40 protein-coding genes (2 of these 40 cut by a window edge) are annotated in these 57,671 nt (G+C 42.2%); 29 read left to right on the top strand and 11 right to left on the bottom strand.

The features are described 5' to 3' along the window. Positions 1-960 carry the 3' portion of an endonuclease/exonuclease/phosphatase family protein gene (locus H0262_RS06420; RefSeq protein WP_181210126.1) on the top strand. 162 nt of this gene lie to the left of the window's left edge, so only the last 960 of its 1,122 coding nucleotides appear in the window; its start codon lies off the left edge, out of view; its stop codon occupies positions 958-960. 490 nt (positions 961-1,450) lie between these two features. On the opposite strand, the gene H0262_RS06415 is transcribed toward H0262_RS06420, so the two are convergent. Continuing rightward, positions 1,451-2,848, bottom strand: coding sequence for a peptidylprolyl isomerase (locus H0262_RS06415; protein WP_020443797.1), 1,398 nt, complete (start codon positions 2,846-2,848; stop codon positions 1,451-1,453). 177 nt (positions 2,849-3,025) lie between these two features. Then, positions 3,026-6,022, bottom strand: coding sequence for an LPS assembly protein LptD (locus H0262_RS06410; protein ID WP_181210125.1), 2,997 nt, complete (start codon positions 6,020-6,022; stop codon positions 3,026-3,028). A 317-nt stretch (positions 6,023-6,339) separates the two neighbouring features. Here H0262_RS06410 and H0262_RS06405 point away from each other — a divergent pair, with 317 nt between their 5' ends. Both H0262_RS06405 and murU read left to right on the top strand, forming a co-directional pair. Next, on the top strand, positions 6,340-7,479 hold the full coding sequence (locus H0262_RS06405) for a phosphotransferase (protein ID WP_181210124.1): 1,140 nt from the start codon (positions 6,340-6,342) through the stop codon (positions 7,477-7,479). Positions 7,480-7,563: 84 nt separating this feature from the next. Next, on the top strand, positions 7,564-8,292 hold the full coding sequence (gene murU, locus H0262_RS06400; protein ID WP_181210123.1) for an N-acetylmuramate alpha-1-phosphate uridylyltransferase MurU: 729 nt from the start codon (positions 7,564-7,566) through the stop codon (positions 8,290-8,292). Between the two features lie 107 nt (positions 8,293-8,399). Here murU and H0262_RS13285 read toward each other — a convergent pair whose 3' ends face one another. The 7 genes from H0262_RS13285 to H0262_RS06370 all read right to left on the bottom strand — a co-directional run bounded on the left by H0262_RS13285 (position 8,400) and on the right by H0262_RS06370 (position 18,155). Next, positions 8,400-8,516, bottom strand: a complete 117-nt coding sequence (locus H0262_RS13285; protein ID WP_020443792.1) for a hypothetical protein — start codon at positions 8,514-8,516, stop codon at positions 8,400-8,402. Between the two features lie 62 nt (positions 8,517-8,578). After that, the gene (gene cydB / locus H0262_RS06395) at positions 8,579-9,595 is read right to left on the bottom strand and encodes a cytochrome d ubiquinol oxidase subunit II (protein WP_181210122.1); all 1,017 of its coding nucleotides are present in this window, start codon (positions 9,593-9,595) and stop codon (positions 8,579-8,581) included. Continuing rightward, positions 9,595-11,088 carry a cytochrome ubiquinol oxidase subunit I gene (locus H0262_RS06390; RefSeq protein ID WP_181210121.1) on the bottom strand — a complete coding sequence of 498 codons (1,494 nt, stop codon included), beginning with the start codon at positions 11,086-11,088 and terminating at the stop codon, positions 9,595-9,597. The genes cydB and H0262_RS06390 overlap by 1 nt, the downstream gene beginning before the upstream one ends. Before the next feature lie 502 nt (positions 11,089-11,590). Further along, the gene (locus tag H0262_RS06385) at positions 11,591-14,200 is read right to left on the bottom strand and encodes a triacylglycerol lipase (RefSeq protein WP_181210120.1); all 2,610 of its coding nucleotides are present in this window, start codon (positions 14,198-14,200) and stop codon (positions 11,591-11,593) included. Positions 14,201-14,583: 383 nt separating this feature from the next. Then, complete coding sequence (locus H0262_RS06380) at positions 14,584-15,735, bottom strand: hypothetical protein (RefSeq protein ID WP_181210119.1); 1,152 nt, start codon at positions 15,733-15,735, stop codon at positions 14,584-14,586. Positions 15,736-15,970: 235 nt separating this feature from the next. Continuing rightward, positions 15,971-16,609 carry a 2-polyprenyl-3-methyl-6-methoxy-1,4-benzoquinone monooxygenase gene (coq7, locus tag H0262_RS06375; RefSeq protein ID WP_041753559.1) on the bottom strand — a complete coding sequence of 213 codons (639 nt, stop codon included), beginning with the start codon at positions 16,607-16,609 and terminating at the stop codon, positions 15,971-15,973. A gap of 205 nt (positions 16,610-16,814) precedes the next feature. Next, entirely contained in the window at positions 16,815-18,155 is a 1,341-nt protein-coding gene (locus H0262_RS06370) for an MFS transporter (RefSeq protein ID WP_181210118.1), read from the bottom strand. A 487-nt stretch (positions 18,156-18,642) separates the two neighbouring features. Between H0262_RS06370 and H0262_RS06365 the strand changes: the two genes are divergently transcribed. Both H0262_RS06365 and H0262_RS06360 read left to right on the top strand, forming a co-directional pair. Next, entirely contained in the window at positions 18,643-21,999 is a 3,357-nt protein-coding gene (locus tag H0262_RS06365) for an autotransporter assembly complex family protein (RefSeq protein ID WP_259275418.1), read from the top strand. A gap of 77 nt (positions 22,000-22,076) precedes the next feature. Beyond that, positions 22,077-27,071 carry a translocation/assembly module TamB domain-containing protein gene (locus H0262_RS06360; protein WP_181210117.1) on the top strand — a complete coding sequence of 1,665 codons (4,995 nt, stop codon included), beginning with the start codon at positions 22,077-22,079 and terminating at the stop codon, positions 27,069-27,071. 169 nt (positions 27,072-27,240) lie between these two features. Here the strand turns inward: H0262_RS06360 and hemP are convergent, their stop codons facing one another. Beyond that, complete coding sequence (hemP, locus tag H0262_RS06355) at positions 27,241-27,405, bottom strand: hemin uptake protein HemP (protein WP_020443783.1); 165 nt, start codon at positions 27,403-27,405, stop codon at positions 27,241-27,243. A gap of 213 nt (positions 27,406-27,618) precedes the next feature. On the opposite strand from hemP, the gene H0262_RS06350 reads away from it, so the two are divergent. From H0262_RS06350 to H0262_RS06260, 19 genes are all read left to right on the top strand, one after another. Next, complete coding sequence (locus tag H0262_RS06350) at positions 27,619-28,701, top strand: NUDIX domain-containing protein (RefSeq protein ID WP_181210116.1); 1,083 nt, start codon at positions 27,619-27,621, stop codon at positions 28,699-28,701. A gap of 498 nt (positions 28,702-29,199) precedes the next feature. Next, positions 29,200-30,306 carry a lipocalin family protein gene (locus tag H0262_RS06345; protein WP_181210115.1) on the top strand — a complete coding sequence of 369 codons (1,107 nt, stop codon included), beginning with the start codon at positions 29,200-29,202 and terminating at the stop codon, positions 30,304-30,306. Positions 30,307-30,651: 345 nt separating this feature from the next. Continuing rightward, the gene (locus H0262_RS06340; protein ID WP_181210114.1) at positions 30,652-32,097 is read left to right on the top strand and encodes a glyceraldehyde-3-phosphate dehydrogenase; all 1,446 of its coding nucleotides are present in this window, start codon (positions 30,652-30,654) and stop codon (positions 32,095-32,097) included. Between the two features lie 280 nt (positions 32,098-32,377). Then, complete coding sequence (gene cgtA / locus H0262_RS06335; protein WP_181210113.1) at positions 32,378-33,589, top strand: Obg family GTPase CgtA; 1,212 nt, start codon at positions 32,378-32,380, stop codon at positions 33,587-33,589. A 71-nt stretch (positions 33,590-33,660) separates the two neighbouring features. Further along, positions 33,661-34,833 (top strand): glutamate 5-kinase, encoded by a 1,173-nt coding sequence (gene proB / locus H0262_RS06330; protein ID WP_181210112.1) that lies wholly within the window; start codon positions 33,661-33,663, stop codon positions 34,831-34,833. Between the two features lie 127 nt (positions 34,834-34,960). After that, positions 34,961-36,097 (top strand): uroporphyrinogen decarboxylase, encoded by a 1,137-nt coding sequence (gene hemE, locus H0262_RS06325; protein WP_181210111.1) that lies wholly within the window; start codon positions 34,961-34,963, stop codon positions 36,095-36,097. 92 nt (positions 36,098-36,189) lie between these two features. Further along, positions 36,190-37,257, top strand: a complete 1,068-nt coding sequence (gene argC / locus H0262_RS06320) for an N-acetyl-gamma-glutamyl-phosphate reductase (protein WP_181210110.1) — start codon at positions 36,190-36,192, stop codon at positions 37,255-37,257. A gap of 103 nt (positions 37,258-37,360) precedes the next feature. Then, entirely contained in the window at positions 37,361-38,245 is an 885-nt protein-coding gene (locus H0262_RS06315; protein WP_181210109.1) for a hypothetical protein, read from the top strand. 127 nt (positions 38,246-38,372) lie between these two features. Further along, positions 38,373-38,780: an ATP-dependent Clp protease adaptor ClpS gene (locus H0262_RS06310; protein ID WP_181210108.1), complete on the top strand. Its 408-nt coding sequence runs from the start codon at positions 38,373-38,375 to the stop codon at positions 38,778-38,780. Positions 38,781-39,312: 532 nt separating this feature from the next. Then, positions 39,313-41,850 (top strand): ATP-dependent Clp protease ATP-binding subunit ClpA, encoded by a 2,538-nt coding sequence (gene clpA, locus H0262_RS06305; protein ID WP_181210107.1) that lies wholly within the window; start codon positions 39,313-39,315, stop codon positions 41,848-41,850. 137 nt (positions 41,851-41,987) lie between these two features. Then, on the top strand, positions 41,988-42,725 hold the full coding sequence (locus H0262_RS06300) for a uracil-DNA glycosylase (RefSeq protein ID WP_181210106.1): 738 nt from the start codon (positions 41,988-41,990) through the stop codon (positions 42,723-42,725). Beyond that, positions 42,726-43,319: a tRNA adenosine(34) deaminase TadA gene (gene tadA, locus H0262_RS06295; protein WP_181210105.1), complete on the top strand. Its 594-nt coding sequence runs from the start codon at positions 42,726-42,728 to the stop codon at positions 43,317-43,319. Positions 43,320-43,496: 177 nt separating this feature from the next. Beyond that, positions 43,497-44,252, top strand: a complete 756-nt coding sequence (gene cmk / locus H0262_RS06290; RefSeq protein ID WP_181210104.1) for a (d)CMP kinase — start codon at positions 43,497-43,499, stop codon at positions 44,250-44,252. A 309-nt stretch (positions 44,253-44,561) separates the two neighbouring features. Continuing rightward, positions 44,562-46,253 carry a 30S ribosomal protein S1 gene (gene rpsA / locus H0262_RS06285; protein ID WP_011513998.1) on the top strand — a complete coding sequence of 564 codons (1,692 nt, stop codon included), beginning with the start codon at positions 44,562-44,564 and terminating at the stop codon, positions 46,251-46,253. Positions 46,254-46,570: 317 nt separating this feature from the next. After that, a complete protein-coding gene (locus H0262_RS06280; RefSeq protein WP_041753160.1) occupies positions 46,571-46,879 on the top strand; it encodes an integration host factor subunit beta in 309 nt (102 codons plus the stop codon). Between the two features lie 168 nt (positions 46,880-47,047). Beyond that, positions 47,048-47,476 (top strand): LapA family protein, encoded by a 429-nt coding sequence (locus tag H0262_RS06275; RefSeq protein WP_181210103.1) that lies wholly within the window; start codon positions 47,048-47,050, stop codon positions 47,474-47,476. Positions 47,477-47,551: 75 nt separating this feature from the next. Further along, a complete protein-coding gene (pyrF, locus tag H0262_RS06270) occupies positions 47,552-48,250 on the top strand; it encodes an orotidine-5'-phosphate decarboxylase (RefSeq protein ID WP_181210102.1) in 699 nt (232 codons plus the stop codon). Between the two features lie 122 nt (positions 48,251-48,372). Next, positions 48,373-49,170 (top strand): metallophosphoesterase, encoded by a 798-nt coding sequence (locus H0262_RS06265; RefSeq protein ID WP_259275416.1) that lies wholly within the window; start codon positions 48,373-48,375, stop codon positions 49,168-49,170. Between the two features lie 165 nt (positions 49,171-49,335). Then, entirely contained in the window at positions 49,336-50,172 is an 837-nt protein-coding gene (locus tag H0262_RS06260) for a histidine phosphatase family protein (RefSeq protein ID WP_181210100.1), read from the top strand. 128 nt (positions 50,173-50,300) lie between these two features. On the opposite strand, the gene rpsT is transcribed toward H0262_RS06260, so the two are convergent. Beyond that, a complete protein-coding gene (gene rpsT / locus H0262_RS06255) occupies positions 50,301-50,567 on the bottom strand; it encodes a 30S ribosomal protein S20 (RefSeq protein ID WP_011513993.1) in 267 nt (88 codons plus the stop codon). A gap of 528 nt (positions 50,568-51,095) precedes the next feature. Between rpsT and H0262_RS06250 the strand changes: the two genes are divergently transcribed. The 5 genes from H0262_RS06250 to H0262_RS06230 all read left to right on the top strand — a co-directional run. Continuing rightward, entirely contained in the window at positions 51,096-51,797 is a 702-nt protein-coding gene (locus H0262_RS06250) for an NAD-dependent epimerase/dehydratase family protein (protein WP_181210099.1), read from the top strand. 272 nt (positions 51,798-52,069) lie between these two features. Next, complete coding sequence (gene rraA / locus H0262_RS06245; RefSeq protein ID WP_041772578.1) at positions 52,070-52,585, top strand: ribonuclease E activity regulator RraA; 516 nt, start codon at positions 52,070-52,072, stop codon at positions 52,583-52,585. A gap of 229 nt (positions 52,586-52,814) precedes the next feature. Next, positions 52,815-56,546, top strand: a complete 3,732-nt coding sequence (gene mfd / locus H0262_RS06240) for a transcription-repair coupling factor (protein ID WP_181210098.1) — start codon at positions 52,815-52,817, stop codon at positions 56,544-56,546. Positions 56,547-56,780: 234 nt separating this feature from the next. Next, complete coding sequence (locus tag H0262_RS06235; RefSeq protein WP_011513989.1) at positions 56,781-57,212, top strand: HIT domain-containing protein; 432 nt, start codon at positions 56,781-56,783, stop codon at positions 57,210-57,212. A 353-nt stretch (positions 57,213-57,565) separates the two neighbouring features. Then, positions 57,566-57,671 carry the start of an adenylate/guanylate cyclase domain-containing protein gene (locus H0262_RS06230; protein WP_181210097.1) on the top strand. It continues 1,313 nt past the right edge of the window, so only the first 106 of its 1,419 coding nucleotides appear in the window; it begins with the start codon at positions 57,566-57,568; the stop codon falls past the right edge of the window.

The following is a 57,671-nucleotide window of genomic DNA, read 5'->3' as shown; positions in this document are numbered from 1 at the left end:
ATGGTCATATTTGGACCTCAGTGGCAGCTAGAACAATGGCTGTTGTTTGCGGCTTTGAGTATTACGTTAGCCTTTCAGCTCAGAATGGTATTGCCCTATACTCTGCTATGGAAGAAAGAAGTACAAAATGCCAAAGATAAACCGAATGTTGAGGAATATCAGTTAAAAATCATGGTTTCAAATGTGTTGACCACCAATGATGATACTTATAAATTGGTTGAGTTGGTACAACAGAAACAACCTGATATCTTAATTACTTTAGAAAGTGATGAAAAATGGGAAAAAGCGCTTAATCAAGTTGAGTCTGATTACCCTTATACAGTAAAAGTGCCTTTAGATAATTTATATGGTATGCATCTTTATTCTAAGCTTGAGCTGATAGACCCTGAGATTAAATATTTAATCATTGATGATATACCTTCTATTCACACTCAGATACAGTTGCAAGGTGGGCGCGTCATTTGGCTTTATTGCTTGCATCCTATGCCCCCCAGTCCAACAGAAGCTGATAAATCTACGACCCGTGATGCTGAGCTATTGATGGTTGGTAAGCATATTAAAGACAATAAGCAAACGGCCATATTGGCAGGTGATCTTAATGACGTTGCTTGGTCACAGACCACACGTCGTTTTCAACGTATTTCAGGGCTACTAGATCCCCGTATTGGGCGACATTTTATCAATACTTTTCATGTTAACTATCCGTTTTTACGTTGGGCATTGGATCATCTTTTCCATAGTGCTTGCTTCACAGTGATTGATATTGAACGTTTACCTTCGATTGGCTCTGACCATTTTCCTGTGATGACAACGTTGCAATATGAGCCAGAAGAGGAGAGTAATCAAAAAGGAAATGCTCCTACAGCACAAGCAGCCGACTTTAAAGAGGCGGAAAATAAGATCGAAGCAGGCAAAAAAGAAGGTTGCAAGGTGTCTAAAGAGCATGAAGAATCGGAATAGAAGTGAGATTCAGAAGAATCCTAGTAAGCAAAGGATACCTACTAGCTAAACAATTCAGACGTAAGCAAATGCTTACGTTAAATAAGGTCTTTAGCCTCTAGTCGCTGCACATCAATTGTCTTAGAATACATCCATCAACACAAGGATACGCAAGGATGTAGTGTTGAGACAGTATCAATAATAGGACAGGACAGCCCACTGTCTCATGGATTACTGTTTATGACTTAGGATGAGTCAACACGGAAGAGATAACAATAATAATATGAAAAACCATAGCCCCGAACCAATCGCCCTAGGTTCGGGGCTTTTCTTTGTGTATAAGATATTGATTTATATATTTTTACTCGTCTTTTTTATGCTTGAGCATTTATGTATCTGCTATTATTTTCAATTAAATAACAAATCAAAAGGCATATAAAAAAGGATATACGCACTGGCATATATCCTTTTTTATAAAATACTTTGACTGGTTATTTAGTTCACTTGATCATTAACCAAGCACTTGGATATAAGCGCCAGCACGTAGCTCTTGTAGCCAGTCTTCTTTGGCTTGTGGTGCTAGGCGTTGATATAGAGCTTGACGTGCCATAGTACGACGATACTCATCGCTGACATCTTGTTGACGCTTACCTTCAACTTTGAGTATGTGCCAACCAAATTGCGTTTTAAACGGGGCAGAATAGTCACCGACAGCTGTGTTTTTCATCATTGCTTCAAACGGAGCAATCATCTGATCTTCACCAACCCAATCTAAATCGCCACCACGCCCTGCTGAACCAGGATCGTCTGAATACGTTGACGCTAGACTATCAAAAGCAGCACCATTACGTAGCTGACTATATAGGTCGTTAATTTTTTGCTCAGCAAGAGCATCTGTTTGTAGCTCATCAACTTTAACCAAGATATGACGAGTATTCCACTGAGGAACAAGCATGGTATCACTGGCTTTTTTATTAGCAAGCTTAATGATATCGATACCTTCAGGGGTGACTAAAGGCGCACTCACAGCGCCAACCTCAAGTTTGGTAATCTCGCTCGATAGCTCAGTTGGGAGGGCAGCGGCTTTATGAAAGCCCATATCACCACCTTGTAATGGGATAGGGTAGCTGCCTTGACTGGCTGCAATCGCTTCAGCGACATTGACATTTGGCACAAGAAGGCGTGTACGTAACTTTTGCGCCACTTTTAAGGCGTCATTACGCTGTGCTTCTGATAGGCGACTATAGTCATCCATATATGGAACACGGACATGGACTGTCTGATACTCACTTTGGTTCAAGCGTTTGGCTTCAGGTGATGCCAAAAATGCATCAATATCCTGCTCGCTAATACGCACACGATTGGTGATTTGACGCTGTTGTAAGGCTTGAATAGCGGCATCTTCAATCAACTGCGCGCGCAAAGTCGCATAGCTGCCCGATTGCGCTGAGTCTAAACGCTGTTGTAAAGCGGCGATGCTATTTAAACCTTCTGCTTTTGCTATTTGTTCTAAGCGCTTATTGATAGACGCTTCATCGGGATTTAAACCAACACGTTTGATCAAGGACAGCTGTAGTTCGCGCAAAATAAGCGCGTTTAATACTTCTGACTGTAACTGTGCTGAATTGGCAATAGGTTCACCCGCAGCTTTTGCACGTGCCTGTGTCTGAGCAATGGCAGCAATGAGATCACTTTTTAAAATCGCATTTTCATTCACCAATGCAATGATGCCATCTGTACTATTGGCAGGCGTTAAACGAGCCACGTTGTTTTTTTGAGTCGTCGTCGCTTGCGCTTTTGCAGAGTTCACCGTTGCTGCTTGGGCACTAACGCTCATACCAAGAGCAGTCATTAAGCCCATCGATAGGAATACTGCTTGGCTTGTCTGGCGTAAAGAAAAAAATCTCATGATGCTCCTCATCAATGTCATTGCATCGGATGGTAATCGGTTAAATCCACTCGCCACTATTTTAGCATCAAATAATGTTAATACTAAAATAGTGGCTAGGGTTGTTTGTAATAGAATGCAAACCAGTTTATACCATACATACTAGGCTATAAATTAGGCTTGTTTCTTATCATGTTATTAGTCTTTCCATGCATTTTGAACAGGTTCAAAACCTAATACTTTATCAGCAAGTAAGCGTGTCAGACGGCTACTACCACTGCCAAGACCACTTAATCTTACTTCTGCCATAATCGCTTGTGTGGGTTTTTCAGCAATATTCAAGTCATTATAATAACGACGACCATAAACCGCAAAGCCAAAACAGCAATCTTCATAATCGATCCCAATCAATGAATCGAGCATTTGGTTGCGATTATAGTCGTATTGACCTTGAGCCAGTACACGCCAGTTATTATTGATTGGGAAAACTGCTGACGCTGTCAATGCAGACAGTGGTAACTGGTTGGTATTTTCATCACGTTGACGTTTGATAAAGCCTACATTAAATAAGCTTCTATCAGATGGCTGGTAACGTAACTCAGTAGTAATATAATTTAAATCGTAGCTATTGGTCAGCGCGCCACTCACATCGACCCAGACATTATTATAAGGCTGTGTGCTGGTATCCCAAACTAGCCCTGAAGAGGATGAGGTAAAGACAGGTTTTGTATTATCAAGCGTAACGCGTCCATCATCGAGATAAAATTGTTCACCAATGCTACCATCAAAACGTGTCACGCCCGTTGCATCGATGTAACGATAGTTAATACCTGGGGTAAAAGCATGTAAATCTTGTAAGCGATCATGCCCTAAAAACCAGCTGTCTGAGAATAACTGCTCATAGTTAATAGAGGCAATACGAGTATTAAAGTTTGGAATATCGTTTTGGTCTTTATAAGGCGAGTAAGTATATTTCAGGCGCGGGCTAAGTAAACGATAACCACCTAACGTGTCATCAAATGCGCCAAACGGTGAGCCGGCTTGATAAAAATGTAAACCTGCATCAATACTGGCTTGCGGGACAAACACTGACTGGCTGCCATCATCTTTATCCAGTGAATTGTCAACTAAGCTATCTTCATCATAAGTGGTAAACAGATGTTGTAAGCTTAGCTTTGGCTTGATATAACCCCATGAGTTCTCCATAGGATAAGATGCACTGAGTTTATTATAAAAACGTGTGCCACTTTTTTCATTCTCAGAGCTATCATCGATAGATTTTTTAAAATAAGCGGAGTCACTGACGCCAGTGATATCAAAATGCTTTGCCCAAGGTAGACGGTAATCAAGTTTGAGCTGCGGTAGGCGCGAGTAAGGCTTGTCTTTATCTTGCAACATCTGCCCATTGTTATTCAACGCATCAAGTGTTTGGAAGGTTTCTACTTTTAGCTCGCCGTCGACATAGTCGTTATAATAATTCAGTTGCGCTCGTCGCGGCAAGTTTAAGGTGTTATCTGATAAACCTAGCGTATCAAAATCATTAAGGTAGTCGGCATCAGATACGTAGCTGTATTTGGCTTCACCGCTCAGGCGTGGGATGCTGGTAGATGACCAATAATGATCATAGAACAAACTGCGGCGGTCTTCGCCATCGTATTCTTTGTCATTAGGCAAGTAGGAACCATTAAAGATACCCTCGCCATAATTTTCTGTTAAATAACGAAACTCTCCAGATAGCATAGGATTACGAGTGGTATAAATATGCGTGCTTAGCGTGGCATCATAGTTAGGGGCTAGGTTGAAATAGTAAGGCACATCAATTTCAAGTCCGTTTTCGCTACTGATACTTGCATTAGGCAATAAAAACCCACTACCGCGTCGACTGTCTATCGGAAAGTTAAAATAGGGCAGATAAAATACGGGCACATCAGCAATACGGAAGGTGGTATTGTAAGCTTCACCGCGTCCTGTCTCAGTGTCTAAATCTATGCTTTTGGCATCAAATTGCCACTTACGATTGGTCGGAGGGCAGGTGCTATACATGACCTCATCCAATTCATATTGGCTCTCATTCGGTCGGTTTAAGCGCTTGGCATAACCATGTGCTTGTAGCTCAACACTGGCAAAGGCAACATTTGTAGCAGTAGATTGCCCTGTTTCAGTATTATAATTCAAATTGTCAGCGACACCAATGAGACCACCTTGTGTTGCTTTATCAGTAAGGCTAGTTTTACCATTTTGCTGAGTGCGGTCTTGTGCACCATTTACAGAGACATTGCCAGTAGCTTGGTCAGTAAACATCACTTTACCTTGCGCCGCTGCCACCCCGTTGCTTAAGTCCAATACGATTTTTTCAGCCTCAATATGCTGAGTCCCTTGGTCAATGATGACATTACCTGATAGTTCGGCATAATCGACATTATCATAGTAGCCATAATCTGACTCTGCAAATAGTGGCGCTTGATTGTTAGGCAGACCATTTAAATTGGGTGCTGGTTGACCATTACTGGCGCCTGCTTCATTAATAGCCCGTTGATAGTTAGGGTTTTTCTTAGGATAAACCCATTGTCCTTCACAGCGCGCCGCACTATCGACTGTATGTGACAGCAAGCGCAGATTGCTACCTACGGTTGGGATATTAGTCGTTACAGGCGTCAAACTGTTTTGAATATTATTTTGTTCGTCGGTTACGCTAGTGCCTGTAGTATTGTTTGATGTTGCAACATTCGTATCTGGCGTCAGCTCATAAAATTCTGCTAAACGTTTAAGGCTTTCTTGAATACTCTCATCATTGGTATCAATTCGACGATTACCAGCTTTTGCTGCGTTGCTTGTATTTACTGGGGCAACGCGGCTATCTTGGCTCGTCTTGGTACGATCGTTAATCGCAGTGATATTATTGTTATTTACAGCCGCGTCATTACCTAGAGTAGCATCACTACTCAAACTGGCTTTTTTATAGGCTGCTGATTGCTGACTGTCGCTTTGGTAGCTGATGTCTTGATTGTTGATTTCATTATTAAAACCAGCATCAGTTGCTACGTCATCGGCATACTGGTTTGAGCTATCAGTCACCAATGGCTCAGGCATCATCGAGTCAGTCTGATTGATAGCGGCGCTAACGGTCAAGCTCGATAAGCCCAGCGCGCCAAATAAAATCAAACGGATGCTTTGGTAAAGCGGAGAATATAACAAGGGCACACCTATGATTTGTAGAGCCTATTGGATTGCAATATATCGTCCATCAAGTCTGTTTTAGACAGCTACAGGGCTTTATAAACGAATAATAAATAATATAATCTTAAAAGTTGGGACGTTTTACATATAATGACGACTAATCATAGTCAAAAAAAACCAAATCAGCTACACTATTTATCAAATTATCAAAGTTTATTAGATAGCCATGCTATTTTTAAGACAACAGCGACTGTGCAATAAGCGCTCACTATTTTAGCAAGTATTTGTCCTACTTATCACTCATTTAGTCATTTACGACTTATATTTAACCTGCGATGCTTTTTATGACCGAAAAAACTATTACCGACGAACGAATATTGGAACTTGCGATACCTGCCATTAATACGCGCCAAGAGTCATTAGAGTGCTGGTTAAAGCAAGTGTTCGAGAATCAAACCTTTACCCTTGAGAGCTTACCTGGTGATGCCAGTGCTCGCCGTTATCACCGTATTCAGCTAGTAGCTGGTGGTACAGATGATACGACAAAAATAGCGCGTTATATTGTCATGGATTCGGCTGATGAGCAAGACGCGATGCAGCAGTTTATTAATGTGGCAAAGCTCATGTCGCAAGCCATCAATGTGCCGACGCTGATCGCGCAAGATGTGACAAAAGGCTTTTTGGTCTTGCAAGATTTTGGCGCGGTAGAGTTCGCTCATTTATTGGTTGGTGCTACGCCTGCGCAAGTAAATGACTACTATAAATTAGCGATGCAGACACTAGTTGCGTTGCAACAGATACCGGTAGAGACAGCAAAATCTCAGCATCAATTGCCTGATTATGATGCTGCAATGCTAACCCGTGAAATGGACTTATTTAGCGACTGGTTTATTCCGCATATTGGCGTGACACTTGATACGTCATTATGGGAAAACCTAAAATCAGCCTTGATAGAAGAGATTCTATTACAACCGCAAGTCATCGTCCATCGTGATTATCATAGCCGCAATTTGATGCAGGATCAGGCAGATAACACGCGATTAGGGGTGATTGACTTCCAAGATGCGGTGATTGGCGCGCATAGCTATGACTTGGTATCATTGCTACGTGATGCCTATGTCGAATGGTCGGAAGCACAAGTAACGCAATGGATTTATGATTTTTGGCAATTGCAAAAACAAGCAGGACTGGCAACAGCAGACAGTGCTCAGCAACTTGAAAGTCAGGTCAATATCATGGGCGTACAGCGGCACCTAAAAGTGCTTGGTATTTTTATCCGGCTTTATGAGCGCGATGGTAAAAGTCGTTATTTAGCGGATATTCCTAAAGTCATGCGTGATTTTCTTTTTGAATTAGAATGGCTAAGTACAAAAGGCAGTGCGCGTCTGCAACAAGTCGTTTTGCCATTTAATCAATGGATAATGGATACAGTATTGCCTGCTTATCAAACCAAATTTGTGCAGCAATATATTTAACGCTCATATATTTAATGTCAATGTATTCAAAGCTATTGATCATCAGTCGCCTCGTATAAATTTCGCCAAGAATAAGGATTATCTATGTCGGTAATAACGCAAGCCATGATTTTGGCAGCCGGTAAGGGTACGCGCCTGCGTCCATTAACCTTAGAGACACCAAAGCCGTTAGTGGAAGTAGGTGGGCAGCCACTTATTATTTGGCATATTAAAGCGCTACAAGCTGCTGGTATTACTGATATTACGATTAATGCCTCTTGGCTGGCTGATAAGTTGATGGACACGCTTGGCGATGGCACGCAGTTTGGTGTACAGTTGCATTGGTCACTTGAAGCTGACGCGCCATTAGAGACAGCAGGTGGTATTTTTAAAGCGCTACAAACTGGAAAGTTAAAAAATGAACCATTTATCTTAGTCAACTCTGACGTATGGACGACGTTTGATTTTAGTCAGTTGGTCACGTATGAGCTAAGCGCAGATCAGCGCGCCCATTTATTGTTGATTGATAATCCTGAGCATAATGAGGGTGGCGACTTTGCTATTAATAATGGTTTGGCAAGCGAACAGGCCATTGGTGAAGCCGATAAATATACTTTTGCTGGCATCAGTGTTGTGTCGCCACGACTGGTTGATGGCTTGGTATCAGGTCAATCTGCCGCCCTTGGACCATTACTTAGACAAGCAATGATAAAATTCCAAGTAACGGCTGAGATCATGCCTGATAATTGGATAGATGTTGGTACGCCTGAACGCCTAGAGCAGGTAAATACCTTTATAGAGAATAAAGGTGTAAGCGAACATTGCGGTGCTTAATTTATAATATCCAGTAGTAATAGGCTATAAAAAACCGCAGCGCTAATCATTGATTAGGGCTGCGGTTTTTTATGAATAGCGAATGAGATAACTATTTATATTATACGTTATACGCCCATTGCCAATTTAATCAGCTGGGCAATGGTAAAAATCGTCAGAAAACCTGCGATATATAAACCAATAAACCATGCCCACTGAGATTGTTTTTTACTAAGATTTTTCATGATATTCTCCTAAACAGTGTTCTCCTGAAAACTATAGGATATAGAATACTGCTCAATAGCTATTAATACATGTGCTCGTGATCCGTTTTACCTTTAAAAGTATAGTAGGCAAACGCGGTATAGCTCAAAATAATGGGTAGCATAATGCCAGCACCAATAAGCATAAATGATAATGAAGTATCTGCTGCTGCTGCCTCATAAATGGTCATTTGATACGGCACGATGTAAGGGAAAATCGCAAAACAAACACCGATATAACCCATCAAAAATAGCACGACAGTCAATAAGAACGGACGATATTCACGCTCTGAGGTCAAGTCTTTACGCATAAAGAAAAATAACGCCAAGACGATAATCGGCATCGGTGCAAGGTACAATAACCCTGGGAAACTAAACCAACCTTCAAGCGCATCAATGTCTGAGAAATACATAAAGGCAGTCACGACAATCATTGCGATTACCAATGCTGATAGCATCCAACCAGAAACTTTACGCGCCCAAACTTGCAGCTTATGCTCAGTCTTAATAATCAACCACGTCGAGCCAAGCAGCGCGTAACCGATAATCAGAGCGATACCGCAGACCACAGAGAATGGCGTGAGCCAATCAAAAGGGCCGCCGGTATATAAACGATTACTTGCCTCTAATCCTTGTACCAACGCGCCAAGCATAATCCCTTGGAAGAAGGTAGCAACCACAGAGCCGATAAAGAAAAAAGTATCCCATACATAGCGATGTGAAGTTGCTTTAAAACGGAACTCAAATGCTACGCCGCGCATAATCAAACCGAACAGCATAAAGGTCACCGGCAGATAAAGCCCTGTCATAATAATGCCATAGGCGACTGGGAAGGCGGCAAATAAACCACCACCGCCCAATACTAGCCATGTCTCATTACCATCCCAAAAAGGGGCAATAGAGTTCATCATGCGGCTACGGTTTTTGTCCGAGCCTGCAAACGGGAATAAAATACCGCAGCCCAAATCAAAACCATCAAGTAGCACATAAACGAAGACGGATAGGGCGATCAAGCCACCCCAAATGAGAGGTAAATCTAATACGTCACCAAAGTTAAACATTAGCGTAATCCTCCATCTTCGACATCATCAGCAGGCTGATCCAAATCTTCTACTTTCTCACTGGCATTGCTATCGCCGCTTAACGTGCGGCCTTGACCTTCAGTGATAGAGTGCTCATAGAAGTTATCATCAGCAGGGTCTTCATACGGCTGTGGACCCTTTGCGATCAAGCGTAAAATATAAAAGCTGCCTGCGCCAAACACAAAGACATATAGCACGATAAAGCCAATCAGCGTCGTTGCCACTTGTTGTGCCGCAACCGGAGACATGCTTTCTGCCGTTCGAATGACGCCGTAAACTGTCCACGGCTGACGTCCGGTTTCAGTGACGAACCAACCAGCAAGTAGGGCGATAAAACCCATCGGCGTCATCATCATCCATAAGCGGTGGAACCAGATACTATCAGAATTAAATTGCTGCTTTTTAAAGTACTTATACAGACTAAATAGTCCCACCAATACCATGAGCATACCGATGGCAACCATGATACGAAACGCCCAAAAGACAACGGGAACGAATGGACGATCTTCTGGTGCCCAGTTTTTGAGCCCTTTCACTTCTTTATCAAATGAGTGGGTTAAAATTAAACCGGACACATAAGGTATTTTAACTTCATAGTGATTCTTTTCCGCTTTTTGGTCTGGAATACCAAATAATACCAGCGGCGCACCGCGCTCATTTTCCCAGAGCCCTTCCATTGCTGCGACTTTCACAGGCTGGTGCTCTAGCGTATTAAGCCCATGCATATCGCCAATCAGTACTTGTGCTGGGGCAACAAAAATCGCCATCACCATCGCCATACCGAGCATGACACGACCATGTTTGCGATGTTCGACATGTTTTTTGGATTGTAGATAATATGCACCGATGCCGCCGATAACAAAGGCCGTCGTCAAGAAAGCTGCGGTCATCATATGGGCATAGCGATAGGGGAAGGAGGGGTTAAAAATGATTTCTAACCAGTTGGTGGGATATAGTAGACCATCTGCGCCAACTATAAAGCCTTGTGGCGTCTGCATAAAGCTGTTAGCAGCCAAAATCCAGAACCCTGATATCAGCGTACCGATAGCGACAATTGCCGTTGAGGCAAGGTGCATACGTTTACTGACACGACCCCAGCCAAAGAGCATAATCCCTAAGAATGATGCTTCTAAGAAAAAGGCGGTCAATACTTCATAAGCAAGCAAGGGACCCAGCACGTTACCCGCTTTATCGGAAAAAACTGCCCAGTTGGTGCCGAATTGGTAGGACATTACCACGCCTGACACGACACCCATGCCGAATACCACGGCAAATATTTTTACCCAGTGTTTGTAGACTTCGGCATAGATAGGCTCACCAGTTTTTAACCAGCGAAACTCTAAAACGGTCAAGAAGCTGGCAAGTCCGATTGAAAAAGCTGGAAAAACAATGTGCCATGAAATAACAAAAGCGAACTGGATACGCGCAAGCATCAGCGCATCAAGCTGGTCAATCATAAATGTAGCGAACATAAGCGGTTACCCTTATATTGTAGCTGAATAGCGCTTGCTTCCATGTTACGCTGAAATCATTGTTCGTAGCTGTCCGTCGATACGGATGTCAGTAGGATAAGAAGTGTTACGAACAATAGTCAATGTAAACTGGCTATCGTTGTCATTTAGACAACACCTTATCTATGATAATTTAAGCACTACTATTTAGTTAAAGTAAATAATTTATGTCCTTATAAACTATAAGATATGTCTCTTATGGCATTATTAAAATATTTTCTATTTCAGCATTATGCGCCTGAGTCTGCTTACGCGCAAGTTGCTATCCAGCCATATCACGCACCTATTGGTCATAAATGATTAACAATGTAATATAGTGTTTTTCAAGCTATGGCTATTGTTTAAGTAAGGTTATCAATAGATACAGAACAGTAATATAAAACAATACCTTTTAATAATATTTTTTGGCTATCTATTGTAAAAAATCTACTGTGAAAATAACCAACCTGTCATTCAATTTGAGCTATTGCTGTAATTGTTTATGCAATATACGTCGCAAAGTCAGAATGGTTTGTGGATTTTCTTGGATACTATGACCGCCATTGATCACAGTCTCAGACGCTGCACCATCAAGATGCGCACTGGTATAGGGTACGATACCATCTGACAGACGCTCAGTTAATGCTTGGCTAATCTCTTCATTGACGATAACAGCAGCAACCAGTGCTTCAGGTGGCAAGGTATCTGTCTTAGTAGTCGCATCTTTTGCAGTCTCTCCATCAACTACAGCAGCTGAAACGTTTAAATTATCTGAGTTTTCTACATTGCTGGTACTACTGGTATCGACAGTCTCAATTACGCTATCGTCATCTTCTATGACTGCTTGTGACAAATCAAGTTTGACGCCTTCCGGTTGCATTGCAGCCAGACCTCTTGTGATATCAGAATCGTTATTGGCAATAATCGAATGATAAGTAACACGTTTGTTGATGCTAATGTCTTTGGTTAATTGAATAAAGGAGGATTTGTCACTCAATTGACTGGCACCATTTTGCAGGTATAACGCCCCTAAAGGGTTATTCGCCAAGTCGCCTTTTATAGCAATGGTTGCCAAATTGTCCGTAACGGTTTTTACTAAGCCCACCGGCAAATAAATAATGCGGCGTAACGCACGGGTAAACCAGCGATCGGCATAGTCAGTACCTTGGAATGGTGAAGATAAAAAGACTGCCGTATCAACTTGCGGTAGCGCCTTTAATTCAAAACGGTTGCGTAGCTCTTTATTGGTAAGTGCTTGCTTGAGCATGGCGTCAACCTGACGCTGGCTGCTGTTGGCTAATAAACTGTTATCGTCTAATGCATCCAGATTATTCGCCAAATTATCATCAGATAACATCATGCGAGCAATGATGCCGCCCATGCTATGGCTAATAATGACGCTGTTCTTACTGGCAAGATTTTCCCCTGCAGGGTCTGTTTGCTGATAAGTGGCAGTGATTAATTTTTGGATTTGATAGCGATTTTCTAAAATAGGCAGATTGGTCGGATAAAAGATTTGCCATACCTGATAGTTATTACGTAATTTATCATCATTAAAAATATCGTTGGTCAAATTGACCCACGTTGCCGGACTTGATGCCAGACCATGCAGCATGATAATCACACGTTTATTAGGGTCGTAGGGCTCAAGCATAAAAAGTTTGGGTAAACTGGCTTCTTTTTGACGGGTAATAAGGTTTAGATAGCCGACACCATCGAGCTGATTTTCTGCTAACCAGAGTCCATAACCGGCAGAGAAGTTGGCGGCCAGTGGATAGTCATCGCCTAAGATAGAGGCGCTCTCGCTGCGGTAAGGGTTATATAAATGGATATCTAGCTGCTCACTACTTAGGGTGTCGAGTACGCTAGTGCCCGTAGGTTTAATCAGTCCTGTCATCAATAGATGCCCAGTAGGATAAATGCGTGAGCTGGCATCTTCTTCTTGAGCAATTTTTGCAGCGTTGCTTGCGCTATTGTTGCCAAGTCTGCCATTAGCAGCTTCTTGACCGATTTGACCTGAGAGCGAAGAGAGTAATAATTGACGAATAGTGGTGGTATAGCGATCGTCCAATGACGCCACCAAACTGATACCTAAACCTGGTCGCTTGCTAATAGAGTTTAGCCCCGACAAGCGCAGCTCATAAGTTGACACTAAGTCTGCTAGCGCAGAATTTTTCTCATTGGCATTTTTAAGATAGTTGTTTTCATTTGGCAAATACACGTTTAAATGATAGTTGTCTACTTGCACCTTCATTACTTTGACTTGATCGGTTGGCTGTCCTTTGACGAGTGAACTATTGGCAATGGCTGCATTGACGGCAAGCTCACTACTATCAAGCCTGCTGGTATTAGCGCTCGTGGCAAGATGCTCTACTTTTACATTGCGCATCAATTGGTTCATGTCGCCTGTTGATTGATAAAGCTGAGTAATAACATCGTTGCTCGCGGCATTATAGATATCTTGAGTTTGGATATCGATATCGCTTGGGATACGATTTTTTGCCCGCCCGCCACTTACTTTTTCATCGGCTCCTTCAAAATCATGCTCTAGACTGTCATAGAATAAGTAGGTATAGCTGGATTTGATGGCATCAAAGAGACGCTCTTGATAGTCAATTAAACATATCTCGGTTTTGCTCTGCTGCGCTTTAGCTTCAGCATCATCCAAAGGTGCATTGGCATAATAGGGATCAAGTGGCGGACGGGCAAGCGCATTGCTACAGCTTTTTGAGGTAGCGAGTTGGCGCGCTTTTGCATAGTGTAACTCTGAAAAGGCGGCCAGTGCTGGGCGATAGTGCCTATTAAGCATGCTATCAGCAAGCTGTGTTAAGCAAAGCTCAAACTGCTGCATACAGGCTTGCTCATTGAGCCCTGCTGATAATAATAATGATGCGGTATCACTACTGAGCTTGTTATCAGTGACAATATTACCTCGCTGCGCCGAAATCGTCTTGGCAGAGGCCTGTCTATTGACAGAGACCGTGCTACAGGCAGGTAATATTGCCATAGCTGATAGCAGTGCCAATACAGCTAAAGGCATCTTATTTTTATGAGTGGCTTTTGGCGCATTATTGACAGGGTCGGCGAAAATCATAGGTAATTCCAGTGAATAATGGACAGGCATGTATTATCAAATAGCAATTATATTAGGATGAGTGTAGCGGAAGTTTGGTGCTTCGACTATCGTATTTATCGCCTTATATTCAAATTTTGCTAAATTTATTGGCTACGAAGCTGGAGAAAACAGCACTACTGAAAAGATAGAATAATAAAGAAGGATAGCGCTTCAAATAAAAGTGAATGTAAGAGCGTGATGACACTTTATTTGACATTTATAATGTGCGTTTATATTGGGTGCAAAAAAGCGCCTTAGTTCTATATTGTTAATTTCTCAATATAAAAAAAGGCGCTAGATTGCTGTTTTTTAACTAGTATTGATAACGTATTTGTCATACATCATCTTTATAAGGTTTTGATTTACATATTTGGTTTTATATTTGATGCTGGTATATCCCAAATATAAAACTTACCGTCTTCGATTAGCTTGATTTGCTGACGGATAACCGTATTGTCTGGGACTTTCTGCTCTAAACGACGCAAACGCTCTAACGCTTTTTCACGGCGATCACTCAAGACATCCGATTGTGCCAAGCTTTGCTCTGCTTCGGTATAACCTAAGCTAACCGCTTGATCAAGATACTTTTGACCTTCTTTAAAACCACCGCCTTCTGAAAGCATCATGCCATATATAAAGTTGGCTTCGCCGCTATCCGGTTTGATTTTGATGGCACGGTCAATATACTGCCCACCACGTACCGTATATTCTGACCCTAAGTCTAAGTTACGTCCCATACCATTTAGCTTAGCAGCACGCAGTAACACATCGTAAGAAGCCTTAGGCGATTTGGCATAAGGCTCAATCCAGTCAGTTAGTACTTTGATTTTTTCACGAGCGTAATGACGCTGGGTGCGGTTAGGGAAGTTTGGTGGATAATGGCGTGCATAGGGTGATGTGTCTTTAATAAAATCATCGAGTAGACTGACATCCAATTTGTCTGTACCAAGACCGGTTTGCTGCGCTATCAAGATAGTAGGTACAAAACTGATATCTGATAGCTGTACTTGTGGTGTTGGGATGTTTGACAGCTGACCGCCACGCAAATCGATACCCGTTGCAACCATCGGTCCACGCTCATAAACCCGTGTCGTCCCTGTAAGCTCAGTATTCTGATTGGTTTGGATGGCTTGATTTTGGATAGTATTTTGAGGCGCACGAGTGGGAGTGGGCTGTGTATTGTTTATTTGAGTATTAGTAACTTGGGCACTGCTTTGTTGATTAGCGTTGATATTTGCTTGAGCACTCACTTGTGCTGCAGTACTTGTTGCCACTTCTGGTTGAACAGTGATTGCTGCCTGAGCACTGACAGCTGCATTAGGTCTAGCAAGACGAATCACTCGTTTGCTTGAGTCAATAGCGCTCGGTACAGAAGTAGTTGCAGTCGCTGAAGCATCAACTTCGGCAGCATTCACAGGCGCAGATAGCATCATGGCACAAGCGGCGGCCAATGCGGTTAAAGTCGCAAACTTAGGCGATTTTTGAGAGTGGGTCGGTTGACTGATGGCGTTCATAAAGATAGTTACCTTATTTAATCGTTGTTTTGTCTATTTGGTCGTTATTGATAAATCCATTGCTTAATAGCTGCTTGATATCTGCTAGACATTGACGTTGTACTCATATAGCTACGGCAAAATCGTACAATTTTTTATACCCTAGCAAATTAATCTCAATACGAACAGTAGTAGGAGTGTTAAAAGTCATTACTGAGGCATTTTTTGCTGCCCTGTGTTTGTCAAAGTAAATCAATTAAAAATGATAAGCCGTGGCTTTCATGCGGTTTGCCATCCAGCGCATGGTATGACGCATGAGTGGCGACAATGCAGCGCCACCATTGGCAAGTGCCAACTCACGATGGTGTAATTCCTCGCTATCCATTTGTGCCAATATCTCTTTTGAGCGCTGATCTTGCGGTGGTAATTGTCCAATATGATCTTGCAGATGTTCGCTAACTTGTGCTTCTGTTTCAGCGACAAACCCCAAACTAAACTCGTTAGAGATGGCACCTGCTACTGCGCCGAGACCAAAAGACATGCCATACCATAAAGGTGTAAACACACTTGGATGACTACCAAGCTCGCTTAGACGCGTCTCACACCACACCAGATGGTCGACTTCTTCTTCGGCAGATTGCTGCATGGCTCGTTTGACACTATTATCTTTTGCCGTAAATGCTTGCCCATGATACAGCCCTTGCGCGCATACTTCTCCGGTATGATTGATACGCATCAGCCCTGCAACGTGCCGCGATTCTGTAATACTCAGCTCAGGAATCTCATCACTACTCACAGGCAGAGGGCGAGTACTCGGATTGGAATGCGGTACGACCGCTCGCAATGCCTTGTCTACCCCAAGCAGTAATTGATCGATTTTAGATAAGGAACGCAAAGCCATGATTCACTCCTGATGGCATTATTTATTATGAATAACGTGTTGCTATGGAATTTTTAAAGCGTTGCAGCGACTACCACTCAATCTTAGAGCTTACTATAGCAAACAACATCAATGGTCGGCATCATAATAATGAGGCGTTCAGCAATCGATTTATAACGGCAGTTGTCATTAATGCTGTTGATTCAAATTATCAAACCCTTTAATCATGTCTGTTTAGCTGATCATCATGAGTTTGGATGCTGGCATGTTTAATATGTTTATTTAGCTTGGTATATAAAAATACCCCAAAGGCAATATTGAGCAAGCCCGTGACTAAGAACAACTGCGGTAGTGACATACCCAAGCTATTTAAGACAACGATAGAGAAGATAGCTGAGCCAACCATAAATATGGCATTAAATATGTTATTGGCACCAACGATGCGTGCACGATGGCTTTTGGGTGCATACGCCTGCATAGACGCATATAAAGGGACGATATATAAGCCGCCACTAAAGCCCAAAAAGAATAAATCGACAAAAACGCGCCAGCTGCCAGAGATAGCAAATAATCCGCTCACTCCGATTAACGTCTCAGTATTCCCATCAATCGACAATCCTGATAGAGAAAAATATAAGTCGATAGCAAAGATACTCAAACCAGCGATACCAAAGGGTAATAAACGTAAGCTGACCTGATTCTTGGTAAGCCTTTTGCATAATAATGAGCCGATAGAGACACCGACTGAGAATAAAGTCAGCAGGAAAATTACCACTGACTCATCGCCATGAAGAATGACTTTGCTGAATTCAGGTGTTTGGGTCAAAAAAGTCGCGCCATAAAACCAAAACCAGCTGTTGCCCAAGATAACGAAGAACAAAAACCGTAAGGAATATAAATAACGTACCGTTGAGACACTGGTGGTAAAGATATTCCAATTAATCTTCAAATCAGGCTGCATCGCTGGCATGGTGGGTATAGATCGGGCGGCGAAATAACCTAATATCGCAACGACTATTACGGTTAGACTAATCCAATATAGCGGCTGTGGCACTTGGGTTAAGACGCCAGCGATAATCATACCAAGTAATATCGCTAATGACGTACCCATTTGAAACAGACCATTGGCACCGACCAATTCATTTTCTTGCATCGCTTGTGGCAAGTAGGCATATTTGATAGGCCCAAAAAAGGTAGATTGTGTGCCCATTAAAAACAACGCGACAAATAAGAGTGCATACCACTCAAATACAAAACCCACTGCCGCAATCACCATAATGGATAGCTCAAGCAGCTTGGTTAAGCGGGTCAATTTAGACTTTTCAAACTTGTCAGCGATTTGCCCTGCCAGCGCCGAAAATAGAAAATACGGCAAAATAAATAACATGGCCGCCAAGTTATTTAAAATACTGACCTCAACGCCAAGCTGGCTCGCCGCCGTGTAGGTCAAGACTAATATCAGCGCTTGCTTAAAAATATTGTCATTAAACGCTCCCAAAAATTGGGTAAAAAACATGGCGCTAAAACGGCGACGCTTAAATAACTGAAACTGATTGGCCATGGAAATTCCTGCAAATGGGTCAAGACAAGTAAAAGTGAAGCAAGACGGAGAAGATAGTCATTAATACTAGGGTAATTATCAACGCTATCAAAAACTTAACTAAATATGGCATAGGTTTTATCAATGTTAAGCCGTATAATAGCAAGGCTTTGGCAAAAATACATACGTCCAATGCTATGATTTCATAATTAACTAAGTTATGATTTGTAAATTTTAGCCGACTAAATCCTAATAAAGTGGCCAATAGCAAAGGTTTGCCGATGCTTAAATGGTCTGATGCCGATGCTTAAATGGTCTGATGTAAGTAATTTTTTATATACTAATTACATATTAATGCTTCAATCGTAGGCTAAATCGTCAGACAAAAAGTAAAGCTGCAAGTTAAAAAATTGTTTTAGCTCATTATAATTGTTGTCATCACTGTATTTACCGCTAAGACTTAGCAGTCGTCAGCGTCAGCAACCTTGCACTGCGTGAGGGAATAGGAATGAATATGAAACATCAGCCTTCAACACCAGTGCATAACGTACCTGTTAAGTTGCCTGACCTCTTAGGTTGCCAAAATAGTTCAATCAAATCTAGCGCTGCTATTAGTGCTAACTACACTCCGCGTATTTATTTTACCCGCACAGCGCTTTTTAGTGCATTGACCACCAGCTTGGTCGGTTTTGGCTGTAGTCTTGCCCCTGCAGCTTTTGCCGCTACTACTGATTCAAATAATAGCGCTATAAGCAGCCAGATAACAGCAAAAAATGCTACAGCAGCGTCACCGAAAACCGCCAAAGCGGCGATTTCTGATGATGACCGTCAGCTGGATATGGCGTTAGATGCGCTGCGCCTAAAAAAAGCGGTCGAGCAAGGTATTATCGAGCAATCGGTATTGGATGACTATAGTAAGCAAACGCTAGGTATTAAGAATCCAAACGCGAAAAATTCAGCTGGCAAGACTAACAGTAATGTTATTCCAGAAAATGCCAATAGCTTTAATAATGATTTCGATGATGCGCAAAATTTTGATACAAATCAAGATCTAGAGCAGCAAGCAGCAGCGATACAGCAGCAGGGCTATCAGATGATGACGCCTGAAGAGATTGATCGTGAGCTTGCGGCGATGGACAGACAAAACGCGCAAGATATCGATAGGATCGGCACTAGTAATAATAGTGGTTTTGATGCACCTGTCGCCACTTTAGACGATCGTACGCCGCCGATTGGGTTGGATGTGGAATTAGACGCGACCAATCTGCCGATACCCAGTAATTTAGATACATTAGGCATCAATGAAAGCATTGCTGAGCGAGCAGAGATCATGGCGCGTCCTATTACGGTTAGCGATGCTGTCAGCAGTGGTAATGCCAGTGAAGTGATGGATAACGATATTTTAGCCAACGTCAATCAATCAAAGAATACAGAAAACTCGATCAATCCTGATGACTATTTGCCAGATTATCAAAACGATACCGAAGCCGTTAGCGAAAGTATCGAGCAAGCCAAAACGCCGAGTCCAATGGCGCGCAACAAAGGCAATATTGTCAAGCGTCTCTATAATCGATTGTTTAATTCAGGCTCACTGGCGCTACCACATGTAGATACTACGATTTACTTACAACAAGTCGCAGCTAACAATAGCAATGCTGTCAATACCAAGCCGATACTAGTCAAAGCTGATGACGATGTGCAGCCTATTAAGAATATTAAGGCGGCGCTTGATGATACCACTGTGCAGTCTGTCGTTGACTTTACAGCAGCTTTACCGCGTTTACGCCAAACCGCATTAGATGCCGCAAAAGCAGTTGGTTACTATGATGTGACTTTGCGTCTAAGCCAGCCTTATACAGACACGATCGACGTCGTCATTGAAAAGCTGGGTGAGCCCGTACGTGTCGATAGCCGGATTGTCGACATTCGCGGTGCAGGCAGTGAGCAAAAAGAATTTGTTGAGCTTGAAAAAGATCTGCCACCAAAAGAAGGCGATATCTTTAACCACCGCGTCTATAAAGACAGTAAATCTGCCCTTGAGTCGCTCAGTAATACTTACGGTTACTTTGATCAATATTGGTTAAATAAATCCGTCGATATTATCTTGCCTGATAACACAGCAGATGTTTCACTGGTTTACAATACTGGCGATCGCTATGAGTTTGATGAAGTGGTATTTTTTACTTATGATAGAGAATCAGGGACACTGACCCGTGATCCTGCAAAACTGCCCGTTGAATTGTCACTGTTAAGGCAGTTATTCGACTTTAAAGAAGGCGATCCTTTTTATCGTCCCGCTGTCACCAAATTTAGTAACGATTTATCGGCGACCCGTTATTTTAATACCATCAACGTTGAGTCGATTTTGCCGCCAGATGAGCGCACACAAAGTGCTACTTTGGCCTTTGATAACTCACCAAATGTAGACAATTTTATTGAAACAATGGATGACGAAGTAAACAATGCTTCTGATGTTAATGCGCGCCAAATAGAAGGTGTTAGTAATGACGGCGAGCTTTATGCCAATAGCGGAGAGAAAGTAAATGCGGCTGACATTGCTGCTATCGAATTTGAAGCCGATGAAGAGACGCTTGAGAAGCTGCAGGCCATTAAGCAAAAAGCAGAACGCTTAAGCCGTCTGCCAAATGATCGGGTATTGGATGAAAAAGACCAAGATTCAAACAGTATTTTAGGTAAAATCAGTGATGCTATCAGTGACATTGCACAAAAGATATTCCCGGATGAGAAAAGTATATTGGCGGATGAGAACTTCGTACCACCAACATTGGCAGGGCGTAAAACACCTCAAGAAGTGTTAGAGAGTAAGAAAGTACCCCTATACGTGTTTGTGGCAGCGAATAAACCGCGTGATGCTCAGGTGGGTATTGGTTATGGTACCGATACTGGTGTCCGCGCAACCGCGAAAATAGATTATAATCTGCTCAATCGTAAAGGCTATCAGGCAGGACTTGAGACAGAAGTTTCGAGAATCACTAAAAATGTCGGTGTCTATGCTAGCAGGCCTTGGAAGCACCCTTTGAATGACAAGCTTGAAGCAAGTTTAACTTATGAAGAAGAGGCGATTAATCAAGGTGAAGGCAATTTTGATTTGTCTACCAAAACCCTAAAAGGGTCGCTAGCGCGTAATATCCGCCGTGAAACGGGTTGGAATCGCAGCTACTCTCTGCGCTACCGTTTAGATGAGTTAGAAACGGGTATTGATGATGAAGCGCAGTTAAACGATCTTCCTATTCGCTTTACGTCTTCAGAGCCTAGACAGCAAGCATTATTACTTGGTTATGGCATCAGTAAGACAGATGTAGATAGTGTCACCAATCCCACTAGCGGTATCCGCCAATACTATTCGATTGAAGCGGGTGCTGATAAAGCGCTTAGCGATACCAATCTAGCAATTGCTCGCGCTGGCGTCAGCGGTATTTATAGCTTTGGTGCTGATGACAAGCATCAAGTGCTTGGCAGTATCAATACTGGTTATATTTGGGCAGATGACTTTGATGAGGTGCCTTATAAGCTGCGCTTCTTTGCTGGTGGTGACCAAAGTATCCGTGGTTATGACTATGAAAGCTTATCGCCACTAGATAAAGGCTATCTGACTGGTGGACAAATCCTCGCGGTTGGTAGTGCAGAATATAACTATGAGTTTAAACCCGGCTTTCGCGGTGCTGTTTTTACTGACATTGGTAATGCTTATGACAAAGATTTTGAGACAGATACCAAAGTTGGTGTCGGCGTTGGTATCCGCTGGGCGTCACCTGTTGGCGTGGTGCGCGTCGATGTTGCAGCTGGTGTGACAGAAGAGAGTATTCCAGTGAGATTGCATCTGTTTATTGGCTCTCCTTTATAAAAGTATATAAACAAAACCGTTGTCTTTTTATTATTCTAGCGATTGCTGGTAATCGTTCTTTAACGTAGTTGAGTGTCATGTCGACCAAAAATACCCTGCCTAATAAGCCATTAGATGAAGATCCAGCACAACGAGATGCCCGCGCCGTAAGACGTTGGTATCCGTTGTCTTTTGTGCTCAAATTGCTGGTACTGATTCTTATCGTGCTAGCGATTATGTTTGCTATCTTCTTATATGCGGCGGGTACTGAGTCAGGCACTAAGTTTATCTTAGAGAAAATCAGTGCAGAAACAGGTATTGAGTTCAAATACGGTAGCGGCAATCTGCGCGATGGTCTATGGCTCACTGATATCGATATTGTTGCCAATGAAGATCTTGAGATATTGGTAGATAAAGCTTACGTTAAAATAGGCTGGCGCGCCGTCTTTGCCAAAGAAGTACATTTGCGTGATGCGGATATACAAACCATTGAAATTATCAATAAAAAACCGCCAACAGGTGAGGCATTCGATTATAGAACCTTAAGCTTACCGGTTAATCTACGTTTTGATTATGCAAAAGTAAAAACCATCATTTATAAGCAAGTAACTCGTGACCCCATTGTTGTGCATGAGATTGAAGCCCGCGATTTGACGTGGGTTGGCAGTATGGTGACGGTGGGTCGCGGTAGTTTGCAATATGGCGATATTGTTAAAGTCAGTGCATTAGAGGGTCATGCCGATTTGCAAGGCGACTATCCTTTAGATTTGAGTGCCATTGTAGAGGTCAGTGCTTTAGAAAAAGCCTATATTGATCCCTTGAATATCACCGCAACAGGCACGTTAAAGCGCACTGTTGGCAAGGTTAGTAGCCGCTACAATGATAGTGCAGTTAGTGGCGACTTTGTGGTGCAGGGATTGGATCCTGATGCACCGTTTCAAGCAAAACTTGAATGGGATGACATTCTGGTTCCTTATGCGGACAGTCAAAACATTCACTTAAAGAGTGGCATCGCGACTGCATCAGGTGTGATCTCAGAGATACGCCTACGTATCAACACTGAATTGACCGCTAAAGACATTCCTTCAGGACATTACCAAGGACGCGCTATTCTTGCCAATCGTCAGCTACGTGTTGATCGCCTAGATGCAGATGTGGCCGCTGGCAACTTGATATTGCAAGGTATCTTGGATTGGAACAGCAGTTTTGATGCAAAGATAAGAGCGAGCGGCAGTAATTTTGATGTACGTCGTGTCATTCCTAAACAATATGCGGACTTTAAAGTATATGCCCCGCAAAAGTTAAATGGTCGCTTATCCGTTCATTATCAGCATAAAAATACTGCCGGTAATATGGAAATGGATGCCGCATTACGTCAGCGTGATGGCGAGCAAGTCAATGCCAATATTGTCCGTGGAAAAACCTCAGTCAAATCTAAACAAGTCGCCCCTTTGTATATTGATGCAAAATGGCAGAACCTTGTGCGTAAAAATATCCCTAATATTGGCAACATCAATAGCCCTAGTGGGCAAGCAAAGGTGATTGTTCGCGGCTCAAATCTTTCTGTCGATGGCAAAGCCATTATTAATGAGCTGAATGCAGCGCCTAAAGGTAATTACGATGTCAGGCTTCGTAAGGCTGGCAATATCATTGATATCAACCGCCTAAACTATAAAGGCGTAGTGGGCGATTTGTCAGGGACAGGTCAGATTCAATTAGCCACTAAAAAACGTCCGCTTACTTGGCAGATTGATGCACGTACTAATGGCTTATTGCCCAAGCAATACCGCAGTGATATACCGCTTGAGCGCCTAACTGGGCGTATCAGTGCCCGCGGACGATTGCTGAATATCACTAAAAACCGTGTCAAAGGTCAGCGGCATATTATTAGTTTCAATAATACGGCTTTGCAGGCGCAGTTGGATGCCACGCAAAAAGGTCGTGCTATCGGCATTACTGGTGGCGGCGATGCCAATGTTGATATTATCGGCGGTAAGCTATCGGTCTTTGATGCGCGTTTTGATGGTCAAATTGACACGGCTGATGTACCAAAAGGTCGCTTATCAATCGATGCCGCTGGTACGCCAAATCTGATTAGTGTTCGCAAGTTAAATTATAATGGTGAAGCAGGTGCGGTCAAAGCCAAGGGTGTCATCGACCTAAGAAAGAATATCGGCTGGACGCTAGATGGGCGCTTTGATAAGTTTAATTTGGGTTATTTCTTGCCCAATAATGCCGCCATTATTACTGGTGATTTAAAAACCACTGGCGAGTGGCAAAGTCCGCCAAAGAATAATGCTAAGGCAAAAGGCGTACTGAAAAACTTCGTCGTAAACTTTGATGGTGTCTTAGACGCTGAGCAATTGCCAGCAGGTAAACTGACTATTGATGCCAGTGGTAATGCACAGCTCATTCGCATCAAGCGTTTCCGACATGTGGGCGCAGCAGGCAGTATTGATGCTAAAGGCACCGTTGATGTGCGCCAAGGTCTTGCTTGGGATATTGATGCGGTCATGGATCGCTTTAATTTGGGTTATTTCTTCAAGGACATACCGAGTACGATTACCGGCACTATTGATACCAGTGGACGTTGGGGCGATACCCAACAGACGATTAATATCAAGCAAGTGAATTTGAATGGGATGCTAAAGGGTCAACCACTTAGCGCCAAAGGCAGCTTGACAGCCAAACTACATCTACCAAAAGATTTGGCAAGCTATTTTCAACGTTTGCAGAAGCAAGATGCGCAGGCACAATATAAGCAAGTGAACGCTTTGATCGAAAGCTTAAATGCCAATAATTTAGTACTGCGTTGGGGTAATAATTACATCACCGCCAATGGTAATGCCAAACAGCTACAAGCCAAAATCAATATCACAAGCCTTGATCAGCTCTCAGACAAGCTTGGTGGTAAAGTCTCTGGCGGTGCTACCTTGTCACAGCCAGCAGGACAAGCATTGCCGACTATCTATGTTGATTTGGTTGGTGAGCGTATTACGCTACCAGGCTTTATATTACGTCAAGGTCGTATACGCGGTAAACTGGTTAACTTGGCAAACAGTCCAAGCCAGTTTATTATCACTGCCGAAGGGTTAGAAGCGGCGGGGCAAAATTTTAAAAACTTTAATGCAACCTTTAATGGTACTGAACAAGCTCACGTAGTTGATTTTGATCTGCTTAATGAGAAGCTCAGTATCTCAGCAAGGCTTAAGGGTGGCTTTAATCGAGATAAGCTCAGCTGGTCAGGTGTTATTGGCAAGGGTCAAGTTAAGTCCAAATATGCAACCTTAAACCAATTGCAGCCAGCGCAGCTGATTGTTAATTTGCCTAAGAAGCAAGGTAAAAATAGCACAGAGCTAAAAGTACAGCTGGCGGCACATTGTTGGCAGGCGACTGATCAAACAGGAAAGCTCTGCTTACGTGAAAACCTTATTGCTTCAGCCGCTGGTGGTCAAGTTGATTTGGCGATACAAAAACTAGACACCTCACTATTTTCAGCGTTTTTACCAAAAGATATCGATTGGCATGGCAAGATTAACGGCAAAGCGATTGTTGGCTGGCAACGTGGTCGTCCACCGACGATTAATACCACGCTGTATTCTGACAACGGTAAAATTGGCTTGATTCAAGATGGTGATAGCTTGCCTGTCACCTTACCTTACAAGCGCATCTCGCTCATTGCGGTGTCTGTACCAAATGGTCTAAAAATACGCTCAGATATCAATACGGGCGGCGGTGCTCGTGGTTATGCAGAAGTGATCGTTGATCCATATAAAACGCCCAAACCTATATCAGGTGCGTTGGTGCTCAATGAGCTTAATTTGGCTATCTTTAAACCTTTCTTCCCTGGTATGCGCGTGCTCGAAGGTAACATCACTATGGCAGGCGGTTTGGGCGGCACACTGGATAAGCCACAGTTTTATGGTGATGTGAAGTTAGCGAATGGTCGAATGGCGATGCTTGATTTGCCGGTCAATTTGACCAAAGTGAATGCCACTGCCAAAATCCGCGGTACTCAAGCAACGATCGATGGTAGGTTCAATAGTGGTACAGGGAAAGGGACGGTTGCTGGTACTGTCAATTGGCAGCAAAAGCTACAGGCTAAGCTGAGTATAGATGGTAAAGGTTTGATATTGACCCAGCCGCCATTATTGGTGGCGAGTGTCGATCCTGATATCGATATTATCGTGCGTCCTTCCGATCGCTACGTCAATATCACTGGGGCAGTCAGTGTGCCATCAGCGACCATTCGTCCGCCAGAGGCCAGTGAAGATATCATTACTCAGACCGAAGACGCTGTCGTACTCGATCGTCGTCTTATTGGCAATATTGATGAAGTTTTAGCTATCTCAAAACCTTGGTCAATCAATGCTGATATCGGTATCGATTTGGGTAATGACATCAACTTCCGTGGTTTTGGTGCCGTGATTCCTCTAGCAGGTGCCATTCATGTCACGCAAAGCGGTACAGGCATCATGCGTGCAAAAGGGGTGGTACAGGTCTCACGTCGTACCAATATTAATGCTTTTGGGCAAAACCTAGAGCTTAACTATGGTCAAGTGCGCTTCAACGGCGATGTGATGAAACCGAGTTTAAGTATCGAAGCGGTCAAAAATATCAGTGGTAAAACAGTCGGTGTCCGTGTCAAAGGTAATACTGAAAGCCCTAATATCATCGTTTTCAATAATGCCGGGCTTACGCAGCAGCAAGCGATGAATGCCTTGGTCACGGGTCGTATTAATAATCAGAGTGCTACTCAAATCAGTGAGCAAGGCTTTAAATCTCAAGTCACCAATAACTTAGCGGCCGCTGGGCTGAGCTTTGGGCTGAGCGGTACACGTAATTTGACCAATCAAATCGGTCAAGCGTTTGGCTTCCAAAGCTTAACGGTTGATGCTTCAGGCAGCAGTGAAGATACCAATGTCAATGTCACCGGTTATGTGACCCCTGACTTATATATCCGCTATGGTGTGGGCGTTTTTAATGCGCAGAACAGCTTGTCGATACGTTACCAATTGACCCGCCGTATCTATGTAGAGGCAACGTCAGCAGCAGAAAATGCCGTGGATGTGGTTTATAGTTGGCAGTTCTAAAGGTTGTACTTAGATATCTACCCTCATATTTGCTGTGATTTTAATAGATGGGCAGCTGGGCAGATTAGTTGACCGGAAGTGACAGCTTATAAAGTAATCTATCATCACTATTTGATCAAATAAAAAACGCCTTTATAAAAAGGCGTTTTTTTATGAGCATTAAGAGAATTTATTTGGTTAAAATTAATCGATTATTACGCGTTAAGCGTAGGCGATATTCTTCGCCTTCATGTTCAATACGTACCTCCTTAGTCAAAGCAAACAAGTGCTGTGATTGCAAAGTAGGCAGACGGTTTTCACGGAAGTTCAAATGACGAGAGATTACAAGACTCATGGTAAATTCCTTTTGATAGCAAAGTAGCAAATATTCAAAACAATAAATACTAATAGAATATAATTTATTAACGATAATAATTATCATTTAGATTGAATAATTTTGCAAGCAAATTTATAAAATAAATAACAGCGATTATGTAAACTTATCTAACCGTTTTTTTTATTCAAACAATTTTAGCCATCAATCTCAGTAGCATTAAAGGAAAATAGGATGACAGTTGAACAAAGTAACTCTATAAAAAACACTTCAATAACGACAGTCAATGTAGCGGTTGCCGTTATTCATTATAAGGATCAATATCTACTAGGATTTAGAGCGGCTTCTCAGCACCAAGGCAACCGTTATGAGTTTGTAGGCGGAAAGATAGACGCTCATGAAACAGCAAAACAAGGACTGATACGAGAAGTTGCCGAAGAGACAGGTATCAATATTGCTAATAACACGGCAGTTAAACTGGGTCGATTGCATCATGATTATGGTGATAAGCAGGTCTGCTTACAAGTTTACCGTATTGAAGTGACTGCACAACAATATGCACAATATAAAAACCTAAGCTATGGTTTAGAAGGTCAAAAGCTAACATGGGTAGAGGAGGCAGAGCTGCTAGCAGGGCATTATGATTTACCCGCTGCCAATAAGACAATCCTTGCGTGGTTACAGTTGCCTATGCAGATCACAGTTACTTATCCATTATCGCATTTTGATGCTGCCTCTAATCCTATGGCAGCATGGTTACAGTATCATCATGAGCATATAACGGCTGGTGCTTGGGTTTATATGCGGACAAAAGCAGCAGGGACAGAAAACAGTATCAAGCAGCTATTAAAACTACGTCCTGATATTCAATTGATTACTCCTGACCACTTAGATATGGACAAAGCAGACAATGTAGAAGCAAATAATCAAATAATAGCAAGTCATTTAACACAGACACAGCTTATGCAATGGTCAAGCGGAGTAGCTAAGGAGCCCATGTCGTATTTTGCCTTGTCTACAAGCTGGCCATTAATCGTTAGTTGTCATGATGTAGATAGCATTAATGCTGCAAATCAACTGGCGTATATTCGATTACAGCAGCAGTTGCCACCCGTTATCGGTATTTTCTTGGCACCTGTTGAGTGTACCCAAACCCATCCTGATACACCGGTATTAGGTTGGGAGGCGTGGTCAAATTTAGCAAATTTAGCGGATATGCCAGTTATCGGCTTAGGTGGACTATCGCCTATGATGTATAAACAAGCCGTGCTACATGGAGGCGTTGCTGTTGCTGGAATTCGCCAGTTTTTAAAATAGTTTTTGGTACTATTATTACCCGCATTTTTATAACAATTTTGGGCATCAAGCTGCCATTTGAACACCGCTAAAACCAGAGTATGATAGGTCAAATAAAAAAAATCTCAGAGGAAAAATAGCACTAGATAAGTAATTGATTTGAATATTCTTTATCGGTTAATAAAAATGTAACTTCGCATATCTTATAAACAGAATTACTTACAAACCGTTGCGTTTTCCTACATTGCCACACTGTTTTGATTAGGGATTTGCCATTACTATGAATCATTAATTATCGAAGGGCGCTAAATCAAGCTTTTATAGACTTACTAATTGTTAAGACTTTTAATGACTATGATGTTAAAAGTAATAGCAAATTTAACTTCCATTCATTTTTTGTTGTAGGGCCAGTGGGTGAAAATCGTTTTGTGCCTCTCTTATAAATAACAATGGTATGAATAAATGCCTATAAGTAGATAGATCGCTCCTAATAATCACTGTTAATAAAATGGTATCCCTATGAAAACCAATAAGTTACCGAAGTCAGTATGGTCTGATTCTGAGGCAGCTGGTTCTCAATCACCGCATACTGACCAGCTCCCTAAGTATCAGATGAATAAAGATCAGGCAACACCAGCAGGTAATATTGACCGTGCTAGTAATGACGCCAGCTATAATAATGTAGGTTTTAGTAAAGAATATTTAGAAACTCTGGCACAAGATATGTCACAACAAACCAGCTTTTTTGATTATAAATGTGTCAAAAAAACTCATGTAAGTGTACTTAACTCTAATTTAATTGATAACAGCACCTTTAACGCCAGTACAGCTGAAGTTGATTGTATTAAGACAAGTATCTTCAAAGAATTTGAGCAATCCATAGTCGAGCCACCTCACATCATATCTCCTAAAAACGCAGCAAGCGTTGCAGAGATACCAGAGCGTATATTTATGAATGGTCTTATTAAGCATACTGGAATAGCCTTAGCTATTATCATACCGTTAGCAGCATTTTCTGCTTATGCAGCGACACCGCCTCTGACTCAAGCGGTTGCTAGCAAGCACATGACCAACGCAACGGAAGAGGTACTGACGGTTAAACCTAGCAGTATTATTCATAAATCTGCTAGTACACCAACTACGGTAGATAGCGTTGATCTCAATAAATATGCTGGTACTTGGTATGAGATCGGTCGTTTGCCGATGTATTTTCAGCGCAACTGTGCCAGCGATGTGACGGCTAACTATGTTGAAAAAACTGATGGTTCAGGTATCAAAGTTATCAATCAGTGTAAGGCTGAAGATGGCTCGAATATTATTGCTGAAGGCTTAGCAAAACCTGCTGGTGCGACAGGAAGCAAACTAAAAGTTACCTTTTTGCCATCGTGGATTCGTTGGTTACCGGTAGGGCGAGCTGACTATTGGGTATTGGCACGTGATCCAGATTATAAAACCGCTCTGGTTGGTACACCTGATAAAAAGTATTTATGGCTGCTGGCTCGTTCGCCAAACGTAAGCCAAGAAACTTATGCCAAATACCGTCAAATTGCCCAGCAACAGGGTTATGATTTGAAAGAATTTAAATTAACGTCGCAGAGTAAGCAGACGGTGGATTTGATTCCATAAAAGTCTGATAATGGTTTATATTGCCTTTATTTATCATGGCTCTTGTATTTATCATTGTTTAAGTGGATTTATAATAAGGCAGCATAATATGCTGCCTTTATCGTAATAACCCGTTTTATTATGCTAAATCAGTAGTCCTCAAAGAGCTTGTGACTCATACAAATTTGTTATCACTAGCAAAATAAGGCGTTTTAAGCTAAAATCTAGCTTATCTACAGACTCCTATGATAATAATCGATGACAGCAGTCGTCTGTTAGCATATCTGAGTGAGTACATAGACTGTATATACCTTATTCAATAATATTTCTTCCTATTTTACTGATTCCCCAATACTGACCATAAGGATGTTTCTCGTGAGTAACGCTGATACCTTACGCCAATTACATCAAGACCATTTGAGCAACTATAACACCCAGGAGCAACAAGCGATTGAGCTCATAGGGCTATTGAACAAGCTCTACAATGAGCAAGATGTGCAAGTGACTTTATTCGGTGATACGCTAGATAGCAATTCTGTGGGTCAAATATTGGCGCTGCATCAAAAAGTTGCTTTGCGTGATCAAGGTGCTCATGCGATTGATATCGCTGATACTTTAGCGATGGTTAAAGTGTTAGCAGAGAATAAAAATCTGTCAGCTGTACGTATTGATGTTGGTCAGCTAATCGCTAATGACAGTGATATTCAATCGGCATTACAGTCTGTTGATAATACTAAAGCGGCTATCAATGGCGCAGCGGATGTGGTGCTATATGGTTTTGGTCGTATTGGTCGTATCCTAACTCGTTTATTGTTATCGCAAGCGTCAAGTGCAAAAGGCATGCAGCTAAAAGCCATCGTAGTACGTCCCGCAGCAGCAGGCGACTTGGCTAAGCGTGCGTCATTGCTAGAGCGCGATTCGATTCACGGTAGTTTTGCAGGCGGCGTGATTGTTGATGATGAAAACAATGGTTTGATCATTAATGGTCGCTTTGTGCAAGTTATCTATGCCAAAGACCCAAGCGAGATTGATTATACGGCTTATGGTATTAACGATGCACTGGTCATTGATAATACGGGTATCTGGAAAGATGAGGCTGGTCTTGGTAAGCATTTACAATCGACTGGTGTGAAAAAAGTGCTATTAACGGCACCTGCTGGCGGCGAAATTAAAAACGTCGTATATGGCGTTAATAATAATACGGTCGGCGATGACACTATCGTTAGTGCGGCGAGCTGTACTACTAACGCGATTACCCCAACGTTAAAAGTATTAAATGATGAGTACGGTATCGAAAATGGGCATGTTGAAACCATTCACTCGTTCACTAACGATCAGAACTTGATTGATAACTATCATAAAGCGGATCGTCGTGGTCGTAGTGCGGTATTGAACATGGTTATTACCAGTACTGGTGCAGCAAAGGCAGTCGGGAAAGCGCTACCAGAGCTGAGTGGTAAATTGACGGGCAATGCCATCCGTGTACCGACACCAAACGTTAGCTTAGCGATTTTGAATTTAAATCTTAAAACTGCGCCAGCTAGTGCTGATGCGTTAAATGAATTTATGCGCAAAATTTCAAATAGTAGCCAGTGGCAGACACAAATTGCTTATACGGATTCTACAGAAGCGGTATCAACGGATTTTGTCGGTGATACACATGTAGGTATCGTTGATGCTCAAGCGACTATTTTGACGGATAATCATGCTATCGTTTATATTTGGTATGACAATGAAGTTGGTTATAGCACGCAAGTATTACGTTTGGCAACGCAAATGGCAGGTATCAGCTATGCGCAGATTCCAGCTTAATACGTTTGTATAGCAGCAATGACTCGGTCATAATGCTTTGATTCAAAGAGTAGAGCGATGGTCATTAGTTATATAAAGAAACGGATATGGTTTTAGCGGTAATATCTACAGCACCCGATAGTCCGATTGGTCATCGGGTGTTATTGTCATGAATAAAGCAATGATGTAGAGCAATATTGACGAAAGTTTGCCATTTTTTTAAAAGATAACTATAGGCAAAAGAAGCAGTCTATGACTGTCATTAAGCTTATAAACTAGAGTGTAAATAAAGGAAAGTAAGATGCGATTTATTGATGAAGCCGTCGTAACGGTAAAAGCAGGTGACGGTGGTAATGGAATCGCCAGTTTTCGCCGAGAAAAATATGTCCCGCGCGGTGGTCCTGATGGTGGTGATGGTGGCAAGGGCGGCGATGTTTATGTCATTGCAGAGGATAATACCAACACCCTAGTTGACTATCGTTATACCCGTCGCCACGACGCCATGCGTGCTGAGAACGGTCATAGTAGAAACTGTTCAGGCAAAGGCTCTGATGATCTTTTCTTACCAGTACCTATTGGTACGACGGTCGTGGATACCGAGACAGATGAAGTATTGGGTGATTTGATTGAAATTGGTCAGACTTTACTGATTGCCAAAGGCGGCGATGGTGGTTTGGGTAATACCCATTTCAAAAGCTCTACCAACCAAGCGCCGCGTAAAGCGACGTCAGGTTTTGAAGGTGAGCTAAAAGTTCTTAAGTTTGAGCTAAAAGTAGTGGCTGATGTGGGCTTAATTGGTTTACCTAATGCAGGAAAATCGACCTTTATCCGCCAAGTCTCTGCTGCTAGACCAAAAGTAGCTGATTATCCATTTACCACGCTGGTTCCTAATCTGGGTGTGGTTGATATTGGTCGTCATCGCTCTTTTGTTATGGCCGATATTCCAGGCTTGATCGAAGGTGCCTCAGAAGGTGCTGGACTTGGTATTCGCTTTTTAAAGCATGTCGCTCGTACGCGTCGTCTGTTACACTTGGTTGATATCAAGCCTATCGATGGCAGCGACCCGGTCGAAAACGCTCGCGTTATCTTAAATGAGCTTGAGCGCTTTTCACCTGAACTGGCCAATTTGCCACAGATTTTGGTATTAAACAAAATCGATCAAGTGCCTGAAGAAGAGTTAAATGAGCTTTGTACCCATATTGTGGCAGAGCTTGGCTGGACAGGTATCGTTTTCCGTACCGCCACTCTAACAGGTGAAGGCGTTGATGCCATTAAGTACCACTTGATGAATGAGATTGAACGCGAACGCGAACGTGAAATCGAAGATCCTATCTTTGCTGATGCACAAAAAGCACGATTTGAGCGTCTAGAGGCAGAAGTTCGTCTAAATACGGAAGCTCAGCGTGAAGCGTATCGTGCTGCTCGTAAAGCGGCGCGTGAAGGTACGGATTTATCGGATAACGATTTTGATGATAACGATGATGATGGCGTCGAAGTAGTTTACGCCCCTTAATGTGATTGGTCTTTGCACATATTTTTTAGATGTATCCCCATGATTAATTTACCATAGCAACAGGAGTTTATATGGCAGTTGGCATAGAGAACACGATAGAAGAAGCAAGGTTTGTTGAGCAAGCTCGTAACTTTGATATTCAGCGCGTTATTGTCAAGATTGGCTCATCGTTATTAACCAATAATGGTCGAGGGCTTGATCGAACTGCCATTTACGAATGGGCAAAGCAGATCGCGCAACTCCATAAGCAAGGCGTAGAGGTGCTGCTCGTATCTTCAGGTGCTGTTGCTGAAGGGGTGGTGCGTATGAATCTTGAGGAGCGTCCTAAAAAACTGGCGGCATTACAAGCCTGTGCATCTGTCGGACAGATGGGTTTGATTGAAACCTGGTGGTCAGCATTGATTCAGCACGGTATTCAAAGCTCACAGTTGCTACTAACGCATGATGATTTGTCTAACCGTAGTCGCTATCTTAATACTACTGGTGCGCTTACGCAGCTACTAGAATGGCGTGTGCTGCCGGTCATTAATGAAAATGATACCATTACTATTGATGAGATTAAGTTTGGTGACAACGATACTCTGGGGGCGATGGCAGCGGCGATGGTTAATGCCGACTTGTACATTATCTTAACTGATCAAGAAGGTGTCTTTACTGACAATCCACGCAACAACCCTAATGCCAGAATGATCCGTCAAGAGCGTGCGATGGCTGATTATTTATTTGATATTGCAGGTGATGGTGGCAAGTTGGGTCGTGGTGGTATGTTAACCAAAATTCGTGCTGGTCGTCTTGCTGCTATGGGTGGCTGTCCGACGGTGATTGTGAGTGGCGCTATTGATGATGTGATCACTCGAGTAGTATCAGGCGAAGCAGTCGGTACCTTATTGACCACCAATGATCAAGACAAAATCATTGCTCGCAAACAGTGGCTTGCCGCGCATTTGCGTATGTCGGGCTCTTTAATTGTTGACGCAGGTGCAGCAAAAGCGGTAGTTGAGCATCAAAAAAGCTTGTTGCCAGTTGGCGTGTCTGAAGTTCGTGGGGATTTTGATGAAGGCGATGTGGTCGAAATCGTCCATCAGGATACTGGTGAGCGTATCGCCGTTGGTCAAGTCAACTTTTCTTCTCGCGATGCCTGCCGCGTTGCTCGTGAGCGTACTGAGCAGTTTGATCGTATCCTTGGTAATAATGAAGAACGTGTCGTCATGGTACACCGTGATAACTTAGCATTGACGATGTAAAAAAATTAATATCTATAGAGCTATAAGTATCTTGATAACAAGCGCTTTGCTATTTTTTCCTTTAACGTAATTTATCCAGTGTTATATGCGCTTTGGTGACATATAGTGCTGTTTTGGAGATTTGTACATGAGTGCTTCAGACAATAATAATTCGCTCGAGCAAAAATTTGCGCCTTTGAAAAATGATAGATTGCTACGAGCACTTCGTTTTGAGCCGATCGATACCACACCTGTCTGGATGATGCGTCAAGCTGGTCGTTATTTACCAGAGTATAAAGCGACCCGTGCTGAAGCAGGTGATTTTATGAGCCTGTGTAAAGATACCGCGCGTGCGACAGAAGTCACCTTACAGCCATTACGTCGCTATGATTTAGACGCGGCTATTTTGTTCAGTGATATATTAACCATTCCTGATGCGATGGGATTGGGTCTATATTTCGAAGCAGGTGAAGGTCCTAAGTTTAAACATCCTATTCGCCAGCAAGCTGATTTAGATAGATTGCCTGTGCTCGATGTCAATGATTCTCTTGACTATGTCATGCGTGCGGTAACCAGTATTCGTACTGCGCTCAATGGGCAAGTGCCGTTATTTGGCTTTTCTGGTAGTCCTTGGACACTAGCCACTTATATGATTGAAGGTGGTAGCTCCAAAGATTATCGCTATACTAAAGGCTTTTTGTATAGCAATCCTGAGTTTTTACATCAGTTATTAGATAAATTGGCGAGATCAGTGATTGATTACCTCGATGCCCAAGTCGTGGCAGGCGCACAGATACTACAGATATTTGATAGTTGGGGCGGCGCTCTTGGTCATCGCCAGTTTATTGATTTCTCACATGCTTATAATAAGCGCATTGTCGCTGAGTTAAAGGTACGCCATCCTGAAATACCAGTAATATTATTTACTAAAGGCGGCGGGCTATGGCTTGATATTCAAGCGGATAGTGAGGCGGATGCATTGGGTTTAGACTGGACAATGCCGATTGATCGTGCCCGTCAAGTTTTGACCGAAAGTCAGCGTCAGTTAACCAAGCACCATAAAAAACTACAAAGTAGCAAAGCCATTCAGGGTAATTTAGACCCAGCAACTTTATACGGCTCTCCAGCGACTATCCGTGCTGAAGTCAATGCGATGCTCGATAGTGCTTATGCTAACGGTGAAAAGACCGGTTATGTGGCAAATCTAGGTCATGGTATTACCCAGTGGGTTAATCCTGACAATGCCAAAGTGTTCATCGATGCAGTACATGATTATAAAATCTAAAAAGTATGATTTGAGATATGTTCTTTGCTATTGGGCAGATTCTATATCTCATATTCATTAAGTAATAGCAAAGTAGCAGAAAAGGATATCTTATGATTTCAGCAGCGATTGTCGGTGGCACAGGTTATACAGGTATTGAGTTGATACGTCTATTATCTGCCCATCCTAAAGTGTCTATTGATTTGTTAACCTCGCGTAGCGAAGCGGGCACTCGCGCTGATGAGATATTCCCAAGTTTACGCGGTATCTCAGATATTGTGTTTAGTGATCTAGAAGACGAGACGCTAGCGACACTACAACAGTGCGATGTGGTATTTTTTGCCACGCCGCATGGCGTTGCAATGAAGCAAGCAGAGGCTTTGACTCAAGCTGGGGTAAAAGTCATTGATTTGGCGGCAGATTTTCGTTTGCAGTCATTGAGCGAATTTGAGCACTGGTATCAACAACCACACGCTTGTCCTGAGTTATTAAAAGCTGCCGTCTACGGCTTGCCTGAAGTCAATCGCGCCAAAATCGGTAATGCTTTGGTGGTTGGCAACCCAGGTTGCTATCCGACTACAGCTATCTTAGGCTTAAAACCCATTATAGATTTGCAGAATCAGCAGGCAGTAGCGTTGATTGAATCACGCATTGTTATCGATGCCAAATCTGGTGTTTCTGGCGCTGGTCGCCAAGCCAGTCTTGCACTGAATTATGCAGAAAGCACAGACAATTTTAAGGCATATAGCGTTGAAGGTCATCGCCATTTGCCAGAGATTGAGCAAGGTGTTGCCCAATTACTAGACAGTCAGTTTAGCCATCGTATTCGTTTTTTGCCGCATCTGGTACCGATGATACGCGGTATGTTGAGCTCTATTCATATGGAGCTGACCGATGCAGGTGCTTTGGTGGATTGGCAACAAGTATTTGAGCAAAGCTATGCATCAGAACAATTTATAGATGTTATGCCAAAAGGGCTATATCCCGATACCCGTAGTGTGCGCGCTAGCAATCGCTTACGTATTGCTGTTCACCAAGACAATGAGCGTGCCGAATTAACGGTCATTGTCGTACAAGACAATTTAGTCAAAGGGGCAGCTGGGCAAGCAGTGCAAAATATGAATGTCATGTTTGGACTGGATGAGTCTCTTGGTTTAAATTTTGCGCCCATCGTTCCTTAACAGATGTTTATTTTTGATTAAATTATCCTCATTTATGATACTAGGTATTGATTATAAATTCCGCTATAATAACTTGCCTTTCCTGTTAAGAGATACTGCCTAAATGCGTTTTAAGAGTGTACTACGCTTTTGCTCACTGCCAGCACGCCCATCGTGCCAAGACTCTGTTTCGTATAAATTGGAGCGTAGCTTACATTGTTCATCTCTGAATACTGAAACTCAGCGTAGTGTTATGAAGCATTACAGCATTGCTCGCTCGCAGCAGGGCGCTTCCACATTGGTGTTAGCGTTATTTGTGATTGCGATATTAGTGACAGCAGTTGTCGCATTAGTATTTGGTCACAAACTTGGTTATCAACGTGGCTATTATTCAATGCAAAATGAAACCCAGCAAGCAGTCATTACCAGCAAAGAGTCGCTCCAAGAGCTAAAAGATTTGCGTGTCAGTCATAAAATAGCGACCAATGAAGTTGCTACTTCTAAACAAGAATTAGAAATAAGTTTGGCAAACTTAAAAGAGTTACGCGAAAATCAGCAAGCCATCATGGTTGAAAATAGACAGGTAGCGCAGCTGAATGACCTCTATGCTGAGATTGTGAGTGAGAAGGGCGGCATGCCTTTACAGATACTAGGTGCAAAGATTGAGCCCTTACCTGAAAATGCATTTGAATATGGTTTCGATATAGGTATGCTCGCAAGTGATGGTAAAGCCAAACGTTTGAATCCAACGCTAACTTTACTTGATGATGATGATTTTGTAGAAGTGCCATTAGAGCTCGTCAGCTACACGATTGAAGGCGTGACGCGTATACGTGGTCGCTTCACAATGCCAGCGGGTTTTAAGCCGTTACAAATTAAACTAAATCTAAAAGCCGCTGGTCAAGAAGTCGAGCAGCTGTATGATTGGAAGCTTGGTGCTAAAGTTGATAATATGCCATTATCACTGTTAGATTTGCCAGACGTCGATGAAAGTCCTATTGAGCCTTAAGTCTTATTGAGCATTAGTTGTCGTAGCTGCTAGCCAGATATCTATTGTTACCCCTTATTTTTAACGATTTTATAGTCTCTTAAAGATAACCATTCATTAAACCTACTGATTCATCTGTATTCCAATTATGATAAAACAAACGATAGCAAGAGCGACGCCAGTTACATCAGATTGGCACTTTCCACATATACCCATGCGTCTTGCGCAAGTGGGTGAGCCTGAAGGTGAAACAGCCCCGCAGGCTGATGTATTGGTGGCAGAGCCGGAAGTCGCCAAGCCGCCTATGTATGCTGTGGTGATGTATAATGATAATTACACGCCGATGGAATTTGTCGTCTATATTTTACAATCTGAATTTCGTCACAGTATGGATTCGGCCGTTGAGATTATGTTGACGATTCATAATAGCAGCAAAGGTATTGCTGGTATTTATCCTAAAGATATTGCTGAGACCAAGGCCAAAAAAGTTAACAGTCTGGCACATCGTGAAGGCTATCCATTATTGACCCAAATCGAACCGCATCAAGGCGAGTAAAGCCTTACTCTAATTCTTGATGACGTATGTTTCTCTCAAGTTCACTATATTTTAACTATATATCTTTAATATTTTCAATAAAATATTTTCTTCTAGTGTTTTTAGAGCAAGTTTATTTAAGCACAAACTTGCTCTGCACCTCTCTTTTTTAAACTAGCTTAGACTTTCTTATATAGTCGCTTTTCTCATTACTGCGTGTCTTTATTCTCTTTTTACATTATTCAAATTTTTGAATTGTCTGTAGCTTTAGTACATGCGCTCTATTATTGTTGAATAAATATTATCATTGAAAAATGGTCTAGGGACACTTCGATACATTTTAGTATGTGTTAATAGATTGACTATATCTGAGTATCATGTTGAGATAAAGAAAAGTGAGGATCATAGCCAAGCCATAGAAGCCATTATTTAACAGCGTCATTTAATAATACTCATATTGCCCTTGAACAATCCATCCACCGCCCTGATTTACTTACTAACTCATTCATAAAGCTATCAATTATAAAGATAGGTATAACCGTAGGAAGTCGTTATGTTAAGTCGTCATCTTGAAGTTTCTTTGCGTTTAGCAATGACACTTGCGCGCCAAAAATCGCATGAGTATCTCACTGTTGAACATCTTTTACTGGCACTCTTAGAAAATACGCACGCTGCCAACACATTGACGGCCTGTAATGCAAATGTCTCAGCACTACGTACTGAGCTTGAGGCTTATATTAATAAGCATACTCCAACGGTCGATCCTGATACTGAGCAATCCCCGCAGCCGACCCAAAGCTTCGATCGTATTCTACAACGGGCAATTTTTCATGTGCAGTCTATTGGTGGCGGTCGTTTGGTTGAAGGGTCGGATATTCTGGTGTCGATGTTTTCAGAACATGATACTTATGCGGTTTATTTGCTCAAAAAACAGGGCATCAGTCGTCTTGAGCTGACTCAGTATCTATCACACGGTCAAGATAAAGATGAGCCATCTGAGCCACGTGCTTCTATGACGGGAGAGCGCCGTAGTAGTGCCTCAGAAAAAACCAGTAAAGATCCATTGGTTGAGTTTGCGACCAATTTAAATCAGCGTGCTGCTGAAGGTAAAACAGATCCATTGATTGGGCGAGGTCCTGAGATTGAACGCGCCGCGCAAGTTTTGTGTCGCCGCCGCAAAAATAATCCACTATTGGTCGGTGAACCGGGTGTTGGTAAAACCTCTATTGCTGAAGGGTTGGCGTGGTTGATTATCAATGATAAAGCCCCGAAACCACTCAATGGTTGCGTGATTTATAGTCTTGATATTGGCTCATTGATTGCGGGTACTAAATATCGCGGCGATTTTGAAAAACGTATGAAATCGCTATTAGATGCGCTGAAGAAAAAACCCAATGCTATCTTGTTTATTGATGAGATTCATATGATTATTGGCGCTGGCTCATCAATGAGCAGTAATATGGATGTGTCTAACCTGATTAAGCCAGCACTTGCCAATGGTGAACTGCGTTGTATCGGTTCAACCACTTTTACTGAATACCGTCAAGTGTTTGAAAAAGACCATGCCTTATCGCGTCGCTTCCAAAAGATCGACGTGAAAGAGCCAAGTGTTGATGATACGATTGATATTTTGCGTGGTCTGAAACCGCGGTACGAAGAGTTCCATAATGTTGTCTATACTGATGAAGCACTAGTTACTGCCGTTCAATTGTCAGCGAAACATATCCATGAGCGTTTTTTGCCGGATAAGGCCATTGATGTTATTGATGAGGCTGGCGCTTATAAGCGTTTAGGGGTCGTGGCTGATGCAGACGATATAGAAGCGGAAGAAAGTTTCATTGCTGATATAGAGCAAGAGTTTGATGCACAGATTGAGGTTGATATTGACGGTCTCGACAGTGATACTTATGGTGATAATGAAATGCAGGATGAGGCAGATGTTGCGAAAGCCAATGATCGTGCAAAATCGTCTGTTGATAAGAAAGCAAAAGGGAAGCGCGCTCCGATAAAAATTGATGTAGCAGATATCGAAGCGATTGTTGCCAAGCTTGCACGTATTCCGCCCAAGTCAGTATCTAGTGATGATAAGAGTATTCTTCAGCATCTAGATCGTGATCTTAAGCATCTGGTATTTGGGCAAGATGAAGCGATTGCGACTCTAGCAGATGCGATTAAGTTGTCTCGTGCTGGTCTGAAAGCACCAGATAAGCCAATCGGCTCATTTATGTTTGCTGGTCCGACAGGGGTTGGTAAAACGGAAGTTTCTCGTCAATTGGCAAATCTGTTGGGTGTTGAGCTGGTGCGCTTTGATATGTCAGAGTATATGGAAGCACATACTGCCTCACGTTTGATTGGTGCGCCTCCAGGCTATGTGGGTTATGATCAAGGTGGTCTATTGACTGAGAAAATCAATCAGCATCCGCATTGTGTGTTATTGTTTGATGAGATCGAAAAAGCGCATCCGGATGTCTTCAACTTGTTATTACAAGTGATGGATCACGGTACATTGACGGATAATAATGGTCGGGTTGCTATCTTTAAGCAGGTCATTGTTATCATGACGACCAACGTCGGTGCTGAGAGTATCAGTCGATCTTCTATGGGCTTTACCCAGCAAGATCATAGCCGTGACAATACAGAATCACTCAAGCGTGTGTTTACTCCGGAATTCCGTAACCGTCTTGATGCTATTATCCAGTTTAATCCGCTTGATACCTCAGTCGTTGTATCCGTGGTTGATAAATTCTTGGTTGAGTTACAGGTACAACTTGACGATAAGCAAGTTACTTTAGAGATTGATGATGAGGTACGTGATTATCTGGCAGCTAAAGGCTATGATCGCTTAATGGGCGCACGTCCAATGCAGCGCCTGATTCAAGACGAAATCAAAAAGCCTCTGGCAAATATGATTCTATTTGGTGATTTAGTGAATGGCGGGGTTGTACATTTAACCTTGGAGCCAGAGGCATTAGATGGTGATACTGTGAAGCTCGATAAGTCGTCAGATAAAGGGTCAGCGGATAGCCGTATTATATTGACTGTTGTTGAGACTCATGAGCCACGTCCAGACTCCGAATCATTAGCCAGTTAGGTTATTTTTCGCACTATGATAAAAACGGTTACTGCGGTAACCGTTTTTTTATTGCTAATATATATGACAACGCAACCCTAATATTTTGTTAATATCAACCTTAACGCATCCTGATAACAAATAAAAAAGGATTCATCATGGAATTATTTGACGTACAACCCACAAAAACAGTCGCGCAAAAGCAAGCGATTCTCGACAATGTACGCTTGCCAGAAGATTGGAAGCAGGCGTTGTCAGAAGAATTAACTTCTGACAATATGGATAGCTTGCGAGCTTTTTTAAAAGAAGCCTATCAGTCAGAGGATGGTATTTATCCCCCAGCACAGCTGATATTTAATGCGTTTAATTTGACACCTTTATCACAGGTGAAAGTTGTTATCTTAGGGCAAGATCCTTATCATCGTCCTGGACAGGCAATGGGGCTGTCCTTTTCTGTCCCTAAAGTTATCCCAAAGCCACCGTCACTTAACAATTTATTGAAAGAGATGGCGGACGATATTGGCATCAAACCTTCAGCACATGGTGATTTAACGTATTGGGCACAGCAAGGCGTATTATTGTTAAATAGCTCTTTGACAGTAAGAGAAGGCGAACCAAACAGTCATCAAAATCAAGGCTGGGAGAAGTTCACTGATACGGTTATTGATGTTATTAATGAGCAGACTGAACATACTGTGTTTATTTTATGGGGCAGTAAAGCTCAGAAAAAAGGCAAGTATATCAATACTGATAAACATCTGATTTTGACGGCAGTACACCCATCACCACTTGCTGCTAACCGTGGTGGTTTTTTTGGTTCTAAGCCGTTTTCAAAAACCAATGATTATCTGGTGCAATATGGTCAAACGCCTATCGACTGGCAATTACCACAGTAAATGAAAAATTTTCTAAACGCTAGTTTATTGCCTTGCCAGCTAATACATAGTCCATTTACTAATGGTAATCCGCTGATAGGTGAGCAGATTAAAACAGCTCTATTTTGGTCAGTTGAGGATATCAAGTGGATGAAAGAGGCGCTAAAACTTGCCAAGCAAGGCGCTGAGAAAGAAGAGGTGCCAGTAGGAGCTGTCTTGGTACATAACCAGCAGATTATTGGTCAAGGATTTAATGAGCCGATTGGACGCTGTGATGCGACGGCTCATGCTGAAATTGTAGCGTTAAGAGATGCTTGTACACGCTTAAAGAATTATCGCTTGCCCCTAAAGACGACCTTATATGTGACTTTAGAACCCTGTACCATGTGCATGGGTGCGATGATTCATGCACGTGTAGATAGGCTAGTATATGCAGCGCATGAGCCGAGAGCAGGGATGCTTGGTAGTCAAATGAACTTGGCTGAACAGCCTTTTTATAATCATCGTATGCAAGTCGATGCAGGCTTGTGCGGTGAGCACAGCAGCCAGATGCTCAAAGATTTTTTTCGACAGCGTAGAAAAGTGGCAAAAGCCAATCGCAAGATAAGCGATTAACAAGATATGGTTCTTGCTGCTAGTGATAGGTCGCTTTGTTTGCTATAATATCGCCCTATTTACTTGTTAATAGAGTGATTTTCTTATAATGCTTTGATAAGTAAGTGGAAAATGCCTTATTTATACTTTTATGATTATTTATGTGGTTATAGAAAGTACCGACTTTAAGTGAGTATTATGACTGTTGCCAACCCTAACGCGAGTACTAACAGTGAGAAGCCTTCATTGCGTTATCCTGTTATTTGTATTGATGGGCCAAGTGGCGCAGGTAAAGGCACAGTTACATGGCGATTAGCACAAGCTTTAGGGTATCAGCTACTTGATTCAGGTGCGTTATATCGTATCGTTGGACTTAAGGCGTTTGAAGCTGGATTGATTACTGCTGATGCAAGCCAAACCATTGATGAGATGGCTGTATTAGCGTTAACTCAAAGCTTAGAGATTGGTTTTGTACCTAACAATGCATCAGGACGTGTCGATATTATCGTGAATGGTGATGCAGTAGGTGAGCAAGTTCGTAATGAAACGGTTGGCGGTTACGCATCACAGATAGCAGTATTTCCAAAAGTTCGTCGAGCATTGCTAACGCTGCAACAAGATATGGCAACTCGTTCAGGATTGGTTGCGGATGGTCGTGATATGGGTACAGTCGTGTTTCCAGACGCTGACGTTAAGGTGTTTTTGACTGCCAGTGCTGAAGCGCGTGCCGAGCGCCGTGTAACACAGCTACTAAATGCTGGTCAAATAGCAGATTTTGAAGCGATTCTAGCGACGATTAAAGCCCGTGATGATCGTGATGAAAATCGTACAACGGCACCATCAAAGCCTGCAGCAGATGCGCTACTATTAGACAGCTCCAATTTAGATGCTGATGCGGTTTATGAGCAAGTAAAACAATATTGTCAGGTTAAAGGTATTTGCTTCAATAGCTAATAATAACAAGTTAGTAAGTATGAAAAGGTTTCCTATAGGATTGATTTTAGTATAAAATTACAGTAGTAGACGCCAATAATCTTTAGAAAATAATGGAATCTACTGTTTAAAGGTCATAATTTAAAAAATATAACGCATTTTAATATAAGACAGTTGTTGCTAGTGAGTTTGCTGACGCATTCGCTTATTAGCAACAAACGTTTTTATATATGACTGCATAGGATATAAAACCAGTATTCTCGTTTTATACAGTCATAAATTTGATCCGTACTGTGCTGGACAGGATACGGCTATACAAAGGTAGACATAATGGAATCATTTGCTGAACTATTTGAAGCGAGCATCGAAGAAACAGGTCTGGATATCGAGCGTGGCTCGGTTATCACCGGTACTGTTGTCGCCATCGATAACGACTGGATCACTGTTGATACGGGTCTAAAATCTGAAGGTATCGTCGCTCGTGAAGAGTTTTTAAGCGAAGAAGGCGAACTTGAAGTTGAAGTTGGCGATACAGTAGACGTAGTGGTTGAAGCGGTTGATAACGGTATGGGTCAAACCTTACTGTCACGTGAAAAAGCCAAACGCGTTGAAACTTGGAATTTCCTTGAAAAAATCTCTGACAATGATGAGATTGTAAAAGGTATTATTTCTAGCAAAGTAAAAGGCGGCTTTACTGTAGATATCGGTTCAGTACGCGCTTTCTTGCCAGGTTCATTGGTAGATGTACGTCCTATCCGTGATACGACGCATCTAGAAGGTAAAGAGTTAGAATTTAAAGTTATCAAACTTGATCAAAAACGTAACAACGTTGTCGTTAGTCGCCGTGCCGTTATGGAAGCTGAAAACTCAGCTGAGCGCGAAGAGCTATTGAACAAGCTTGAAGAAGGTATCGAGATTGAAGGTATCGTTAAGAACCTAACTGATTATGGTGCATTCGTTGATCTTGGTGGTATTGATGGTCTATTGCACATCACTGATATGGCATGGCGCCGTATTAAGCACCCATCTGAGGTTGTTGAAGTTGGTCAAGATCTTAAAGTTAAAGTACTTAAATTTGACCGTGAGCGCAATCGCGTCAGCCTAGGTCTAAAACAACTAGGTACTGATCCTTGGGATAACGTTGGCGGCACATACCCAGTGGGTAGTGTGGTTAAAGCTCGCGTAACCAACCTAACTGATTATGGTTGTTTCGCTGAAATCTCTGAAGGTATTGAAGGTCTAGTACACGTATCAGAGATGGATCATACCAACAAAAACATCCATCCGTCGAAAGTTGTTCAAGTGGGTGATGAAGTTGAAGTAATGATCCTTGATATCGACGAAGAACGTCGTCGTATCAGCTTAGGTATCAAGCAAACTCTAGCTAATCCATGGGATGAGTTTGATAAGAAACATGAGCGCGGTGATAAAATCACTGGTACGATCAAATCAATCACTGACTTCGGTATCTTTATCGGTCTAGATGGCGGTATTGATGGTCTAGTTCACTTGTCAGACATTTCTTGGAATGAAACTGGCGAAGATGCTATCCGTAACTACAACAAAGGCGACACCGTTGAAGCAATGGTATTGTCTGTAGATTCAGAAGCCAATCGTATCAGCCTAGGCGTGAAGCAATTAACGTCAGATCCATTTAACGAATACCTAGTCAACAATGACCGCGGTGCTATCGTTAATGGTAAAGTAAAAGAAGTAGACGCTAAAGGCGCTACTATCGAACTTGCTGATGAAGTTGAAGCGTATCTACGTGCCTCTGAGATTCAACGTGACCGCGTTGAAGATGCGACTAAGCATCTAACTGTTGGTGATGATGTAGAAGCGAAAATCATCAGTGTTGATCGTAAAACACGTAACATCAGCCTGTCAATCAAAGCGAAAGACGAAGCTGAAGAGCGTCAAGCGATTAAAGAGTTAAGTAGCACAACTACGACTAGTACTGCTGCTGGTTCTGATGCACAACCAAAAACGATTGGTGACTTGATCAAAGAACAAATGCAGTAAGCTATTTACCGCTAATGTTATGATCTTATAAAAGAAAGCGACTCCGGTCGCTTTTTTTTATGGCTGAATTTTAGTATTAACGATAATTGATACAGTTTTTTCCTTGATAGAGGAACTCTTGTTTCCAATTTCCTTCAATATCCGCTATCATTTACAACATCGAGTAACGAGATGTAAAATTAGACCCAAGTCATTATAAATGAACAGATATTTAGTCAACAATCGCGTGGTTGTCAGCTAATATTTTATAATATCTGTGGTAATCATTTTAGTTATTTCCATCATCTTATCTATCAATGAACAAGGCAAGTATGATAATGCAGCAAACAATCAATAAGTCCGAATTTATTAGTAATCTGAGTGCAAATTGTGACACGATGACAGATACCGTTGTCGATGATGCCGTACGCGAGATATTAAACTTGATGACTCATACGCTCGCCAATGATGGTCGAGTAGAAGTTCGTGGGTTTGGCAGTTTTTGTCTTCATCATCGCCGTGCTCGTATGGGTCGTAATCCTAAAACGGGTGAAAGCGTACCAGTACCTGCAAAAGCAATTCCGCATTTTAAGCCAGGCAAAGCATTACGCGAAGCCGTAAACGAAAAAGTAGCAGGCGGACAGTAAGTTAATTGAAGTAATATAAGATATCCTACCGATATACTACTAAAGTATGAGCCGATTTTTCTTATTATACTAACCCTTTTATAACGTAGTAATATCAATCAGTATGGCTTAGTTTTTATCCATTTATCTGTTCTATTAAAATCTGTTAAAAACTTAAGGGGACGTCTGATGCGTATTTTATTATTAGTGCTGCTATTTTTGAGCTTCGCCTACTCGCTAGGTTTGGTATTGGCAAATAATACTGAAGTTGGCGTCAATCTTTTGTTTTCGCAAGCACCAACGATGAATTTAGGCTTGCTAATGATACTTTGCCTCATACTTGGTATCGTTATAGGTATCTTGTTAGCACTGCTAATTTTCCGTGTTTTGCAAAATAAGTGGGAAATATCGCGTCTACAAAAGGCAAATACCAATTTGCAAGAGCAGATAACCCAAGCCAATATGGTGATTGATCGTCAAGCGAATGCGCCTACTTTAGAAGAAGCTGTTTATGGTGCAACAGCGGTCAATGTACAGGATACGACAATGCCCAATGCTCATCCCAACGCTAATGTGCATGATGGGTCAAGTTTGACCAAGCAAAAACGCGATTACTAATAATTTGTAATATGCATTTTCACTGCTGATTATAAATATAATAATTTGATAAACCTGATATAAAGAAGCATAACAATGAACAACGCAATTAATTCTCCTGTCATCGTTGCATTAGATAATATGACAAAAGATGCCTCTCTGGCATTAGCTGACCAATTAGATCCGGCATTATGCCGATTGAAAGTAGGTAAAGAGCTGTATACCCGGTGTGGCCCTGAGATAGTCAAAGCATTGCATCAGCGCCAATTTGAGGTTTTTTTAGACCTTAAATTTCATGATATCCCCAATACCACTGCACAAGCAGTATTGGCTGCGGCTGAGCTTGGTATATGGATGGTCAACGTCCATGCAAGTGCCGGCTACGATGCGATGTCATTGGCAAAACAGCGCTTGCTAGATAATGATTTTGACACGCTACTGATTGCAGTGACTGTCTTAACATCTATGGACAATGAAGCACTCAATCAAACGGGCATCACCGACGGCTTAGAGGCACAAGTGAGCCGCTTAGCACAATTAACCAAGCAAGCCGGTCTCGATGGTGTAGTATGCTCAGCACAAGAAGCAAAGGCATTAAAGACATTATGTGGTCAGGACTTTAAACTGATTACGCCTGGTATCCGTCTGCTAGATGATAATACTGATGATCAAAAGCGTATTTGTACGCCAAAACAGGCATTACTTGATGGCTCTGATTATCTGGTGATTGGGCGCTCAATTACTCAAGCAGTAGATCCTGCAGCGAAATTACAGTTAATACTCCAAAGTCTCTAACTTTTCAATTAGATACTTCAGTCAAAAAGTAAAAAGACAGCCTAATCCGCTGTCTTTTTAGTTTTTGTCGCTAGATGAAAAGGTGCTAAACTATTTATGTTTATTTAATGATATTGGCTGCTATGAAATTACAGATTTTGAGTGACTTACATATTGACAGTTATATACGTCAATCCCATCCGATAGGGCATATCCCCAAAACCGATGCAGACATCGTACTGGTGGCGGGAGATACAGCAAATAGCGATATTGGTATGCCATGGCTACAAGAGCAAGCAGCGCGCTTACGAGTCCCTCTAATCACTATCGCTGGTAATCATGAGTACTTTAATGAAGACGTGCTGCATTTTGATAAAAAGCTGGCGACTTGGGACAATTATGATAGTGAATCAAAGCAGGGCGTACGATTTTTGCAGTGTCAGCATATTGATGTCGGAGAGGTGCGCATTTTAGGTTGTACGCTTTGGACAGATTATCAATATCAAGCCAATGAAGAGACTAGGGCAGTAGCAATGCGATTTATGCGTGACTACAAACAGATCTATGCCGGCAGCGAGCTGTTTTCACCTGAAATGTCGATACAGATTCATGCTAAGCAGCGTCAATGGCTTAAACAAGCGTTGATAACGGCAAAAGCACTGGGCAAAAAAACCGTGGTAATGAGTCATCATAGCATCAGTCCATTATCTGTCTCTGAGAAGTATGCTGAGCTACCAAGTAATGCCGCATTTATCAGTGATTTATCAAGCTGGATGTATGAAGAGTGGGCACCAGCACTATGGGTGCATGGGCATACGCATGAAGCATTTGATTACCACATTCATAAGACGCGCGTTATCGTCAATCCGCGTGCTTATCCAAATGAGGTTAGTAGTACGGCATTATCGTTTACATGGGATAGAGTAATTGATATCAGTTAGTCAAACGTAATAATTATGAGTCTTTATTTTTTGATTTCACCGTGTCATAGCGTTTCAGTTCTCATAAAATTAACGGGTCTGCTCTCAATATATTTGCTTTAGATTATATTGCGATTGGACTTATATTTGGTTCATTCCTGAGAGAAAATCTGATAGGCTTATGTGATGAGTAAACTTCCTAATAACACCACATCGAGCCTATCCACTGAGAAGCTTGCGAGTCATACTCCAAGTGCACCAGCGCCCTCACATCTTCCTGATAGTATGATGTCGTCGGTCAGGTTGTTACCTGAAGATAAGCGCCTGATTTTATTTACCAGACATTCCCTGCGTGAGCGCTCTGATGGTAATGGCTTTGCCAGTTATCAGCTGCCATTGACACCCAAAGGTCGTGTATTGGCAAAATCTTGGGGTCGTTGGTTGGCAGGACATCTGCCGTATTCGCTCGATGTTGATAGCATCTCAAGCCCGATTGGTCGCTGTCTTGATACGGCGCAGCTGATGCAAGAAGGGGCAGGACTAAGGCGTGATATCGCGCACCAGTCATTGTTGGTTGAGCCTGGTAGCTTAGTGACCGAACCTGATATTGCAAATCCCATCTTTAAAGAGATTGGTGTTCTCAATTTTATCAATCGATTCTTGCAAGGCAATCTTGAAGGCACTAAAAACGCTTATCAGGGCGGTCTCGATATTCTATCGCTTTTTTATCAAAATCAGCCGCAACACGGGCATCTAATGCTCGCTGTCAGCCATGACACTTTGTTATCTGCATTCTTAGCGGTGATGTTTGATGTTGTTGAGATTGATTGGAACGATTGGCCAAAAATGATGGAAGGGGTATTTTTGTGGTTTGATGACAAGCCATTCGAGCAGGCAAGTGCGTATTTTGTCTGGCGCGGTGAAGTTTATGTACGTCCAATACACACTTTGCTTGAAGCCTACCGTACCGCTGGCTTTCATCCAAATAAGCTATTATTGCCACCAGAAGTAAAATGGACATAAGCGTTATTTACGAAATTATTAATTACTTTTGATCAGGCATAAAAAAACCTTGCCCCAGTATTAGAACCAGTGACAAGGTTTTAGTTATGATGTTATCGAAGCATCATACGGTCTAAACGCAACCAATCTTAAGCTAGTAAGCCTTTGATGGTTTTGTTTAGGCGGCTCTTACGACGAGCAGCTTTATTCTTATGAAGAATACCTTTGTCAGCCATACGATCAAGAACCGGTACCGCTTTTTTGTAAGCTTCGGTAGCCGCGTCATAATCTTTAGCAGCGATAGCCGCGTCAACACGTTTCAAATAAGTACGAACCATAGAGCGTTGTGACGCAGAGTTCTGACGACGTTTGGTGTTTTGACGGGCGCGTTTACGAGCTTGTGCAGTATTAGCCACGCGAATCTCCTTGATAAAGACAGATAAAATTATGAATGTGGATTGCAATAAAGGGTTTAACCATCATCGATAACGAGCAGCCGTCTCGCCGAACATGATGTCGATGCCTACTATTAAAGTATCTGATAGTAATAAATCATCGCAAGCGCCAAAACTGTTTGGAATAATTAAACAGCGTTGACGTGTAAAGCTGGTTATCTTAGCAAATTATCGCCCTTAGGACAATAAGTTTGATGATTAATGCTCAAAGAAGTTACGGCATTACGTGGATGAGCGGGATTTTATGCCTTTAATAGGTATTTATAAAGGTATTTATCATAATATTGAGTGAGTATTTGAGTCTAAACGAGCGTATGAGCTGAGTAAAACTGTTTGCTGATAAAATCTCTTACAATAAATCATGCATAATAGCCTCGATGATTGATTAATTTAGGTATGATACTACAGTGGTCAGCGTCACCGACGGGCTTTAAAAAGTCACATTTTTGACGATCATAAGTATTCCAACACTCTATAAATGGATAGGATATGCAGCGAAAAGCAATGGTAATAGGTGCAACGGGATTGGTCGGGCAACATCTTGTAAAGCAGCTGAGTGAGATTTATGACACATTGATTGTGATTGCACGGCGTCCTCCTCGCTACATCAATGCGAGCATGCGTTTTTATCAGGTGAATGATTTTGACAACTTAGCTGAAATCTTTACAAGCATTGGCGCTGATCGAAAAACGGATGCTTTTAGTTGCTTGGGCACCACCAAAAAACAAGCGGGTAGTGATGAAGTTTTTCGCAAGATTGACCATGATTATAATGTTGGTTTCGCCAAACTTTGCCAAGAGAAAGGCGTTGAAAACTTCTTTTTATTGTCCTCGATGAATGCGGACATCAACAGTCGCTTTTTATATAATCGCGTAAAGGCTGAAACGGAAGAGTCCATAATGGCATTAGGGTTTGCCCAATTGGTTATTTTCCGTCCGTCGTTACTACTTGGTAAACATAAGGGTCGTCCGCTTGAAAGTCTGGGACAAAAAGCCTTTCAGCTTATCTCGCCATTGGTGTCCGAGTCATTATCTTTACATCCTATTTCAGCTAAGCGTGTCGCTAGTGCCATGGCGATGAGCGCCCATGATATCTATCATCGCAGTAAATACCGCAGCGAACCCGCGATTAAAACCACTGATATTATCGAAAATAAACAGATGCTTGCGATGACCCGCGTAAAACATTAAGCTATTAATCAGATAACTTTTACATTTATTACTATAGTAAGCTCAGTATAAAAACGATACAGCGGGACTAGAATGAATTTTTTGCAGCCTCTGTCTGCGCAGGCACAGCAAGCTAGAAAAATTTATACTAGTGCCGCGTCAAAACATGATGTATCGGTTTTATCTAGGTAAACTATACTATAGTAAATAGCCTAAGTAATATTTAGGTTTAATAAGTCAGAACAATTTAACCATAACAGACAAGGAGTCTCACCATGCCAGAATCAGCAACAATGACTAAAGAAAACTTTGTAACTTGTGATTTATTAGATGCCAATCCTGAATCACAGGTATGCCTGCCTAATATCGAAGGTAAATCGTTTTATAGTTTTGGCGGTAAAGATAAATTCTGCGGTGAGATTGTGACCGTCAAATGTTTTGAAGATAATAGTCGCGTCAAATCGTTGCTTAACAGTGATGGTAAAGACAAAGACGGTAATGGCAAAGTATTGGTCGTTGATGGTGGCGGATCTATGCGCTGTGCGCTGTTAGGTGACATGATTGCACAGTCGGCTATTGATAATGGCTGGGCAGGGGTCATTGTATATGGCTGTGTTCGTGATGTTGATGATATGGCAGCAATGGACATCGGGGTCATGGCGCTTGGTTGTATCCCGCGTAAATCAAATCGCCGCGATGAAGGTCAAACCGATCTTGAAATCAGCTTTGGTGATTTAACGCTAAATTCTGGTATGTTTGTCTACGCAGACAATAACGGCATTATCGCTAGTGACAAGCCATTAATTTAAAGACAAAGTCTGTTTTTGAAGAATTCCCTATAAAGACCTTGGCTCGCAAGCTAAGGTCTTTTCGTTTATCAGCCCTATTCTTAGCAATAAATCTTTATTTTATAAAGTGTTTGGCTCTTGGTGTTTTCTATAATAATGCTATGTGACAAACCGTTACGGCATAAATTTTGGTAATTGCGCAAATATTCGTATAATAGCTTTCTGACTCTTAACCTTGATCTTACCCTTTATGCCTATCACTGCTTTGACTGACGCCTTTGCCCCGATTAACCAGCAATTATTCCCTATCCAAAATGCCCAGCGCCGCTGGCTTGCACCTGTACATGGTGCTGTCAGCAGCTTATGGCTGGCAAGTTTAGTACAAGCACCTATATGGAATGTTGCCGAGCGTCTAAAAGTCGTAGTGACGCGTGACCAAAATCAGCTGAATCAAATAGAGACAGAACTGGCATTTTGCGGCGTGGATGCTCATGTATTTCCTGATTGGGAGACGCTGACCTATGATGAGTTGTCACCGCATCAAGATATTGTCAGCGAGCGTATCAATTTATTAACCGATATGCCAACGTCAGGCGTGTTATTGATATCTGTGCAAGCATTAATGCACCGTATTGCGCCACCAAGCTGGTTAATTGGACAGCATTTTGATTTAAGTGTTGGCGATCAATTTGATATCAATACTCAGCGTTCTCTGCTCGCAAAAGCAGGTTATCGAGCGGTAGACAACGTTTTTGAGCCGGGGGAATTTGCGGTACGTGGTAGTATCATTGATATCTTTGCCATGGGTCAGCCATTCCCGCTACGTCTAGATTTATTCGACGATGAAATTGAAACCATTCGCTTTTTTAATCCGCAGACCCAACGGACATTGACCGTTGATGATTTAAAGTCAATGATGAGTGGTAACGATAGTAGTATGGGCAAAGAGTCATTGTCGCTACTGCATAAACTGCCAGATATCTCAAAGCCTATTAAACAGTTTCAGATCCTACCCGCAAAAGAGTTTCCACTTGATGAAGGGCGTGAAACCTTTCGTATCAATTTTGCTGCCATGTTCCCCAATAGCAATAGCCGTAAATTCGAATTACATAAAGATGTAATGGCAGGCATTGCGAGTAGCGGATTGGAATATTATCAGCCACTGTTTTTTGATTTAAAGGATTGGACGGTAGAGAGTAGTTTATTTGCTTATCTGCCAAGCGATACGCTATTCATCACTGATGAGCTAATTAACGAGAAACAGGCGGATTATTGGTCGCAAATCCAGCGCCGCTATGAAGAGCGCCGTCATGATATTGATAAACCTATTGTCGCCCCTGAGTTGCTGTATTTATTGTCAAATACTCTTAACGAGCATCTCAATCATTATCCACGGGTGATACTCAGTGCACGTAATGAACTGTCGACAATGAATGATGCATCTGCGATTGACGAGACAGTATTGGAGAGTCCATTACAGTTATCTGAGCAACCACAGTTAGATTTTGTTCAGAATAAGCAACAAGGCTTGGTGACCTTAAGTGCGCAAGAGTCGCCACAGTTGGCAGTCAATCATCAAAAAGCAGAGCCACTTACTGAGCTGCTAGCGTTTTTAGAGCTACAAGCGCAAACAGCAACACCAGTATTGATTGTCGCTGAAACAGCGGGTCGCCGTGAGATTCTCATCGAGCTGTTTAAAGGTAAGATTGAGATCAAGGCTTATGACAGCTTTGAGGCATTTTTAGCTGCCGATAAAACAACGGGGCTTAATAATAAAAAGTTGCCACAGATTGGTCTAACGGTTGCGCCTATTGAACGTGGCGTCTATGTTCCTGAGCGCTTGGTGTTGATTAGTGAGACACAATTATTTGGTCGGCAAGTGCTGCAAACGCGCCGTCGTCGCCAGAGCGGTGTATCAGAAGAATTCTTGGTTAAAAGCGTGACTGAAATAACTGATGGCAGTCCAGTCGTCCATATTGAGCATGGTATTGGGCGTTATAATGGTTTAATAACCTTAGATGTCGGAGATGGTGAGCAAGAATTTATTCACCTAAAATACGCTGATGATGCCAGTATTTACGTGCCGGTTGCCAATCTGCAAATGATTAATCGCTATAGCGGCGGCGACCCAGCGCTTGCACCATTGCACAAGATTGGTAGTGGAAAATGGGACAAAGCTAAACAGAAAGCGCTCGAGCAAATCCATGATGTCGCAGCTGAGTTGCTTAATATACAAGCACGGCGTGAGGCAAAGGTCGGTATTCATTTTAAAATAGATATCTCGCAATACGAGCTGTTTGCTAGTCAGTTTGCCTTTGAAGAAACGCCGGATCAAGCCAATGCTATTCATGCAGTCATGGAAGATATGAAGCAAAATCAGCCCATGGATCGTCTCATCTGTGGCGATGTAGGTTTTGGTAAAACGGAAGTAGCCATGCGCGCGGCATTCATCGCGGTCAGTGCTGGTTATCAAGTAGCGGTGCTGGTGCCGACTACTTTGCTAGCCGGTCAGCATGAAGACAATTTCCGCAATCGTTTTGCTGATTGGCCAGTACGTATTGAAACGCTTTCGCGCTTTGGCGGTAAAAAACATCAAGATACTGTGCTAACAGACCTTGCGGCAGGCAAGGTTGATATCGTCATTGGTACGCATAAGTTATTACAACCCGATGTAAAGTTCTCTAATCTAGGTCTAATGATTGTTGACGAAGAACATCGCTTTGGGGTGCGCCATAAAGAGCGTATTAAGGCGATTCAGACTGATGTTGATAGTATGTCGATGACAGCGACGCCCATCCCGAGAACGCTCAATATGGCGCTCTCGGGTATGCGTGATATGTCGATTATTGCCACGCCACCAGCCCGTCGTCTTGCGATTAAGACCTTTGTCATGCAGAAGACCGACGCTTTGATGAAAGAGGCTATCTTGCGTGAGCTGTTGCGGGGTGGTCAGGTTTATCTATTGCATAACGATGTGGCCAGTATTGAGCGCATGGCAGAGACCATACGTGAACTGGTGCCTGAAGCGCGAGTAGGGGTCGCTCATGGGCAAATGCAAGAGCGTCAACTAGAACAAGTCATGCAGCAGTATTATCATAAAAAATTCAATGTGCTAATTTGTTCGACCATTATCGAAACTGGTATTGATGTACCGAATGCTAATACTATTATTATAGAGCGCGCGGATAAGTTTGGTTTGGCTCAATTACATCAGCTGCGTGGTCGCGTGGGTCGTAGTCATCATCAAGCTTATTGCTATCTACTTGTACCGTCTATTAAGGGGCTTAAAGGGGATGCCAAGCGCCGATTGCATGCTATTGAGCGCGCTAACACATTAGGTGCAGGCTTTATGCTGGCAAGTGAAGATTTAGAGATTCGCGGTGCTGGGGAAATACTTGGTAAGCAGCAAAGTGGTAATATGCAGGCAATTGGTTTCAGTCTATATATGGATATGCTGGAGCGAGCAACGAAGGCGATTAAAGCCGGTAAAGAGCCTGATTTAAGTACACCATTATCACTAACCAGCGAAATCAATCTGCATAGCTCGGCACTGATACCAGAAGAGTACCTGCATGATGTGCATCAGCGTTTGTTATTTTATAAACGGATTGGCAATGCCGATGATAAAGAGGCACTGACTGATATTCGAACTGAAATGATTGATCGTTTTGGTGTTTTGCCAGACCAGACCAAGCAGTTATTTGCGGTTCATGGTCTACGCATACAAGCCGAGCCTTTGAAAATTAATAAAATTGATGCCGATAGTAATAGCATGACATTAGAGTTTGCACCCGATACGCCGGTCGATGCTTTGGCGATTATTAAGCTAATTCAAGCAAATGGGCAGCGCTATCGTATGAATGGTGCTTCTGGCATTCGCTATCAGGATGCTGATAAATTGGCAACACCACAGCAGCGTGTCACGGTGATTCAAGAGTTATTAAGCTATTTTAGCAAGCATATGGTAGTAGAGTCGGTTTAGGATATTCAATCATCACTATATACCATGGAAAATAGCTGTTTAACCTTTACCTTATAGGCTAAGAGATTTAAAAAGTAGGACATTTAGACAATAAATCATGACGCTATTTTATCGATTGGATAACTGATAAAATAGCGTCACTGTATTTTTACCTTAAATATCTGTTTTAAATTTTAAGCCTAATCTTTCTTTCTTATTCTTTTACTTGAGTTTCATAACAAGAGAACCGCCATTATGTTCCAACTTCATCATAAACTTGCTGCCGATAGTTTTTTAGTGGGTGATTTTCCACTATCAACCTGTCGCTTAATCAATGATTGCCAGTTTCCATGGTTGATATTGGTGCCACGAGTATCAGGCATCAAAGAATTGTATGAATTGTCTGAGGCAGACCAAACGCAGTTTTTGCGTGAATCAAGCTGGTTATCAAGTCAGCTCGCTAAAACTTTTCAGGCAGATAAAATGAATGTGGCAGCGCTCGGTAATCAAGTACCACAGCTTCATTTTCATCATATTGTCCGCTATCAAAACGATATGCAGTGGCCAAATCCGGTATGGGGCGTTCCTGCCGTGCCTTATAGCAAAGAAGTATTGGCGCAAATGCAACAGACTTTGATGATGGCACTGCGCGGTCATCATCAAATGCCGTTTGATTGGCAGATGTAATTAACTACTTATTGATAGTTTTAACATTGCTTGGTACATGTCAGTTAAAAGAAGTCAGATATATTATCTGGCTTTTTTGCCATTAGCTCGAAATTGATATTTATGTTTAGTACAAAGGTCTTGAGATGATGATTTCATTGGCTTTGGTAACAAAATAAATGACAAACGGTATACTTTGAGGAATCAATGACATAGCTGTTAATAAAATTAAAACGTATAATATGCAAGTTAACTGTTTAATTTCTCTTATATTATTTATAAGCATAAATATTTTTTATAAGGATAAGGTACATTATCTATACTATCTTTATGAGTACTTTCAATGATTTTACTGATTTAAGCGAATAGCTCTCATGGCACTTTTAGACACCTTTAGCCCAAAAAAATCTATACAGGGTACAGATGTCTGTCGATTTGATTATCCTGAAATCTTTGTTCTCATACTCAGCGTGATACTGC

This window comes from Psychrobacter sp. D2 (genome assembly GCF_013608135.1).
GTDB lineage: Bacteria > Pseudomonadota > Gammaproteobacteria > Pseudomonadales > Moraxellaceae > Psychrobacter > Psychrobacter cryohalolentis.
The sequence above is the reverse complement of the archived record's forward strand: the minus strand, read 5'-3'. Positions and strand labels throughout refer to the sequence as shown.

Bases quoted from the DNA above. Each gene is read 5' to 3' on its own strand.
- H0262_RS06415 (WP_020443797.1), bottom strand. From the start codon at position 2,848: ATGAGATTTTTTTCTTTACGCCAGACAAGCCAAGCAGTATTCCTATCG.
- H0262_RS06405 (WP_181210124.1), top strand. From the start codon at position 6,340: ATGCTTTTTATGACCGAAAAAACTATTACCGACGAACGAATATTGGAA.
- murU (WP_181210123.1), top strand. From the start codon at position 7,564: ATGTCGGTAATAACGCAAGCCATGATTTTGGCAGCCGGTAAGGGTACG.
- H0262_RS13285 (WP_020443792.1), bottom strand. From the start codon at position 8,516: ATGAAAAATCTTAGTAAAAAACAATCTCAGTGGGCATGGTTTATTGGT.
- cydB (WP_181210122.1), bottom strand. From the start codon at position 9,595: ATGTTTAACTTTGGTGACGTATTAGATTTACCTCTCATTTGGGGTGGC.
- H0262_RS06390 (WP_181210121.1), bottom strand. From the start codon at position 11,088: ATGTTCGCTACATTTATGATTGACCAGCTTGATGCGCTGATGCTTGCG.
- H0262_RS06385 (WP_181210120.1), bottom strand. From the start codon at position 14,200: ATGATTTTCGCCGACCCTGTCAATAATGCGCCAAAAGCCACTCATAAA.
- H0262_RS06380 (WP_181210119.1), bottom strand. From the start codon at position 15,735: ATGAACGCCATCAGTCAACCGACCCACTCTCAAAAATCGCCTAAGTTT.
- H0262_RS06370 (WP_181210118.1), bottom strand. From the start codon at position 18,155: ATGGCCAATCAGTTTCAGTTATTTAAGCGTCGCCGTTTTAGCGCCATG.
- H0262_RS06365 (WP_259275418.1), top strand. From the start codon at position 18,643: ATGAATATGAAACATCAGCCTTCAACACCAGTGCATAACGTACCTGTT.
- H0262_RS06360 (WP_181210117.1), top strand. From the start codon at position 22,077: ATGTCGACCAAAAATACCCTGCCTAATAAGCCATTAGATGAAGATCCA.
- hemP (WP_020443783.1), bottom strand. From the start codon at position 27,405: ATGAGTCTTGTAATCTCTCGTCATTTGAACTTCCGTGAAAACCGTCTG.
- H0262_RS06350 (WP_181210116.1), top strand. From the start codon at position 27,619: ATGACAGTTGAACAAAGTAACTCTATAAAAAACACTTCAATAACGACA.
- H0262_RS06345 (WP_181210115.1), top strand. From the start codon at position 29,200: ATGAAAACCAATAAGTTACCGAAGTCAGTATGGTCTGATTCTGAGGCA.
- H0262_RS06340 (WP_181210114.1), top strand. From the start codon at position 30,652: ATGTTTCTCGTGAGTAACGCTGATACCTTACGCCAATTACATCAAGAC.
- cgtA (WP_181210113.1), top strand. From the start codon at position 32,378: ATGCGATTTATTGATGAAGCCGTCGTAACGGTAAAAGCAGGTGACGGT.
- proB (WP_181210112.1), top strand. From the start codon at position 33,661: ATGGCAGTTGGCATAGAGAACACGATAGAAGAAGCAAGGTTTGTTGAG.
- hemE (WP_181210111.1), top strand. From the start codon at position 34,961: ATGAGTGCTTCAGACAATAATAATTCGCTCGAGCAAAAATTTGCGCCT.
- argC (WP_181210110.1), top strand. From the start codon at position 36,190: ATGATTTCAGCAGCGATTGTCGGTGGCACAGGTTATACAGGTATTGAG.
- H0262_RS06315 (WP_181210109.1), top strand. From the start codon at position 37,361: ATGCGTTTTAAGAGTGTACTACGCTTTTGCTCACTGCCAGCACGCCCA.
- H0262_RS06310 (WP_181210108.1), top strand. From the start codon at position 38,373: ATGATAAAACAAACGATAGCAAGAGCGACGCCAGTTACATCAGATTGG.
- clpA (WP_181210107.1), top strand. From the start codon at position 39,313: ATGTTAAGTCGTCATCTTGAAGTTTCTTTGCGTTTAGCAATGACACTT.
- H0262_RS06300 (WP_181210106.1), top strand. From the start codon at position 41,988: ATGGAATTATTTGACGTACAACCCACAAAAACAGTCGCGCAAAAGCAA.
- tadA (WP_181210105.1), top strand. From the start codon at position 42,726: ATGAAAAATTTTCTAAACGCTAGTTTATTGCCTTGCCAGCTAATACAT.
- cmk (WP_181210104.1), top strand. From the start codon at position 43,497: ATGACTGTTGCCAACCCTAACGCGAGTACTAACAGTGAGAAGCCTTCA.
- rpsA (WP_011513998.1), top strand. From the start codon at position 44,562: ATGGAATCATTTGCTGAACTATTTGAAGCGAGCATCGAAGAAACAGGT.
- H0262_RS06280 (WP_041753160.1), top strand. From the start codon at position 46,571: ATGCAGCAAACAATCAATAAGTCCGAATTTATTAGTAATCTGAGTGCA.
- H0262_RS06275 (WP_181210103.1), top strand. From the start codon at position 47,048: ATGCGTATTTTATTATTAGTGCTGCTATTTTTGAGCTTCGCCTACTCG.
- pyrF (WP_181210102.1), top strand. From the start codon at position 47,552: ATGAACAACGCAATTAATTCTCCTGTCATCGTTGCATTAGATAATATG.
- H0262_RS06265 (WP_259275416.1), top strand. From the start codon at position 48,373: ATGAAATTACAGATTTTGAGTGACTTACATATTGACAGTTATATACGT.
- H0262_RS06260 (WP_181210100.1), top strand. From the start codon at position 49,336: ATGAGTAAACTTCCTAATAACACCACATCGAGCCTATCCACTGAGAAG.
- H0262_RS06250 (WP_181210099.1), top strand. From the start codon at position 51,096: ATGCAGCGAAAAGCAATGGTAATAGGTGCAACGGGATTGGTCGGGCAA.
- rraA (WP_041772578.1), top strand. From the start codon at position 52,070: ATGACTAAAGAAAACTTTGTAACTTGTGATTTATTAGATGCCAATCCT.
- mfd (WP_181210098.1), top strand. From the start codon at position 52,815: ATGCCTATCACTGCTTTGACTGACGCCTTTGCCCCGATTAACCAGCAA.
- H0262_RS06235 (WP_011513989.1), top strand. From the start codon at position 56,781: ATGTTCCAACTTCATCATAAACTTGCTGCCGATAGTTTTTTAGTGGGT.